Below are 54,900 nucleotides of genomic sequence, written 5' to 3' on the forward strand. Positions count from 1 at the left end.
TTCCGCAAGGAAGTAAGATCCCTGAAAGATGATCAGGTTGATAGGTCTGAGGTGGAAGTGTGGCGACACATGGAGCTGACAGATACTAATCGATCGAGGACTTAACCTAATTTCTAATGATGTCACACCTGTTATCTAGTTTTGAGAGAACACTCTCAATTGTTTGGTGGCGATAGCGAAGAGGTCACACCCGTTCCCATGCCGAACACGGAAGTTAAGCTCTTCAGCGCCGATGGTAGTCGGGGGTTTCCCCCTGTGAGAGTAGGACGCCGCCAAGCAGTTTTATCTATTTCTACCATGTTTGTTTATGAAGCTTATATCATTCCGCAGTAGCTCAGTGGTAGAGCTATCGGCTGTTAACCGATCGGTCGTAGGTTCGAATCCTACCTGCGGAGCCATTGCTTCCATAGCTCAGCAGGTAGAGCACTTCCATGGTAAGGAAGAGGTCAGCGGTTCGAGCCCGCTTGGAAGCTTATCTAAAATACGTTGATCTTATGCAGTTTCCGCGAGATATGGAACTGTTATTTTTTTTGTCTAAAATATGTGGGTGTCATACGGGTGGCAAATTAGAGTATTTCTCTAAAATGTCCCCGTTTTTAATATATTATTGATTGCATCAGCAACTAAAATATCTGACTCGCGGTTAGCGTGAGTGTAAATATTCAATGTGGTTTGGACGTTAGCATGGCCAAGCCTCTGAGAAATAGCTTTAATGTTTAATCCAGGTACTTTCCCAATTTGATTTATTAACATTGTTGCGTGTGAGTGTCTCATATCATGAAGACGTCCTGGCTTGATATTGTGCCTCTTAGTGAATCTCTGCCACCAAGTATTAGGTGAGGTTGGATACTGGGGTTGCCCCATATCCCCACCAAATAACAAAAGCTTATCTGTTCCTCTCCACAGTTCACCCAACAGTAATTTATTCTTCTTGATCTCTCGTAGCAAAATAGCTGCTTCTTGCATTATATCAGGCGGCATCGTAACTTTACGGAAAGAGTTACTTTTAGGGTCTTTAAACCGATAACCTTTCTTCTTTGTATATTGTAAAGACTCATCAATTCTGACTTCATTAGTATCAAAAAATAAATCTGTTTCATCGATTGCCAATAGTTCACCTCTACGAAATCCACCAGTAAAAGCAAATTTAATCATAACTCTGTTCCTCAATGGAGCGTGTTCATTTAATAGCATAAAGATTTCCTTTATTTCTTCTTCAGTATAAATTTCATATTCATTGTATTTTTGTTTTGGTCGCTTTACGTTTTCAGCAGGGTTTTCTTTTATAATTTTCCACTCAGCTGCTCTTCCTAAGATATCTCTAATGATTCGATATCTTGCATGAATGCTTGACGTTGAGACATCATTTTCCCGTTGATATTCTTCTAAGAAATTTAATATGTGAATCGGCTGAATCTCGTCTAAGTACATGTCTCCAAAATAGGGTTGTATTTCTTTCCCCATAATATATTCATAAGTTTCACGAGTTTTATCATCGAGATGATCCAGGGCGTATTTTTTCTCCCAGTCCTCTATGAACATATTGAATGTTCGTTTGTGTGGTGTGATATAAGCGCCGGCTTCAACTTCTGTTTTGAATTTATACCATTCACTCTCCAAGTAATTGCGCAGCTTTTTAGTGGTTTTTAATAAAGCCGGATCCTCTATTCTAATTGTTTTGACCTTTCTTTTACGCTTGCTCTTTGTACCGATATCAACAACTAATCGAAATGACTTTTCGCCTCTTTTTTCAATTGTTGGCATATAAAATTTTCTCCCTTTCTTTATTCTTTTGAATCATAAATGATTGGTACTTAAAGTTGAATAACTTACGGAAGTACATATCCAATCTTTTTTCCGCAAAAGGATGAGTAACCTGAAAAAGATCAGATATGAGACTTATAGATTCCCGCTTGGTTGCCGGTAATTTAATGTTTTTCAGCATAAAGCTAGGTACAGCAAAGTGATACATAAATGCATTTGCTTGATTCTCCTGTAATTCTCTAAAAAGTGGGGGTAATTTGTATTGAACACCCACATGATTTATGTGATGGCACAGTTCATGGGAAAAATCTTCCCATTGCTTTTTTTTGGATAATCGTGAATCAAGAATAATGCAAGCCATTCCCAGCAGTTTTACTGCTACAGATGAACGATTTTTGTAATGGACTATTATTTTTAACCTATCTGCAATTAGTTCCAAGTCCCATGAACCAGGCTCTGTAATACCGATGCCGGTGTAAATTGTTTGTATTCTTTCCTCTAGAAGTGATAAATGATACAAGGTAAAGCCTCCTACTAACGAAATGCAAACTTATGTTCGGTTTTATTTTCTAAAGAAAAGCCCAAAACAGGGCTTGTTTTTAATGCTCTAAGTTAATTTTTAAATCAAGATCGTCACCTAAAGCATTTGCGTCCTCATCAACCGGAAGAGCGATTCTCAGTCGAATTGAATCTAAATCTTTTATATCCTCTTCGTTTTCAAAAATATAAAATACGGATCCACTATCGTTTACTTTCCCCACATACTCTCCAAGAAACTTTTCATTTTCGCTAGTAGATGCCTCATCGATTTGTACCCCAGTGCTTGTTGCTAATTTTGCATCATCTAGGCCGAAATAAACTACTTTATCTGATGTATTTTCCGCTTCAAGTTGAACCTCAATAAAAGGTGTTTGTTCGTTGGCCACAGCGGCAATTACTTTTTTTACAGTTACTTGCATCGGGCCAGTTTTCGCAGTGGCTTCTTTATTGCTGATGGCCATTACTTTCGCTGTACCGCTCTCAATTTCATATACATCGCCAACTTTTTCAGGTCCATTAGTAGAGATGTCTTGGCTTTCTGATGTGTTGGTATCAGTTGTATTGTTTGTGTCTACTGATGATGTAGAAGACTCTTCACTATTTTTGCATGCTGCTAGCAATATCAGTGAAGTGATTAATAGTAAAGTCCCCAATTTTTTAAACAATTTAAGTTCCCCTTTTTACTCCAGTTAAGTTTTCTTTATCTTTCATTTAACTCAATTAATGTTAAACAGTTTGTTTTACAGTGTGCATCAGTCATAACCCTTGATATATCTATGTTTTTAGGGGATGCAAAAAGTTTTATTTAACACTTAGGTTTCTTTTTATTAAACAAATGTTTAACAAATGTTTTACCAGAAGAAGAATTAAAGAATTAAGAATAAAGAATAGCTGCTATTGTTCGTCGAACTCTTTTTTCAAAAGATAATACAGGAGCTCTTTAGCTTGCTCTTTCGAAATCGTACCATCACGACCAGCAATTAAGGTCTCGGGATCATTTAAAATTTCATCGAGATCAAATTGTGCATGTGTGCCTTTTAGAAGAAAGTCAGTTGAAACTCCTAATATATTGCTTAATTTAGTAAGGGTCTTTAAATCAGGTTCAGCCTTACCGATCTCATACTTCCCATATCCTTGTCTCGTAATTCCTAAGAAATCCGCCATCTGTTGCTGGCTATATCCTTTGGAGGTACGGCATTTTTTTAAACGTTCTCCAAACATAGTAGGTTCCTCACTTTATTTGCCTTTGACAATTATTATATAGAAACAATTAGTTTCGTAAACAAAAGGAAACGAAAAGTTTCATAAAAGTGTTGACAGAAACTACAGGTTTCTTTTATTATTAACAGCGTAGAAACAAACAGTTTACAAAAAGGAGGTGATGATTTGAAAAAGACATCTGCTCTTACTCAGTATTTAATTAAAGCTAGAAAAGACCGGAACCTTAGTCAAAAACAAGTTGCTGATCTTTCTAAGGCTGGAATCACCAGTCAATACTATGGTTTGATTGAGAGAGGTGAGAGACAACCATCACCTTCTGTAGCTATGAAACTTGCTCCGGTATTAGGTCTTGATTGGACTATTTTTTTTGAACAGAATGTAAACCACAGGTTGCATAATCAAGATTCTGCTTAAATGGAGGTATTTACATTGAAACGAACAGCTTTAACCCCTCAAGAAGCCGCAGACTTTTTGGGGGTTCACAAGGAAACAATTTATATCATGGTTAGAAATGGTCAGATTCCTCATTTCAAAGTTAGAAAGAAAATTTTCTTTCGTGTTGATTCTCTTAATGAGTGGATCAAACAGCAGGAACAAAACAGCATGAAAGAGTTAGCATAACCGCTTCTAACTAAAGTTTACCAATTGAAAACGAAAATTTTGGTAGAAAAAGGAGAGGTTTAAAGTGAAATTTGGTAGAGCACCGAAAGCACTAAAAAGCGCTCGTAAAGAGGCTGAACTTACACAACAGCAGTTATCTATGGACGATGAATTATTTCTTTCGCGTGAATCTGTATCTCATCAGGAATGCGGCCGCCATAAAGTTCAGCCGGAGGTGGCCCAGTATTTTGCTGAGAAACATAATGATCCACGGCCTGCCCTTGAAGCTGCTTCTGATTATACAGGCTGGGGACCTTTAATCTTGGACGGGGAAACAGCCGATTTGCACAGGGTGAACCTTCTTGTTCAATCCAAAATACAAATGACAGAAGCCTTGGACGCCTTGCAAAATTCAGTCGAACATATTTCAGTCAATCCCAAAACATTGTCAGATACAAAAATGATTGAGAAATCGATTCAGGAATGTTTAGACGTCATAACAGCTTTAACTCAGCTAATCGTTGTTCTCTGTAAGGAATATTCGATTTCATGGGTGAAGATGTGGGGCAAGCATAAAATGAAGCTTTTAACGAGGGGGTTAATCAAAGGTGCTTCTTGAGGACATGGTTTTGAAAAAACACGCTGATTCAGTAAGGCGAGAACAAATTTTTATAGAGGAATACTCAAAGCTCTTGATCAAAGCTGTTGCTAACGGAGATATGAAAAAGGCGAATGAAACGGTTAATGAACTTCGCAAATCTGTAAAACAACTAGATCACTACATAAAATCCAAGCGAGACTTCGATCGCATTGTTGAAGTTATTCCGTCAAAAGATTTTTTTGAAAAAAAGTTAGAGGGGATGATTTGAATGAAATTTGTATTATCTGCAAGCCGTTTAATGAAAGCTTCTGAGGTTGTGAGTCATTGTCGGGAAGTAAAGAGGAATCCAGCACAGATTCTTCTGGTGAATGCCGAGGCGAAGAAGGCTATTGAAAATATAAAAAAGCAGCAAGCTCCTACACTCACTGCTTAAGCAAATAAAACGTTACGGAAGTATTATAGCGCTCTTTTATGAGCACGGCAAGCTTGTTCTTGTCGTCAGGCCAGGGGGAGAACTTTTTTATCCATCCATTCCCCCTTTTAACTTACAGCCACTCTCTCTCTGGTCTGACGATGCGTGCAAGCATCAGAAAGGAGGATTTCTGTGTTTTACCTGGTTATTCCGCCAAGAAAGTGCCCTAATTGCGGAAAGATTGAAGAACAATCTTACAAAATTTATTGCAGCAAATGTGAACACAAAATTCCTGATAGTGTTCAGGAACTACTTCAAAAAGTGAAATAAAAAAAGCTCGCTTTGCAGAGCGAGCCGTAGAAGGTGTTACCAACTTTGGTATTCATAGTTTACTGTATCACCTTCCAAAAATCAATCTTTGGAGGTCTTTGACAAATGAATGATGTTATTTACACTGAACCATTTAGTGATCGTCGGCGTGATCAGATTAATCTTGTTACTGTAGGCGGATCAATTTCCTTTGATCTTAAGGGGAATACATGCTTTCACTTCCCGACAGCTGAGGCACGAAATGAGTATCTTTCTCTCAAGTCTAAAGAGAAAGGACGTGATGCCAAATGAAGAAGGAAATTAAACTGCTCAAATTAGAACTTCGTAATTTTAAGGGGATTAAACATTTTACTCTCGATACTCAAGGCGAGAACGTCAAGGTCTACGGTGATAATGCAACAGGAAAAACAACTTTGTTTGATGCTTTTATTTGGCTCTTATTCGATAAGGACAGCCAAAACAAAAAAGATTTTCAGATTAAAACTCTCACAAAAGAAAACAAGCCTATTAGCGGACTGAATCATGAAGTCAGCGGCTTGTTTTTGGTAGATGGTGCTGAATTGTCTTTGAAAAAGGTGTACTCCGAGAAGTGGACAAAAAAGCGGAGTAGTGCTGAAGCCGTATTCTCTGGCCATACCACTGATTATTTTATTAACGAAGTACCATCAAAGAAAAAAGAGTTTAATGATCGAGTCAGCTCAATTATTGAAGAAGATAAATTCAAACTCATTACTTCTCCATCATTCTTCAATGAGCAATTGAAATGGCAAGACAGACGGAAGATTTTACTTGAGATCAGTGGCGATGTAACAGCCGAGGAAGTATTCAGTAAAAACCCTTCTGTGGCTGCCCTGGAAAGCATCTTAAAGAAACGGTCGCTTGAAGAGCATAGAAAGGTGATCGCGGGAAAACAGCGTGAAATAAATAAACAGCTCGATGCAATACCGGTAAGAATCGATGAAGTCCAGCGCACAGTCGAAGATACATCTGGTCTAGATGAACAAGAATTACATGACGAGATAAATTTTCTTCAAAAAGAAGTTGAGTCATTGGAGGAGAAACTTCGTTCAGCTCGTAATGGTGAAGCTATTTCTGAGAAGAGGAAAGTAATTCTCCAGCTGCAGAATGATCTTCAGGAAATCAAAAATGGTCATCAGGAAAAAGAATACAAAAAGATCAATGAGATTAAAGAGCAGCTATACCCTGTGAAAAGCAAGATTGATGAAATTTCAATGGAGATTAAATCGAATCAGCGGCAGTTATCACTTGAAAAAGACAATTTGGATCGATTAAATACGGAAATCGAGTCGCTGCGCCAGAGTTGGTGCGACAAGAATGAGGAGACGTTTGATCAACATCAAACTGAATGCCCTACATGCGGCCAAGAATTACCGAAAGAAAAAATTGATCAAGCCATTGAAAAATTCAATTTTCATAAAAGCCAAGCTTTAGCTGAAATCAATGAAAAAGGCAAGTCGGTTAAGAGTCAAAAAGAAAAGTCTGAGGATGCTATTCAGGAATTAGAAGCTGCAATATCTAATTTGCAGGATGCCTATAAGAGTGAAGAAGAGACTTTATTATCACTTGAAAAAGAATTAGAGGGCGCGCAAAACAATAGATCAGATATTTCAGTGGATCCAATTTATCAAAATAAACAAGCTGAGATCGAGGACATCCAGAAGGAAATTCAGCAATTAGAATCTTCCACAGATCAAGCCGTTCAATTGATTAAGGATGATATCAACAGTAGAAAACAAGAGATTTTGTTGCTTCAAAAAGATCAAGCGAAAATTGATCACGCAAAGCACGTTAATGATCGAGTAAGACAGCTTGAGCAAGAACAAAAAGAGTTAGCAGAACAATATGAACAGCTGCAACACCAACTCTTTTTGACTGAGGAATTTGTTCGCACTAAAGTGAATCTCCTCGAAGAGAAGATAAACAGCAAATTTAAATATGCTCGCTTCAAGCTCTTCAAAGACCAGATCAACGGAGGACTTGAAGAGACGTGTGAAACCCTTTTTGACGGTGTGCCGTATTCGTCCGGCTTAAATAATGCTGCACGCATTAATGTTGGACTGGACATTATTAACACACTTAATGATTACTACGGAATCACTGCTCCTATTTTCGTTGATAACTCTGAAGCGGTGACGAAATTGATCAACACAAATTCACAGATCCTCAGTCTGATTGTTTCCGAGAAAGATAAACAGCTGCGGATTGAATTAGATGATAGCTCGCTCATTCCAGTAGATTGTGAGGTAAGTGCATGAGTGAAATTGTCACAGTAACAGTCGTTACGAGTAAAGGTTGGGAAGATCTACGCCGTGAAACCTTGCTTATAAATGGGAAAGAAATCATGCATGTGGGTCCGCTTTGTGAATGTCCAGAAGACGCAATTTTAGAAAGAGATTTAGTCGGACCTTCCGACTTTGCTGATCTGCTTGAAAATTTCTTGATTGAGCATAAGGGGAAAAAAGTGAAATTTATGTACGAAGATGAGGAGGATTCAAATGAGTGAACAAAATGAATTAATGACTAAGCCCGTTGAGTTTTCAGTAAACGGTGAATCCGTAAAGCTTACAGGAAAAACAGTAAAGAATTTTTTGGTTCGTGGAAACTCTGATGTAACTGATCAAGAAGCGGCAATGTTTATAAATCTTTGCAAGTATCAAAAACTCAATCCATTTTTAAATGAAGCTTATCTTGTGAAATTTAAAGGCTCACCGGCTCAAATGATTGTTGGTAAAGAAGCATTTATGAAGCGTGCAGAGAATAACGAGCAATTTGAGGGGTTTAAAGCTGGAATTATCGTTGAGCGTGAAGGAGATATGGTTGAAATAGAGGGCGCAATCAAGCTTCCTAAGGATAATCTAATTGGAGGATGGGCTGACGTTTACCGTGCGGATAGGCAGCAACCAATTTCAGTGCGTATAAGCCTGGATGAATTCAGCAAAGGACAATCCACGTGGAAGACAATGCCCTTAAATATGATTCGAAAAACAGCAATAGTAAATGCCCTGCGTGAAGCTTTCCCTAATAGCTTAGGAAATCTATATACAGAGGAAGAGAAGCAGGCTAACGATGATATACCGGCTGAAGAACGGGTGCGCCGTGAGGTAAACGAAAACGCGAATACAGAGGTTATCGATATCGAACCAATTCCGGATCCACAAACAGAACAGCCGGAGCCCCAACCAACAAAAAAAGATGAGAAGCCCTCAGTCTTTGAATCGGACGGACCAGATTTTTGATTGAAATTACAGCCCTGTCATCGAGCAGTAAGGGGAATTGCTATCGGGTCACCGATGGTAAGACCCCACTTCTTTTGGAATGCGGCATCAACTTTAAACAAATGCAGAAGGGGTTTCAGTATAAAATTTCTCAATTCGCTGGCTGCCTTGTTTCTCATGAGCATGGGGATCACTGCAAAGCAATTAAGGATGTTCTGAAAGCCGGCATTGATTGTTACATGTCTCCTGGGACGGCCGGAGCAATTGGCATTTCTCATCACAGAATAAAGCCTGTGCGCGCTAAACAGCCGTTTAAAGTTGGTTCTTGGTCTATTATGCCCTTTGACGTGCAGCACGATGTGGCGGAGCCGTATGGCTTCCTGTTGGCTAATGAGGACGGTGACAAGCTTCTGTTTGCCACTGATACCTATTACATCAAATACAAGTTTCCAGGACTCACTCACATTATGGTGGAATGCAATTACTCGAATGAAATACTGAACGACAACATCGAAAGCGGCCGTACACCGCCATTTATGAAAAGACGACTCTTACAGTCGCACTTCAGTTTAGAAAACGTAAAAGAGTTTTTGAAGGCAAATGACTTGAGCAGGGTTCAGGAAATTTGGCTGCTGCATCTTTCTGAATCAAACAGCGACGAGGAGCTTTTTAAAGAAGACATCATGAAATTGACTGGAAAGGTTGTTTATATACCATGACTGACAATGACTTAATTGCGGTTCCTTACCCTTATTGTTATGTGTCATTGGCCAAGACAGTGGCCCCAGATATGCGTAAGGACACTCTATTAATGTACGTTTCAACCTATTTTCGAAAATATGAACCCAATCTTACTCTTGTGACAATCAAAGGGTTAAAAGCTATCTGCAGAAAGAAATAGCGATGGAAAGGAGGCGAAGCCCTTGGCTGGATGGGTGAGACTATATAAGTCAATGGTCGATCATGAGATCTTTACAGATAATGTCGGCTTTAGGTTGTTCACTTTTTTAATTACCAAAGCTGCGTTTCAGGACGGTATGAAGATTAATGATTATGAGTTGAAAAAAGGTCAGTATATCCGCTCATATTCAAAACTATGTGATGACTTAGCGATTAAAAAGGGCAGAGGTTTAACAAAATTCACAAGAGCCGCAGTAAAGGCTGCAGCTGAAAGGCTTCAGGCAAAAGGAATGATTACTGCAGAGGAAACTGAATACGGAATGCTTTGGACCGTATTAAATTATTCGAAATTCCAAGGTGCTGCTGAAGAACCTGCAAATGAAAGTAAGGCTAAAGAAAAGCCAAGAGCACCTCAGCTGAAGGACGAGGGCTCGACTTCTTTCCAAAAAATCGAAGATAAATTCACTTCGAGAAAAGGCTCTATATTTTTATCTGCTATAGATACAGCGGCAATTAAAAGGGTCATAGAGGCAGAGATACCTATCGACGATGTTTTGACTTGGATAGATGAAATTTTTGATCAATATAAACCAAAATATCCAGGAGACAAGATAAATTCTTTTTCTTACTGTGAACCAATTATTCGTGATAGATGGGCAGCTAAACAAAGCGAAAAACAGCCTTCTAATGTCTCAGAATTTAGGCCGCGCGGATCGATACAAGAAAAAAGCTTTGCCGCTCTCGAGGATTATGCAAAAGAGAACGGCATTAAGGTGAATTAGGAAGGTGATTACTTTGGAAAAAGCAGAAGCAATGAAATTATTGTTGCGGCTTTCCGCAGCATATCCGCGTTTTGACTTAAGCGGCGATGTTGGGAAAGAGCGAATTGAATTGTGGATGGACCATCTTCAAAAAATGCCGTTCGAAGCCGCAAAAACAAAGATAAATGAGCATATTGCAAGTAAACCATTCCCTCCAACAATTGCGGAGATTAGCGTCAAACAACCAGAGAAAAATGAATTTTTAGAGCAACAGAAAGAGTGGGAACGAAATGCAAAACATGCTAAAAAACCTTGAAGCAGAAGAGAGCCTGTTGGGCTGTATCCTTGTTGAAAGCGAGCTGATTAAGGAAACCACTTTGGAGCCAAAGCATTTTGCAGATGAGCGGCATAAGCGGATTTTTAAGGCTATGCGTGATGTTGATTCCTCCGGACAACCTGTTGAAATGGTGACAGTAGTTACAGAGTTAGGGGATACAGTCGAAGCGATCGGCGGCACCTCTTATCTTGTAGATCTAGCAAGTGCGGTTCCTTCCGTTATTAATTTTGAAACCTATCAAACATTAATCTATGAAGCTTTTAAACTTCGAGATATGCAGAAGGCCGCGCTTGATTTTGCAAACAATCCAAGCGATGAGGGTATTTTGCAAGTCTATCAGAAGACCGTGGAGCTGCAGGAGATTGGAATTAAAAATAATCGCACCAAGATGGATGTTTTAACTGAAATATACAACGACATGTATCAAGAGAAAGGCGAAATAACAGGAGTGGAAACTGGGCTAGCTGATCTAGACGCTATGACCGGAGGCTGGCAGGATAGCGACTTAATTATCGTAGCTGCCCGGCCTTCCATGGGAAAAACAGCTTTCGCTCTAAATTTGGCCCAGAATGCGGCGCTAAAAGGTGGTGTTGTGGATGTTTTTTCTTTGGAGATGCCCGACCGTCAACTTGTTAATCGGATGCTCAGCAATTTAGGTTCAATCGAAGGTACAAAATGGAGAAACCCGCACAAGTATTTCAGTGAAAAAGACTATGAAAACGCCAATCGGGCCATCGGTGAATATGAAAAACTAGACATCTATATTCACGACAAACCGTCACAGTCAGTGGCTGATATTCGTTCTGCCATTCGGAAGACCACAAAGGAACACCCGGATCAAAAGCATTTGGTTGTGATTGATTATCTTCAATTAATCCGACCTATTGGAAAATTTGAAACGAAAAACTTAGAGGTCGCAAGCATAACAGGCGAATTGAAGAACATAGCCCGGACCTTCAATGTTCCAATCATTCTGCTTTCTCAACTTTCTCGCGGTGTTGAGCAGCGGCAAGATAAGCGGCCGATGATGTCTGATCTTCGAGATTCAGGCAGCATTGAGCAAGATGCCGATATCGTTAGTTTTCTTTATAGGGATGACTATTACGATAAGCAAAGCGACCTAAAAAACATAGTGGAGATCATTTTTGCAAAACAAAGAAACGGCTCGGTGGGCACTGTCATGGCTGCCTTTATTAAAGAGTACGGCCGATTCTTAAACCTTGATAGACAAATGGAAGCGAAGCTCGCTTAAAAGAAAGGAGCACATATTATGCCTTCAGATATAACACAGACTGCCACAGACGAGCGGCGGGAATTTTTAACGAATGAGCTTATCAAGTATGGCCAGTATGAATCGGAGGACGGGCAACAGCTGTATGAACTGCCTTTGCCGGAACTGGAGCGGCTACATATTAACGTTAAATGTAAGTTTGGCCGTGAAATGTCCTTCGAGGAGGGAGATTGATGCTCGGCACGCTCCGCTCCTTAACATTCATAATCATGAACGCGGATTTAATAATGACTGAAATAGAGCAGCTGGAAGCAGCTGACGGGAGGTAACGGCATTGATTAGTTTTACAGTTTACGGTGAGCCAGTAGCCCAAGGGAGACCGAGAGCCACCACGATTAATGGGATGACCAGGCTATATGATCCAAAGAAATCAAGAGACTTTAAGCAATATGTAAAGCTGGCTGCTTCAGATTATCGTCCATCTAAATTGCTAGAAGGACCACTTGAATTGTCAGTAAGGGTTTATAAATCCACTCTGAAAAGCTTCAGTAAGAAAAAAGTTGCAGAAGCAGAACAAGGGCTGTTAAGGCCCAGCAAAAAGCCAGATGTTGATAACTATATAAAGGGCATTAAGGACGGACTAAATAAAGTCATCTGGCATGATGACAGCCAAATTGTAGACCTCCATGTCAGTAAGTATTATAGCCAAAATCCAAGAATCGAAATACAAGTAAAGCCACTATCACAAGAGGAGGAGCAGTTATGTCTTTCATTAATCTAAAATCTCTCGTTAAAAAGGTGAATATGAAGCCTAAAGGTATTACTGAAATCGTTTTGGAGGTCAGCACAAAAGAATTAGGAGGGTCTAGAATTTCACGCCTTTCTGAAATGATTGATAAAGAAGTACAAGCTCAGCTGGAATCTGAAACAGTTCAATATGTCTTAGAAATAAATGCGAAAACCGAGAAACCAATTACAAATTACACGGTTGATCAAAGAGGAATTGTTAATGTTGCGAATCCTGAACCCGAACAACTTGAGGCAGAGTTGGGGCTCCCTGAAGAAAAACCAAGAATTGAAGAGAAAACAATGGAGATAGATAGGGGAATTGTTGATTCTTTTATCACTGAAGGCACGCCACCAATTCGTGATGGTTTTCCTGAAGAGATTGCTGAAATTGCAAAACGCCGTATTGAGGGGGAATCATACCGCAGGCTTGCAGATGAGCTTGGAATGTCTCCAAGTGCCACTATAGACCTCATTAATGAGTACAGAAAAGAAATTGCTCCAATCGCTGAAGCTTGGTGGAATTGGAAACAAGATCAAGCTGCAGAAGCGGAACCTATGGAAGAAGAAAAGCCGTCTGTTCCTCTGGATGAAAGCAGCGAATACGATTTGCCTTCAAACGATGAAAAAGAGGAAGACAATCAGGATGAGGGCGAACACGGAGCGGCTTAATGGTTAAAAGGCAGCGGCGTTGGTATTTGCTGTTTCGCATGGAGGATGTACGAGCAGTCCACCTCTATGAGCCTTTAAGAAAATGCGAGCTACTCCAGCGGCTTAAAAATGGATGGAGGGTTATTGGTGGCTTCAAGGAGAGAGTATCTTATAAAACGTCTTACGGAAGATTTCATGATGGTTCCAGGACACGGACCTGACTTTTCCCAGATGACAGATGAAGAACTTGAAAAGCAATTGAGATTTTTAGAATCTGCTTTTGAGATGGCTTGGGAAGAAAAAGAGGGCGAGGAGGAAGAGGATATATAAAAAACCGCAGCACAAGGCCCCGGTTTAGTTAATCTCGACAATTAATTATAACACGGGGAGTGCTGCAAAATGAACCGACCTATTGAACTTGAAAACTTACACCAACTTTCCGTTGGAGACTTGATTGAACGAAACAAAATAAAAGTGGTTATTCTTGATGGCTGGAATGGTTCAGCACATATATCAAGTACACCAGAATATGGGAAAACGAGTGTTCAGACAACAGAGGGTAAATTTTCGAGAATTAACTTTGATTATGGTTATAAACTTCCCTGATATTGCATTTTAGGTTGACTTTTTTTATAATAAACGTAAAAGAAGTTTATTTTTAAAAAGAGGCAGGGGATTTCGGGATGCGAAAATATGATTTGGGAGAAACAGAGTTTAAATCTAATTTGGTTAGGGCTTTTTCAGACCCCGTTAATACATCTCTCCAAGATTTGAAAGAATTTATGGGTTATAAAGCAACTTTTAATTCTAGAGGTATGAGTGGATGGGATATAAGATTTAATCGTATTCAAGCCCTTGAAGATGAAAAAAGTGACACAAGGACTTTGATTTCGAATAGAAGATTTTGGGGATTTGCAATGAGCTTAAAAAACCGTACTCTTTACATATACACTAAAGAAAGCAATCTAGAAAGAGTTCGGAAGAATTTTGGGAAAAGTAAAATTCATTATTTTCATGCTTTGTTGTTAAAAAATATGAAATTTGATGATCAGTACCATGTTTCAGGGGAATGTGTACAGGAAACACTGTTTAATTCAGGCATTGAAGATTATAATGAAAAACGTAAATTTGAGGCTATACAGATGTTGGGTGAAAATTATACGGAGATTGATCAGGTAATTTTCGTGACTTTAAAAGAAGAAAAGGGGAAAGCTGTGAAGGTAGAAGCTAACTTGTTTTCCTCCGATTTTAGATTGGTTTATAAAGAAGATTGGAGTGCCTTCATAAATCCTTCTTATGAAGAATCTAAAGTTGATGAACAAGTTAATAACTCTAAAAATGGAACGGATAATATTAATAAAACTATTCCAGTATTAAAGCCAGAAATTCAAAAGAAAATTCAGGACAAGAAAAAGTTACCTAATCTTAAAAACAACAAGAAAAATCACAAAAAGGATAGTTGATACTTTCCTGTTAAAGTGGAGGGTATAATATCATGATAAATACTAAATTTAACGGAAATAGATTAAGGGAAGGGAGAATATACAGAGGATTAACTATTACTGATTTAGCGGATAAATTAGGTGTTAGTAAACAAATGATCTCAAAATATGAAAATGGAAAATCATCACCTCCTTTCGAGAGTGTACTTAAATTAATTGATGTATTAAAGTTTCCGAAAGATTATTTTTATCAAGAAGGCATTGATGTTAAGACTGGGAACACATATTTTAAATCACTACTATCCACTGGAAAAAAAGAGAGAGAAATGCAAAATGATCGAGTGAAATATCTCACTGTAATACGTCATTTTATGGAAGAATATATTGACTTTCCAGCTCTTAATTTACCTCAATTCGACTATCATGTACCTTTAGATATAGAAGAAGTTGCAATGAAAGTGAGAGAGCATTGGGGACTTGGTAGTGAACCAATAAGTAATATGGTAGGGTTACTCGAAGAAAATGGGTTTGTTGTTACGTCAATTAACACGAGCATTAACAGTATTGATGCTTTTGGCAGTAATCAAATTATTGGAGATAAGGAATATTACACAATTGTATTAGGTAGTGATAAGAGATCATTTTATCGAAGACAGTTTACTGCAGCTCATGAATTGGCGCATAAAGTTTTACATGATCCAGAATTGAACACCGACGAAATATCCAAAGAGGAGTTCAAGAAAATAGAGGAAGAAGCTAACGAATTTGCTTCTGCTTTCTTATTACCCAAGGATGCATTTTCTAAAGATGTTTCACTGCATCGAACTGACCTTAATTATTATAAACACTTAAAGAAAAAATGGCGTGTTTCAATTAGTGCAATGATAGTAAGAGCTCATAGATTAGGCGTAATAACTCCTAATCAATATCAATATTTACAGAGGCAAATAAGCCGAAATAATTGGAGGGTAAATGAGCCTTTTGATGATACTAAGAATTTGGAAGAACCAGTTGCTATTAGGCAAGCGGTTGAACTTCTGATTGAAAATGATGTTTTAGATGGTAAAGAATTTTTGCAAAAACTCTCTAAAGATTATGAGTTAAGTTTGCTTAGAGAAGAGGTTGAGCTCCTTTTAGGTTTGGAAAAAGGATATCTAAAAACTGAAACTGAGAACGTACGTATAATTAGGATTGAAGATCTAAAAAATAAAGCTTAAAGTCTTGAGGAGATACCCGGACACCAACCAAATACAATTTGTATTTGATTGGTGTCTTTTATTTGAAATAGGGGGGATTAAATTGTTGGTTAAACAATTATCATTAATTCCAGAAGTTAATGAAAAGGAAGTACGCAACCTTGTTATTAAAGAGTTGAAAACCTATAGATCATTAAAGGTTCAGGCGGAGAATAGGAAAGAACAAAAGGAAAAGGGAGTCATCGGGTTATTCCCGCAACTGCGGAAAAGCACCGAATATAATGAGCTGAAGGTCAAGCAGATGAATAGGGCGCTAAAGCACTGCCTTGATCAAGATGAATACAGCATCATAGAAAAGAAATATTTGTCTCCGGATAAAATAAAGGATCTTGAAATCATGATTGAGCTAGGTCTCAAAAGGGATAAGTTCTATCAGGTTAAAAGACAAGCTATATACAATATCGCGACAGCGCTCGGAATAATCTGAGGGCTGTTTTTTTATTAATGGGTACTTAGTTATGAAAGTATAGGAACAAATTCCCCTTTTCTGGAAATAGGTGTTTATTTAATTTTGATTGTGATAGCCTTGAGCCTTGGGAGGGATTTATAAGTGAAAAGGAAAATTGTAAGCATAATTCTTGTATTGAGTTTAGTCTGCGGATTTGCATTACCTTCTTTTGCGAAAACCTCTACGAATAATGAAAATGTACCACCTGTTAATGGAATGAAGATTATTAATCAGTCTGAGGATGCTTCAACTTACACAATGGAACTTGACGGCAAGCAATATCTTATTGATCAAAAGACACTTGATAAAGGCACGTCTAAAGAAGCTATCAAGGTCGATCAATATTTACTAACAGAGGGCTCAAAAAAGTTAGTTGATACGGCTACCGTTAGGGTCTCTGAGGTAACCAGTGATGCTTCGGTTATGGCTTGCAGAGGAAAGCAGAGTGTGAGAGTTAAGGTTCCAATTGTACAGGTTAATATGAATTCATGTAAAATCAAAAGCTTTTTAAATATCATTGAAGATGCAGATGGAGCAGCCGGAGCCATTGCTGGTATCGCGGCATTACTCAGAACGTTACCAGGAATCTCTGTGTACGCAGGTGCTCTTGCTGGAGCATTGTGGGCGAGTAAATGGGCAATAAAGAAGGTTTCCGATAATGGTAAGTATGGGATTTCATATCATTGGTTAATTGGCACAACAGTTATTGTTCCATGGAGAAATGCATAAACGAGGTGTTAAATAATAAATGAATCGTATATTAGTTTCAATTGCTATAATCATATTCATCATTGAATATTTTATAGCTCCACTCACACATTTAGACACAGGGAAGTACGGTACGTTTATTGGTTTGATTTTATTAAGCATTGTGGTTCTAAGATTAGATGATGATAAAAGGAAATGAATATAAAGGACAGGATAAATCCTGTCCTTTTTTTGTTTTTATCGATAAAATGCCGACAAAAAGCCGACAAAATGGGGGATTAAATGGGTACTTTTTTCAATTGTGTTTTGTCATACGATAGAGACAAGAAAACGAACGTGAATAACAGTCCAAAAAGGAGATACCTACGGACGCTGATCTTTTGTACGAGTGAATTTGTACAGCTGATTAGTGGCCGTTTTTTTATGGCCAAACCAGGAGACGCACCTTTCCTTTATCAAGTGTGCACTCGGATGTATCGAATGACTATGAAGGTCGTTAGCTTCACAGGAGGAGCGGCTGGAGTCTATGCAGTATTGCGCGCGATAGTCACGGGGAACGCAAGCGGTGAGATCCCGCTTGCAAGGAAAGTCTTAAACCGGCTCTCCATTTTCTTTGCTTACCTCCTGGGGAAAATCGGCGGGCCACAAATAAATAAAAGCGAATAGCGTAAGGCGGTGCTTATTCGGCAAGGAGTAATGAAAGATGAAGATGAGAGACGTTTTATCAGCTGACACGAAACAGCAGCTTAAAAAAGTGTTAAGCCCCTCCACAAAGGCAGATGAACCTTTAACGAGGCAGGATTGGGAAGAAATCATGGGAACGAAACGTGACACCTTCAGACGTGTAGGCGGCCGTATCCGGAGAAAGTGAAATGATGGGAACAGCCGTCATGTATCGGGAGTATGGCTGCCGGTGCTTTGGAGAGGGATAGGAGCACAAAAACAAAATAAGGGAGGAAATCGGAATGGCTTCATTAAAAGGAGTAAGCGCCAATCCAACAAAACAGAATCATATTTTAGCAGAGGACAAGGTCGTTAGGGTTGCTGTCAAAAATGACAATGACTATATCGCAGGTCCTAACCTTATTCCTCAGCGGAAAGAGAGCGGGAAGTGGAAGACTCTTAATGCAAATTCTCCAAACCCACTCAAGCCCGATCAGAAGGATTATGATGATTGGGGCATCAAGGAGATGTTCGACAACAAAAAAGGCACATATCGCTTTAAAGTTGAAGTTGAGCGCTATGATTCCAAAGGAAATCCCGTCAAAACAGAAGGAACATTCTATACTGACGAATTTTATATTAAGTAAGCATTCTATCTTGAATTGCTAAATATTGAAAAATCATCCCCGATATATACTGGGGGTGATTTTTATGAGTAAAAGTAAAGAAATAAATGAGTTTGGCGAGATCAAGAGCGTTCTCGTATATTTGGAACAAATTAAAAAGGGCATACATAAAAAAACTTTATCTGAACAGATTGAATTCAAAGATAAAATAAAAAAGTGTCATGATAAAAAGCAAATTCAAATGCTCCTGGGCAGGATGGAAGATATGATCGAAAATAAAAAAGCTTCAAGTCACTTTACTACAGCTTTTTTTGCAATTCTATCTTTTATTTTAGGAAGTACATTAAATTATGGTCTCAGTCGAACAGAAGGTCTCAGTCTGACAGAAGAAGCAGAAGGAAGTGCTGCTTCGACAATTATCATATTGGTTTTTTATATTGCCGGAGGAATTTGGTTTTTGTTATCTTTTATGTATTCAAAGAGACTAAAAAAATTGAGCAGTTATAAAAGATTATTACAAGAGTGTTTAGATGAAATGCCAGACAAAAGACATTTTAGAAGAAGAGTATAAACAAGTACCAGGCACCTTACTGAATAAGGTGTTTTTTTATTGGAGGCGAAACATCATGGATATTAGAACTATACCAGTAGAAAAGATTAACCCCGCTGCATACAACCCTCGTATTGATCTTCAGCCAGGTGATCCAGATTATGAAAGAATAAAAGCATCTTTAGAGCGGTTCGGTAACGTAGAGCCGCTTGTTTGGAATGAAAGAACAGGAAACCTCGTAGGTGGCCATCAGCGGTTCAAAATACATATGGAGAATAACCCTTCAAAGCTTACTGTTTCGGTGGTAGACCTTGATGATAACGAGGAAAGAGCGTTAAATCTGGCGCTGAATAAAACAGGCGGCGATTGGGATGAATACAAGCTCGAACAAGTTTTAAGAGAGCTTGAAGAAAATAATTTTGATCTGTCCTTCACTGGCTTTTCAGAAGGTGAACTAAAAAGTATTTTAGAAGATCTGACAGAGCATGCAGGAAACGGCGGGAAGGTTACTGATAATCATGAAATCGATCTTGATGATTACGAAGAGGATCAATTTGAACATACCTGCCCTAAATGTGGATTCTCTTTCAATGAGTAGGTGAGCAACAATGAACAATTATAAATGGTATTTGTCTGATCTGAAAAATATTGAACAGAACGGACTGAAGGTTTTTAGTACGTTTTCATGTGGCGGCGGTTCCTCCATGGGTTACAAGCTTGCCGGATATAATCTTCTCGGGAACTGTGAAATAGATCCGCAAATGATGAAAATCTATAGAAAGAATCACAATCCTAAATACTCGTTTTTAATGGATATCAGGAAATTCAACAAATTGGACGATCTGCCAGAGGAATTATTCGATTTAGATATTTTCGATGGATCTCCACCATGCAGCGTATTTTCAATGGCTGGTGATCGTGAGGATGCTTGGGGAAAGGAAAAAGCTTTCAGAGAGGGGCAGGCCAAGCAGTCGCTTGATGATTTATTTTTTGATTACCTGGATGCAGTTGAAAGACTGAAACCGAAAACTTTTGTAGCCGAGAACGTGAAAGGCATGATCATTGGCAAAGCGAAAGGATATGTGAAGCTTGTTATAGAAAGAGCGAAAGAAATCGGGTATGACGTTCAGGTATTTTTGTTGAATGCTGCCACAATGGGAGTCCCGCAAAGAAGAGAGCGGGTCTTTTTTATTGGCCGAAGAAAAGATCTGAACCTGCCTCAGTTAAAGCTCTCGTTTAATGAGCGGCCTATCCCTTATAAAGAGTTTAGGAGCGGGCGTGGATCCAGATTGAAAGAGACATCAAAATTGTATAGGAGATGGGTGAAGAGAAGGCCGTCAGATAACAACATAGGCGATATCACTAAAAGAATTGAAGGGAAAGAATCTAATTTCAATACGATTTTAGTGAAAAACAGTATTGTCCCGCCTACACTTGCGAGCGGTTCTGTCTTTGTCCGATATGACGAGCCTTATTATATCTCTGAACGAGACATTATATTGATGCAGTCTTTTCCTCTCGACTATGATTTCATGGACGCTTCAGCGCAGTATGTTTGCGGTATGAGCGTGCCGCCCTTGATGATGAAGGGGATTGCAGAGCAAATTCATAAACAATGGTTCTTTGTAGCTTAAGAAGGCCCAAACAGATTTATCCTGCTTGAGCTACATGATTATCGTTGACTAGGATAGTAATTTGGGGAGAAAGTTATTTCTTGGCAGTCATTACAATTAGCCACTGAATACACAGCATCTAAATACCAATCCCCTATTGTACTTGGGCACTCAGTTGTTGTAGACACACATACTGGATCAACTGCACGAGGATAGTTTCTTTTGTAAACACAACACTTCAAATTACTATTGAAGTATCCTGATGGGTGCATATAATTTGATTGCCCCCAATATTGATTCATCATAAATCACCTCATGATTAGATTAGTCAAAGTATGTGTATGTATAAAAATAAACTTTGTGCAGGATAAAAGATCGATTTTTCAATAATAAAAAAGAGGGTGCTGCTAACACCCTCCCTTTCTAAACAGAGAGAAACTCCCTGTCAAAGAGCGTGATCAAGACGCGGCCGCGTTGTGGAAACATCACGCTCTAATCTCATATTGTACTGGAGGACAGGGAGGATGGCAATAGAAAATAGAAACGTATGTTCCCTTTCTGACGATGAAAAAGAAAATCTCCTTCTCCTGCATAGTGCCGAGTTGTTAGAGAACATCAGTCAATCAAAAGAGAAATACCGAAAAATCATTCAGGCAGGTATCGCCCAGTGGGTCAAAGACTTCCAAAGTGGCCATATAAAGGTGAATACTGTGGACGACTTAAAAAAGCTCATAGAGCTTGATATAGAGCTTCAGAAAGATGAAGATTTGTACTAATTAGTCACATAGCAAAACGCCATAAAAACTTCTTATGGCGTTTTGCAGTTCACAGGGAGGTGAGTTTAAAAAAGGCTTTGGATTTACTCTCAGATTAGTAAAGGAATGTAGCTCCAACAATGATTAACAAAATGAATAGCACCACGATCAAAGCGAAGGAGCTACCATATCCGTTTGAGTAACCAGTATTTCCGTTAGAATATCCACCGAAGAATCCCATACTTCCACCTCCTTTAGGGGAGATAGTATAAGGTATGCCAAACAATAATTTTCGACATAGATTTAAGTCTATAAAAGAAGAAATGAATATTTTGTCTAAAGGTGTAATAGCCAGACACATCAGCAAAAACTATTAAAACAAACACAAACTTAATTATGAGGTCCGGAGGTGGGTGAGATGTAATGCCGAGACCACGAGATCCTAAACGAGATGAAGCGTTCCGTCTGTGGGAAGAAAGCGGCGGAACCCGCTTACTAAAAGATATAGCTGAGGAGCTCGGTTGCTCCCCGTCACTTATTCGTAAGTGGAAAAACCAAGATCATTGGGAAGAAAAATTGAATGGTAACGTTACTAAACAAAATGATAATTCCAATGGTAACGTTACTAAACGCCCTGGCGCTCCAAAAGGAAGTAAGAACGCCAAAGGGAATAAGGGAGGAAAAGCGCCGCCTGGTAATCAAAACGCCAAAGGGAATAGAGGTGGCGCAGCTCCTAAAGGAAATAAAAACTCTGTGCGTACGGGTGAGTATGAATCAATCTTATTTGATTTCATGGATGATACAGAAAAAGAACTGTTTGGCCAGATCGAAACAGACCCGCTCTATCAAATTGATATAACAATAAGGGAGCTGAGTCTTCGGGAGCGGCGCATGATGCAAAGAATAAGTCGCATAGAGAATGGCTTGAATGAAACGCAACGCCGCGTCCTTCAGCAATTGCGAAAAGTAAAAGACATCGTGCCTACCAAGGACCAGAAAACTGGTTTAGTAAAGCACCAGGCACTTATGAATGAGCGCCTTGTCGTTACCGAAATTGAAGAGGTATCTGAGCCGAGTGTAGATAAGATTCTTCGTTTGGAAGAAGCAATGACCCGCGTCACTGATAAGCGGTTAAAAGCAATCCGTCAGAAATACGAAATGATTCGATCCATGGATGAACACGAGCTGAAGCTACGCGGCATTTACCTTACAAATGAGACCAAACAGGCAGAGCTTGAAAGGCTCACAGCTCGTCCGGTTGATAATTCAGTTCACATTACGATAAAGCGCAAGCGTAAGGATGAGGACAAATGATTGAAAAGGTAAAGCCAGTAAATCCGCACTTCGAGGATTTTCTTTTTGATTGGAATCAAAAGTTTCAGTTTCTAGTCGGCGGTTATGGATCCTCGAAGAGTTATCATGTGGCGCTCAAGATTGTTCTTAAATTACTGGAAGAGAAGCGGACCGTTCTTGTCGTGAGGGAAGTATACGACACGCATAGGGACTCAACCTTTTCCCTCTTTGATGAAATTATCAATGACCTTGAGATCGATCATATAGTTAGATGCGTTTCTTCACCAATGCAGATCCGCTTTCCAAACGGAGGCCGGATCATATTTAAAGGGCTGGATAAGCCGGCCAAACTGAAATCGATCAATAATGTTTCTCTCATATGGATTGAGGAATGTTCTGAGGTGAAGTATGAGGGGTTCAAGGAGCTGCTTGGACGTCTGCGTCACCCAACATTGCCGCTTCATATGATTCTTTCAACAAACCCGGTCGGAGAAGAAAACTGGACATATAAGCATTTCTTCAAAGATGACCGCCAAAAACGGTTTGTGATCGATGATAAAGAGTTATACGAAAAGCGGACTGTCGTAATTAACGACACCTATTATCACCACTCAACAGCGGACGATAATTTATTTCTTCCGGAAAGCTATGTGAAGCAGCTTGATGAAATGAGAGAATACGATCCAGACCTTTACCGAATTGCGCGGAAAGGTCATTTTGGCGTGAATGGGGTTCGTGTGCTGCCTCAGTTTGAAGAGCGGCCACATGAAGAGGTTATGACAGCAATCGATAATATTAATCGCCCGCTTAAACGAGTAGGCATGGACTTTGGTTTTGAGGAATCGTATAACGCCGTTGTCCGGCTTGCTGTGGACCATGAAAAGAAATACCTCTATATCTATTGGGAGTATTACAAAAATGGAATGACGGACGACCAAACGGCTGAAGAACTTAGTGAATTTGCTGAGACCAAGGAGTTAATTAAAGCGGACTCAGCGGAGCCCAAAACAATCCGATATTTTCAGCAGCAAGGATTCAATATGGTGGGCGCCCACAAATATAAAGGATCCCGCCTTCAATATACAAAGAAGATCAAGCGGTTCAAGAAAATCATTTGTTCTGATCGATGTGAGAACACGATATACGAGCTGAAGCCGCTCACCTACGCGAAAGATAAGCTAGGACACATCATTGAGGACGAGTTCACCATAGACCCACATACACTTTCAGCGATCTGGTACGCCCTTGATGATTACGAGGTAACCGATCTGAAGGAAGAATCAAAAGGAAGACCTAAACGGTCAAGACCACGAAGCAGAGAAAGGGGGGAATTGAATGAGTAAATCCAAAGTTAGAGCGCAGGTTTTTAAAGCTGCTCCGCCTACTGAAACAACAAAACAGATTTATAAAGATGAATTTGAAGATATGTACGGAGAGAATATCATACCCCCGCCGTATAACCTTAAAGAGCTTAAACACATCGCAGAGTATTCGACGATCTTACAGCAGTGTGTCGATGCGTACAAGACCAATATAGTGGGCTTCGGCTTCGAGATGAAATACTCAAAGGATATCAATTCTGATGAAGTGGATTCTGCAGAAAAAACGGCAGCGGATAAAGAGTGGCAGCAACTTGAAGAATTCATTAAGTATATTCATTTTGATGAATCAGCTGAAACATTATTGGGTTTTAGCATAGAAGACCGGGAAAAGACCGGTAATGGATATATCGAAGTAATTCGAAACGGGAGCGGGAAACCGGCTGGCATTGAACATATGGCATCTGAATATGTCCGAGTTTGCTCATTATCAGAACCTATTGAGGTTCCATACAATTATTTTGAGTCAGGTACGTTAAAGAAGATCCAGCGTCAAAAACGCTTCCGGAAATATGTGCAGATCGTCAATGGCAAAAGGGTGTTTTTCAAAGAATACGGAGATCCTCGAATCTTGAATTCTGAAACAGGAGAATATGATGAAAAGACTCCTTTTGATAAACAGGCCAATGAGGTTGTGCATTTTAAAATCGGGAGCGGAGCATACGGGAAGCCGCGGTGGATTGGCCACATCGTCAATTTATACGGCGCGCGTAAGGCTGAAGAGTTGAATTTCATGTACTTCAAACAGGGCCGGCACGTTCCCGCTGCTATAACCATTGAAAATGGAATGCTGTCTGAAGACTCATATAAGCAACTGCAGGACTATATGAACGGTCTTGAAGGTGTAGAAAACGCACATAAGTTTCTTTTGCTTGAAGCGGAAGGGATAGCCAAGGGCAAAAACATTCAAGGTGATGAGGAAATCACGCCAGTTAAAGTGGAAATCAAGTCACTGGCTGAAATCCTTCAGCAAGACGCATTATTTCTTGAATACGATCAAAAGAGCAGGGACAAGCTCCGCTCCGCCTTCCGGTTGCCGCCGCTCTATACTGGCGAAGCCCAGGACTATAACAAGGCGACAGCTGACACGGCCAGAAAGATCACTGAGGAACAAGTATTTCAGCCGGAAAGAAAATTAATCACAGGTAAGCTGAATGCTTTATTCTTAAACGATCTTGAAATTCATAAGGTTGAGCTGCAGTTAAAAGGACCGGATTTCCGGGATCCTATCGAGATAGCAAAGGTTCTGACTCCTTTTATTAATGCTGGCGCAGTCTCGCCGAATGATCTGCGTGATCTTGCTGGACGTATTCTTGGTAAGACACTTGAAGAATGGCCAGAGGAAGAGTACAGCAGGCCGATAGGTAAAAATACCGCGGCACCCGCTTCTGATCCGTTGGCTGCGCTCTTTAAGTCTAAAAGCGGCACCCCTAATGTAATCGGCATACTAAAAGATATGCGGGATGTTCTGGAGGATCTAAAGCGATGAACAAAACGGATAAGCTGCTGGAGAGTTTAAATCTCTTTATTCAAAAAGCCGAGGAAGATGACAAAGAGAAGCTCGTGGAGGTCGTACCTGATTTCCCCGGCCTTTCTAAGATACCCGGATTTGTCGAAGAATATGAAAAAGGCATCGCCAGATTGCTCAGACGCCAGCGTAAGAAGTTTTTAAATGGTCTGAATGGTTTTATAGGCAAAGATTCAAAAGAGACGCTGGAAGCCCTTCTGGTGTTTTTTACGCAGAACTTATTTGCAGAGGATGACTTTGAGGAAGAATTTCAGGAGCTTACCGAGGGATTCCTGCAGCAGACCGTTGAGGAGCTCGCTGAAGTGATCATGGATTCATTAGATCCAGATGTCCCATTTAAAGCTTTATCAACCAGGGCAGCTGATTGGATCAAAGGTTGGTCTGAAAAGTTGGCCAAGATCATGAAGCTGAATACTCATGAAGCAGTTGAAAACGTGCTGACGGATGCCATCGAGAACGGATCATCTATACAGGACATTGAGTTGACTCTCAAAGACATGCCACAATTCGATAGGGAGCGGGCTCGGACCACGGCCATTACTGAAGTGCTTGCCGCTTCATCTGCTGCTCAGCATGAATCATATGCACAATCGCCGGCAGTAAAGAAAAAGAAATGGCGGCACAGCGGAGGGAAGAAAAACAACCCGCGTGAAAATCACATCGATCTTGACGGCACAGTCATTGGAGTGGATGAAGAATTTCAGATACCAGGTAGTAGTGAGACCTGCATGTTTCCAAGGGATCCTAAACTATCAGCAGGCGAGCGGGTTCATTGCCATTGTGTTTTATCCCCAGTTGTAGATAACGAAATATTAGGTTTGACAGCTGAAGAAAAAGAAGAAATTCGAAGGGAAACCTTAATGAATTTGAAGTGATTTCTGAATCGAATGTATAATTTTTTTTGTGAATCATAACCTACCTTTTAAAAAGGTGGTAGTTTTAATGTCGTTTTTGAAGAAATTGCAAGATGTGGTCGATCATACTGTAGAGGCAGTAACCCAAGCAGATGTTCAAAGTGTCCAGGACATCGTTGATCAGGGAGTTGAAGATATACAAAATCTAAGTGTTGATGATATACCTGATGCACCTTCTTCTGTATCTATTGGTCCAACCGAAATTACTATACCTCCCATACCTACAGTTGCGGAAGTAGCAGAAAGCGTTCAGGATCAATTAAATACTGCAGTGAAAGATAAGATAGTCACTGTAGCGACAAATGCAATTGAAAGCCTTAGAAGTAGTGTTCCCGATCCGTCAGATTTTGCTCAAAAAATGGTTGCTGAAATAGAATCTTATAAAAACCAGTTAGAAACATTATTGGAACAATTGAACCCATCTGTTTTAATTAATAAGGCTCTCGATGATGCGGAGAAAATAATAGAAGCCTACCTTGATTCTCATTTGAATTTTGAAATGGTAAATTTAAAAGGACTTTCTGACATTAACATTACTTTAGATGGAACGAAAGTTAGTGTGAATAGCGGTGTTTATTTGGTTTTAAAGGATGCTACTAACTTTGATCAATATTTAAGTAACTTCGTTTTTACAGTTGAATGTGATATAACTAACCCTTTGAATTATACAATAAATCCCAACCCTCTTGCTTTAGGCGATAGTAATATTGACCTTCAGGATGAGGTGAAAAAGACAATTAATGAAAAAAAAGGCGAGTTAATAGCTGAATTAACACTAAAAATTACAGAATGTTATTTCCCGCCTCTTAAGGTAATAAAATCATTTATGGATTTACTCAAATTATGACGGCGAATTTAAATTCGCCTTTTTTATTTGAAAGGAGGTGAACAACATGCCAAGAGAATTAGTAAACGCAAAAATCACACATGTTTCGTATGTAGACAAGGCTGCTAATCAAAAGCAGTTCTTTTTTATGAAGTCAGAAAAACAGCCGGATTTTCAAAAGGAAGTCAAGGTCATTGCAAAAGAAGCGGACGAGCAAAAACTTGTGTACGGTATCGTATATGAGCCTGATACAGTGGACGCTCACGGGGATTTCATGACAGCTGCAGAAATCGAAAAGGCCGCTCATGGCTTCCTGAAAGATGCCCGCGAAATTGACAAGCAGCATGATTTTCAGGGTGGCGTTGGCGCGGTGGTAGAGTCCTATGTCGCACCCGCTGACTTTGTAATTAATGGGGAAACCATCAAAAAAGGATCCTGGGTCCTTGTGACAAAAGCCTCCGAGGAAGTATGGGAAGAAATTAAGAAAGGCGAGATCACCGGTTATTCAATGGCCGGCATCGCAGATATTGCAAAACAAGAAGAAAAGCCTGTTTCTCAAGGAAAACATGACGAGAAAGGGCTTTTTAATTTGTTCAAAAACTTTATCAAAGGTAATGCACACCTTCTTAAAGGTGCTGTACAGGACAAGTATGATGAAGGACGTAAACGCCGTGAGTTTTGGGCGGCTCAAGATGCGTTAAACTCTGCTTTATTCAAATGGGATTACTCCGAAGGTATGGAGACGGATCCCGAAAAAATCAGAGAAGCCCTGCAAGACTTTGTGAATATCGCCCAGAATGTATTGATTTCCGATGACATTTTGAAAGCGATTGGACCAAAGCCTGAAGAACTGCAAAAGGCCGGCCGTAAGTTCTCAGCTTCAAACTTACAAGAAATTAAAAGCGCTCATACCGCTCTCGGCAATTTGCTGAGTCAGGTAGAGACGGAAGGAGAGGAAGAAGAAATGAACGCAGAGGATGTAGCAAAATCCATCGAAGAAGCATTAGAGCCAATTAAGAAGCAGCTCGCAGAATTAGAAAAAGATGAGGATCCTAAAAAGAAAGATGAGAAAAAAGCAGAAGAGGAAAAAGAGGAAGAGAAGTTGAAAAAAGCTATTAATGATGCTGTTCAACCGCTCGCTGATCGTATTGAAGCGATTGAAAAAAGCCGCGGAATTTCTAAACAAGATGAAACAACTTCCGAAACTGAAACACAAGTTAATAAATCAATCTGGTCAGGGCTCCTTTAAACCCTGACTCTTTTTATAAGGAGGAAATGAAGTGACAAACCAAGAGGCAATTAGAAAAGCAGAAATGACGCTGTCCAGTTTAAACACAGGCGGCTTAATGAACCCTACCCAGGCTAGTGCATTTATTCGCATGGTTCAAGATGCGCCAACTATTTTAAAGGATGCGCGTGTCATTCCTATGGATCATGATACTCAAAAAATCGAAAAAATCGGTTTTGGTCAGCGTATTTTAAGAGCTGCTCAAGAAGGCAAGGGATTGACCACAGATCAAAAAGCAGTACCTACTACAAGCACAGTTGGTTTAAGCACAAAAGAAGTAATTGCTGAAGTTAACCTCACATACGATACACTCGAAAACAACATTGAAAAAGAAGGTTTGCAAAATACAATCATGCAAATTTTAGCAGAACGAGCTGCTGTTGATATTGAGGAGTTAATCGTCAATGGTGATAAAACTTCATCTGATCCGTATCTGGCGCAGTTGGATGGTCTTCGTAAACAAGCGGTTTCTCATATCGTGGATGTAAACGGTGAAGAACTAACAAGAGCAACCTTTAAGAAGGGTGTAAAAGCAGTTCCTTCTAAATATTTGCGTATTCCGCAAGACTTCCGTTTCTATACTTCACCTGGTCTTGAGGTCGAGTGGAAAGATCGTGTGGCTGATCGTCAAACAAATCTAGGGGATGCAGCTGTTCAAGGTGGCCTTTCTTCTGCTTTTGGTATTCCGGTTAAAGGAATTTCCAATATGCAGCCTTACACGATTGGTGAAGCAGAAGCGACAACAGATGTTTCTGACATCATCCTAACCCATCCGAAAAATATCATTCTTGGATTCTCTCGTCATATTAGAATCGAAGTTGATAAGGATATCCGCCGCCGTATGTTTGTTATCGTCCTGACAGCTAAGCTGGACAGCACATTCGAAGAGGAAGATGCTGTGGCTAAAATCGTGAAAGTGAAAGAGTAGGTGAATAAAAGATGGCCGACAAATATACAGCGGAGTTGATAGCAGGCCAGACATACGATGTTATGGGGTACGTCTTCCTGCTTAATCAAATGCGCGAGGTGGAAAAGACCGTTTATTCTTATTTGAAGAATAATGACCAGTTTGAATGTCATTTAATTAAAGAAGAGCCGAAAGAAACGGAAAAACCAAAAAGCGATGATGACACGGCATCAAAGAAGACGTACACAGAAACAGAATTGAAGGGCATGAATAAAACTGAACAAGAAGCCATTGTTACTGATCTTGGCGGCAATCCGTCTGACTTCAAAAACGCAGACGAAAGAATTGCCTTCATCCTTAATCAGCAAGAAAACAGTGGGGAGTGAGCGGCGTGTTAATCACTCCTGCTGACCTGAAGGAATACACTGTTTTTGAATCTGTTAAGGAGCGGTCTGATTCCCTTCTTTCCCAGGACATCATAGAAGCTACAGCTGATATCACCTATCAAGTTGGCCATAATTTTTCTGATCCGGAATATGATCCGCTCCCTGAAACAGTTCAGCTGGCTTTATTGAAAATGGCACAGTATTTCGCGTTGATTAATTCCGATGAGTCAATCACAAAAGGATATACAACCGAGAAGATCGGTGACTATTCATATTCGCTTGGAAACGGCAGCTCTATTCAAAAACCAGACGTCTACACACTGATTAAAGATTACGTGAAGTCAGCTGAACCAAGTCTGGAAGGCAGGGAAGTAAAAATGCGGATGAGGTCCATATGAGCTATCGATCTTTGTTAACTCATCGATGCGACGTTTATCACCTGCAGAATAAAGCAGAAAACAAAAAACAATCCTTTGGGGTGCCGGTTGAAAATGTTCAGCCGGCTTTTTCATATCCTGAAGTTCCAGATATAGCGGGACAGCCGTGTTACTTCACAGAAAAGAACCAATCCATTGTGCAGCAGGAACCGAACACGGCCATATATCAATCATTTCTGGTCCATTTCCCAGCCTCTGCAGATATTCGTTTGAACGACAGGGTGGTTTGGGAAGGCACAGCTTATAAACTACAGAAGCCGCGCAAGATCAGGAATCATCATTGGGAAGTAACGGCAGTCCGGGAGGTGGAATACTTATGAAAATTAGGGGTCTCGATCAGTTCATACAATCATTAGACAGGGCTTCTCGAGGGGGACTGAAGAGGAAATATGAGCAGTGGCTTGAAGCAATGGGTTTTGAGTTCTTAGATACCATCCAAGATGAGATCATCAGGACAAAGACCGTGGACACCCGCCGCTTGCTCAATTCCTTTCAGAAAGGTGACCAGGATAATATTTTTTCAATGACATCAGGCAGCTTAAAACTGGATGTCGGAACAAATCTGGAATACGCCTCATACGTGAATGACGGGCACTTTACAATTGATCCATCTAAAAATCAGGATCGTCGGTGGGTCCCCGGACGATGGAAGGGTGAACGGTTCGAGTATGATCCCGCTGCCAAAACCGGAATGCTGCTGAAATTCCAATGGGTTGATGGATCCGGCTTTTGGGATAATGCTATGGCCATCTTTGAACTAATGTTTGAGAGAAGCCTTGAGCGGAAGCTGCAGCAGTGGATCGATGAAGAATTTTAAGGCGGTGCTGCCATGAATCAAGAAGTGGGCTCAATTATGGGCTGCCTATACAAACTGTATCCTGTGCAAGTGTATGAAAAAGAAATACCGCAGGACTTTGTTGTCCCATCTCTTTACATTCCACCGGCTTCCACAGTCGATGGGGTGGATACAGTATCTACGTTTCAAAAATCCTATGTTTTAAACGTGAAACTCTTTCACAAAAACGCGCAGGAGGCTCATAACGAAGCGGAAAGGATTGCGGATACACTTAGGAGTAAGAGAGGATTAATTCCGCTCATTCGGGAATCTGGTGAAGATACGGGCGATTTTATTCGCTTATCACGTATAGAAACGCGTATCTCAGATGATTATGCGAGCATTGTCTTAAATTGGACGAGTCGCTATTGGTATGAACGAGAGCAGCATCCTTCTCTTGAAAACTTTGAATTTACAAGCGGGGTGAAATGATGGCCACGAAAAAGGAAAGAACAGAAAATGCTTTTTATATTAAGGATTTGCGAGAGCACAGTCGAGAGCTCTTTGGGGTAAGGCCCGAGGTGTTTGACGGTGCTCTTTTTCATACAGAAAAAAACAGCATCACTAAATCAGAAGCGAAGAAGCTGATCGCTCAGTTTCTTCAAAAGGAGGTCAAATAAATGAACGGCGGAACATTTACAGTCGGCAAGGAAAAAGAGCGTGCCGGTATTTATTTTAACTTTAAAACGACCGCAGAGGATCGGGTATCAGTAGGCGAACGCGGAACAGTTGCACTGCCGATAGCGTCCAGCTGGGGAGAGGTTAAGAAATTCATTTCTATCTCTTCAATCGAGGACTTGAATAAAAAAGTAGGGTTGAACATTGATGATCCTTCGTTGTTGCTTCTTCGTGAGGCAATGAAGAAGGCAAGTACAGTCTTGCTTTACCGTTTGACGGAGGGGCTACGCGCACAAGCAGACATTAGCGAAGGCGTAAAGGCAACCGCTCTTTATGGCGGGACTAAAGGAAATGACATCATTATCAGAATTACAGAAAACGTTATTGATTCTTCAAAAGTTGATGTCACAACCTATCTTGATCAGTCAGAAGTCGATAAGCAAACGGTATCGAAAGCTGAGGAGCTGAAAGCAAATAAGTTTGTCGAGTTTACAGGCAAAGGGGATTTAACAGTTTCTATTCCACTAACAGGCACAGCTCCGGAGGACGTCAGCGGGGATCTTCCGGCATCTTCCGGAATTCGCTTGTCAGGAGGCACAGATAAAACACCGACAAATGCTGATTACACAGCTTTCTTGGAAGCGGCTGAAACCGAATACTTTGACACAATCGCGCTACCTGTTGAGGATAACGAGCAATTGAAAGCGACGTTTGTCGCATTCATCAAACGGCTGAGAGACAATCAAGGCTTAAAGGTTCAAGGCGTACTCTCTAATTACAAAGGCGATCACGAAGGTATTATTAATGTCACAGGCGGGGTGCTGCTTGAAGATGGAACGGAGATCACTCCGGAAAAAGCCACTGCTTGGGTCGCCGGCGCCAGCGCGGGAGCGACGTTCAATCAGTCGCTTACGTTCGTAGAATATACGGGAGCGGTGGACGTCCTTACTCGACTGGATAGCGACCAGGTAATTCAGCGGCTGGCGAACGGGGAATTCCTGTTTACTTATGATTCTCGAGACAAATCTGTTTCTGTTGAGAAGGATATTAATTCTCTCACAAGTCTTACAGCTGAGAAGAATAAGATGTTCCAGAAAAATAAAATTGTCCGAGTGTTGGATGCAATCAATAATGATTTGACATCTCAATTGAAAGCACTGATTAAGTCACGTAAAGCGAGCGGTAGCGACGTTCCTGCTACAAATGACGGCCTTCAATTCGTGAAAACGTTGATTACTCAATATTTGAGTGTTCTTCAGGATAACGGGGGCATTACCAATTTTGATTCAGAGAATGACATCACAATTGCTCTAAATAGCGATCGTGACGGTTTCCTGATTGATCTTGCTGTACAGCCAGTTGATGCAGCTGAGAAATTCTACTTTAACGTGGAGGTGAAGTAAGGTGGCTTTTAAAGCGCAGAATACGATATCTGGTAAAGAGGGACGTCTTTTCTTGGACGGTGAGGAACTGGCGTTTATCAAAACATTTGAAGCGAATGTGGAGAAAAATAAATCGGAAGTCAACGTTATGGGGCGCCGCATGACCGGTCATAAAACGACAGGCGCAAACGGAACAGGCACAGCGACATTTTATAAAGTCACATCCCGCTTTGTGCAGCTTATGCTGAACTATGTTAAAAAAGGTGAAGATCCTTATTTCACGCTTCAAGCGGTTCTGGATGATGCGTCTTCCGGCCGCGGAACTGAGCGTGTCACACTGTATGATGTGAATTTTGACTCTGCTAAAATTGCAGGGCTTGATGTTGATTCTGAGGCATTAGAGGAAGAGGTACCGTTTACCTTTGAGGACTTTGATCTTCCTGAAAAGCTGAAGGATACGTTTTAAATGAGAATAAAAAGGCACACAGTTAAAAGCGCCTTTTAGTTACTTTTTGTAACATTTTTGTGTTTGTGATTGCTAATTTATTATTAATTTTGCTATACTAAATGTATATAAAAATGTCAAACAGCCGTTTTAAAAGGTTAACGTCTTGATTTTTTGCATAAAATAAAAAAGATAGAGTGCGGCAACACTCCATCTTTTAAAAATTACCCTTCCTGAGGGTCCATTTTTTCACTTGGACACTTTTCCGATCTTGTATAAACCGGATGAGTGTCTTTTTTCTTGAAAGTGAAAATAAAGGTCAAAAAAGTCAAAACCACAGTCACAACACTGCCAAGTAAACTAGCAAAGTTTATGATGACCATGAATGTTTCATAGGCAGACATATGAATTCACCTCCTTCTACAGAATATAAATTAAGTAATGATTGTATGGAGGGGCCTACGCAGCTTAAAGCAACTTTAAGCTGCTTATTTAATATTATAACTGAAAAAATTGGTAAGGCATATTTTTTATAGAAAATATGCCTTTTTTATTTCCGAAATGAAAAGGGGCTAATTAACATGAGCGAAAAACAAAACGAAAAAACTTATGATCTTTCATTCTTTATGCCAGGACAAACAATCGAAGCGGAAGAGGTAGAAGTTCCGATTTCTAAACGATTCGTAGACAAAGCAGGCAAGGTTATTCCTTTCGTGTTCAAAGCCATTACTACGGAACGTATTGACGAGCTGGAGAAAGAGAACACGACTTACAAAAATGTAAAAGGCCGCGGCCGCGTGAAAGAGTTGGACAGCCAACGCTTCTATGCTCGTATTGCCGTTGAATCGACTGTTTACCCAAACTTTAAATCTAAAGAGCTGCGCGAAGCTTACAAAACAGAGGATCCGGTGGAAGTTGCAAAGCGTGTTCTTTCTGTTGGTGGTGAGTATGCGAACTGGCTAAATAAAGCAATTGAAATCAACGGGTTTGAAGACGATCCAGAAGATCTAGAAGAAGCAGCAAAAAACTAATAGAGGGCGGGGATAAAGAGACCGTGTATCTTTATTACGCTATGCACGAGCTCAAGTACGCCCCGTCAGAATTACAAGAATTATATGAGGCGCCGAGAGAATTCAAGGCGCTTCTATATGGGTTAATCAGTTACAAGCTCGAGCTGTTAGAAAAGGAAGCGAAGAAGGGAGGTAATTAACTATGGCTAAACTAACAGCTACATTTGATTTACATGATAAGATTTCCCGCAAGCTTCGAATCATACAAGGAAATGCAGAAAGACTTCAGAGGGCCGCTAATGGCCCTCTTATTTTTGATGCTGAAGATCGAACTGAGCGGGTTATGAGACGAATTGACAGATCAGCGAGCCGCTTGACGGGACGGTCCCGATCGCTTGAAGTCGGTTTAGATGATCGGGTTTCGAATGGTTTACATTCTATACGCCAACAAACGGAGGATCTTACTGAGGGTAGCCATGAAGTGACGGTTTCAGTTAATGATCAAGCTACACCGCGTTTTCGCTTAATTCGAGGAGGCCTTTCAGATTTGAACCGCTCACACGCTGAACCTACTGTTTCAGTCCGTGATCATGCATCAAGTGAATTAGACGAGATTCGCCGCCATGTGTCCGATGTAGACGGCGAACATGCTGAACCTACTGTTTCTATTAAGGACAAGGCTTCAGCGGCTCTCGATGCAATAGAAGCGAAGCTGGACGGCCTGAAAAACGCTACAATCACCCTGACAGCTGCAGGCGGATTGTCTGCCGGTGCAATTATGGGCAGCGGGAAAAGCGCCATGTCCCAAGACGCCTATGTTTCAGCGACTTCGAATGTCAGCAAAAAAGACGCTGCTAGAATGACAGATCAGATCTATTATGACAATAAAGCGGGAGGATCCCGGGAAGAAGTCAGCTTATCTCTGAGAACCTTGTCACAACAGACTGGAGCATCTAAAAAAGCCTTGGCTGAATTGACTGAGTCTTCTAGCAAGATCGCACAGCTCATGAATGCTGATCAGGCGGAAGTGGACCGGGCCTTCAGCTCAATGTATAACAACTTGAAAATGTCCGGGAAAGACAGCGGAGATTTAATCGCTTATGTGTACCGGAACGCCGGGGATCAGGCTGACGATTTGCTGGACACGATGAATGAATACAGTTCCACCTTTAAGGACATGAAGCTTACAGGCGGCCAGATCGCTAATGCGATGATTAAAGGGACAAAGGGCGGGGCTAGGAACTTTGACAACCTCGCTGACAGTATGCGTGAATTTAACATCCGTCGTACTGAAATGTCTGATAGTCAAGTGGACGCGTTTAAGTCGCTATTCGGTGCCAAAGAAACAGAGAAGATGTTCAAAGGGTTTAAAGACGGCTCAATTAGTGGTCAAGAAAGCTTATTTAAGGTAGCTGACGCCCTATCAAAAGTCAAAGACAAGACTAAGCGGGCATCTATCGCCACAGAGCTAATAGGAACGCAATATGAAGATCTGAAGCAGCCGATTTTAGATATGGCCGAAGGCATTGGCACAAGTGCAAAAACAAGCAGTGAACTGGAACGCAGCTTTTCTAAGCTTAGGGATAATAACCCGATGACACCGATTAATGACGCCATGCGGGATTTTGAAAGCATTTCTAAGGATATGGGAACCTCACTGCTTACCGGTTTAGGCCCAGCCTTTGACAAGATCGACTCGTTCCTAAACAGCAAGGAAGGTCAAGAGAAACTCAAAGAGATCAAAAAAGATATTACTGATCTTGGCGAGGCGATAGGTGACAAGCTAAATGTGGCCATTGAGTGGACGGTGAATCATTGGGATGAACTGAAAACAGCTTTTAAAGTTGTGATTCCTTCTTTAATAGGTTTAATAGCTTATTTGAAAATCCTACGGCCTCTCTTAAAAGGCATAGGCACTGTCGGAAGTGACGCAGCGGGAGTGATTCGAAGGTTAATTCCGAACCGGACACCGGATGCTGATCCAAACACACGAAGCGGCAGAAGAAATGGAAGGGCTGCTCGTAATGCCAGTACAAGGGGCGGAGGATCCAGATCTTCCTCAAGTCCGACAAGTTTACCACGTAGCGGCGGCTTAACTTGTTGCTGTTGTGGTGGAGGTGCCGGGAACGGTCGTAGTCGAAGAGGAAGAGGTTCTTCAGGGCGGCGCGGAAACCCAACCCGAGTAAACCCTTCTAACAGATCAATCACTGTATCATCTGAACAACTGGAGAGAAGGCGTTCAGGAAGAACAGCAGCTGATCCTGTTAGAAGCGCAGGTTCGAGAGCTTCAGTAAACACCACCAGATCCGAACTTCGTGCAGCAGGCCGAGCGACAGGCGGAGCCTCAAAGTTCGGGAAAGTTTTAAGTCCTCTGAAAAGTGTTGGTAAATTCGCGAAAGGTATCCCTCTTTTGGGGACTGCATTAGCGGCAACCGATTTGCTCGGGATGAACAAAGAAAATGCAGGTGAGAAAGTTGGTTCTTTCGCCGGGAATCTTGGTGGAGCTGCTGCAGGTGGAGCCGCAGGAGCAGCCATTGGTTCTGTTGTCCCTGTTGTCGGCACTGCGGTTGGCGGAGTCGTCGGGAGTATCGCAGGCGGTATAGGGGGTTCTGATTTAGGATCCTCCATTGGCAAATGGTTTGATGATGGAGGCGCTTCTAAAGCATGGGATGGAATTCAGGACGGTGCAGGAAATGCCGTCGATTGGATCGAGGATACTTGGTCTGATTTTTCGGATTGGTTTATGGATAATGTCTGGACCCCTGTTAGTGATTGGGCCGGAGATAAGATTGATAAGATCACTGACAAATTCGAGGATGCTAAGAAATGGCTAACTGATACCTGGAATGACGTATCATCCTGGTTTGTGGATAACGTGTGGACACCTATTTATAACACGGCAGTTCCAATTATAAATTTAGTAGTAGGTGCTTTTTTATTTGCGTGGGATGGTATCAAGGCTCTCTGGAAGATTGTCTCCACTTGGTTCATGGATAATGTCTGGAATCCATTAGTTGACGGTGTCACTGATGCTGCTGATTGGATTTGGACAAAAATAAATGACGCTTGGACTTGGATCTCAGACACATGGTCCACTGTCTCCACTTGGTTCATGGATAATGTTTGGAATCCCATTAGTGATGCAGTGGCAACTGTGGCTGGCTGGATACAAGCACATATTGATTATGCGAGAATCTGGATTCAACTAAAATGGCTTCAAGTGGCAACTTGGTTTTATGACAACGTCTGGAATCCAATCAGTACAGCAGTTAGTAACGTAGCAAATTGGATTTGGACGAAGATCAACGAAGCATGGACTTTTATTTCAGATTTATGGTCTACAGTTTCAACTTGGTTCATGGAAAATGTTTGGACGCCGGTAAGTGATGCTGTCACTAATGCAGCAAACTGGATCTGGACAAAGCTTAACGAAGCATGGACGTGGATATCTGACAAATGGAGTGCTGTTTCAGCTTGGTTCAGTGAAAATGTGTGGAATCCAATTGTCTCAAAAGTGGAAGATGCCAAAAAATCCATTTCGGAAAAATTCGAGTCAGCCAAAACAGCAGTTAAAGACGCTTGGAAAGGTATTGAGACTTGGTTCCGTGAAAATGTTGGTGATCCGTTAAGTGACATAGCCGACGGAATTAAGGAGAAATTCCAAGATACTTTTGCATGGGTCATTAAACTCCAAGAATTGGCTGGCGCTGGAGGACGGTTCATAAATAACCTTATCGGTAGAGGTGAAGATGCAACAGGTCTTCATCAAAAGAAATCTGGCAAGTCTTCATCTAGTGGAAAATCTAGCGGTGGCGGAGGAATTGCTGGTCTTGTTCAGTCGCAGTCATCAGCGCCTCCAAGTATTTTCCCTAAACAAAAGAGCGTTCTTGAAAGGAATGCGACGGGTGGCTATATTACGAAACCGACCATTTCATGGATTGGCGAAGCGGGTAAAGAGTTTGTGATCCCTGTTGATAACAACAAGGGCCGCGGTAAAATGCTTCTTTCTCAGGCTGCTTCTAAACTAGGAATGAGCGTTGTTGATGACATGGCTTCTGCTTCATCAGCAGGTGGAGAAGCTGCTGTTTCTCCATTAGCTGGCGGATCAACGGTTTCCGCTACAGTATCTCCTACCGTTGACACATCGAGCCTTAATGAACAGGCTGCTTCTTTCGGTCAACAGTTCACGCAGGGCTTTGATCAAGGTATTGCCGATAATGTCGTTTCAATGGACGCTTGGAAACAGAAAAACGTTGGCCAGCCTATGAAAAATTTGATCTCCTACTCTCCGAATTACGGAAAACAAGTGGTCAATGGTTATGCTAACGGCCAGAACAGTACGGCAACAGGAACAGATGGTTTCCTGCAGACGAAAGTCAAAACACCATTCCAAAACAGTGTGAATAAATCCTCTTCATGGGGAACCGGTACGATCAAAGGTTTTGCTTCCGGACAAAACAGTTCTCAGACCGGTACTGATCAGTATGTTAATACTCATGTGAATAAACCGTTTATCCGCTCTAAAGAATCATCAAACGGCTGGGGAAGCGGTATGATCGGTAATTTTGTTTCTGGCATGACTTCTAAGGCAAGTGAAGTCCATGAAGCTGCCAAGGAACTGGCGAAAAAAGTTGAGAAGGCATTTCGTGAGGAGCTTGATATTCATTCACCTTCTCGTGTCATGATGAGCTTGGGGCGTTTTGCCTCTGTTGGTGTTGTAAAAGGTCTAGATTCTGTCGATGTGAAAAAATATGCTGAAAAACAAGCTGGATCACTGGCAGCTGCTTATTCCGGAATGGGTGCAATGGGCGGAAATGTGAAACAGTGGCTTATGGCTGCGATGATGGCCACAAAGACACCGTTAAACTGGCTTCCAGGGTTAATGACAATTGCAAAGTATGAATCTGGTGGAAATCCAAACTCTATTAACCTGTGGGATAGTAACGCGAAGGCAGGCAATCCATCCCAAGGGCTCATGCAGACAATACCGACCACCTTTAATGCACATAAAGCGCCGGGCATGGGTAACATCAGAAATCCAATTCACAACGCTGCTGCCGCGATCGGCTACATTAAAAGCAGATACGGCTCAATTGACAATGTGCCTGGCATTAAAAGCTTGAGACATGGCGGTCCGTATGTTGGTTATGCTAACGGCGGCCTGATCACAAAAGAACAAATTGCTCGTGTCGGGGAAGGAAATAAACGTGAATGGATCATTCCGGAAGAACGGGGGATTCGCGGGCGCTATTTGTTAGCTCAAGCAGCTAAGGCGCTCGGCATGGAAGTCACAGACCCGGCTCAAACCGGTCAAACTGAACTACCATCAGGTCAAGTCACAGCTGCTACCGCAGGAAGCAATCAAACAACTGTGACAGCTGCAGGCGGTAAAGAGGTTGTCATTCAGTTTAATGGTGATCAGCATTTTTATAATGATCAAGACGTGAACAGCTTTGTCTCTAAAATTAAGCAGGCCCTTGTCGTTGAACTTGAACAAGATATCAATATTGGAACGAAGGGAGTCGTTGCGTTTGACTAGATCCGTTTATGAATTTTGGATTTCACAAGGGAAGGACAAGCTGCGGCTTCCTGTCCTTCCTGAACAAATTGATATATCAAACACAATTCAAAATGAATCTGTAAAAGTGGCCAGTTTTGGGGAAGTCACATTTATTGATAAACCGGGAGCGAAAGAAATTTCGTTCTCTTCTTTTTTTCCGAAGAAACACAGCCCGCTTGCTGAGTATAAGGGATTTCCTTCTCCTGAAAATGCTATCGCTAAGATTGAGAAATGGGCGAAAGCAAAAAAGCCAGTTCAATTTTTGATTACTGGCACGAAAATAAATTTCACCTGCAGCATTGAGGGTTTTTCTTATAGTGAGGGACAAAAAGACATAGGTGATCGTGACTTTGAAATAAAGCTGAAGGAATACAAAACCGCTTCGCCGCGGAAGATCAAGCAGAAGAAAAAGACGAAGAAGAAACGGCCATCTAAATCAGCTCCTAAAACATACACCGTTAAGAAAGGCGATACACTGTGGGACCTTGCCGGCAAGTTTTATGGAGACAGTACAAAATGGCGCAAGATCTGGAACGTCAATAAAAAGGCTATGATTAAGCGTAGCAGACGGAATATTAGACAGCCAGGACACTGGATCTTTCCTGGTCAAAAATTAAAGATACCGCAATAAGCAGGTGATGACATGATAGAACTTTTCGTCATTAAAGAAACGGAATGGCTTGAGTTGGTAACTGAAAGTGTTTCACTCGAGGGACAACGGTATCAGGCGCCGCGATCGATCACAGCAAAGATCGTAACGAAACAAGGAACCCATTCATATTACAGTGTATCTGAAGGGGATACGGTTCTGTTTAAGTGGAAGGGCAAAGAACTTTTCCGGGGCATTGTGTTTTCTCGCAATCCGGAAGAACACGGGCTGACCTTTACGGCTTATGACATGCTGCAATATTTGGTCAAAAACAAGGATGTTTATGTGTTCTTTAATAAGCGTGCAGACGAGATCATAAAACGCCTGGCAAGAGACTTTCAGATTCCTACGACGTCTATTGCAAACACAGGTCATACAATTAAATCACTTGTGTTCAAAGACGATACGAGCCTTTATGACATGATTCTGAAAGCCTTGAAACAAACGAAAAGCCAAACCGGAAGGAATTATCAATTATATTCTGCGAAGGGGAAGCTTGGCCTTCGCGCTTGGCCTGATCCGTCAGAAGTATGGGTGCTGGAGACGGGTGTGAACATCACCGGATATCAATACAGCACTTCAATTAATGACACGGCCACAAAAGTAAAGTTGCGGCGTCAGAAAGACAATAAAACATACACAGCCACCGCAAGCGACAGCTCAGGCATCAGTAAATATGGTGTGCTTCAGTATGTCGAAACGGTTTCCGATAACATTAACCAGGCGCAGCTTCAGGAGCGAGCGAAATTCAAACAGGCACAGAAAAAGGGTGTGAAAAAAGAACTCAAAAGTATTCAAGCGATTGGTATTCCGGATCTTCAGAGCGGATTGCCCGTCTATATCTCAATTCCGGAAGTCGGGGTTAAGAAGACATACTGGATCGATACAGACAAACACGAATTTAAAGGATCCACGCACACAATGACCATTGATGTGGTTGAGAAAAACTCTATTCCTGATGGTGTTTCCTCATGAGACTAAGTGAAGCTATCAAACATTTGGCTGTCGGTGCCGTTGGTTCTGAGTCGCCGGTGGATATTCTGCCGGCTGAAGTGGTTTCCGTTTCTCCTGTTGAAATTAAGCTCAATGAAAATGAAAAGCTAATTATTCCGTCTGATTTGATTATTATTCCTAAGCGGTTGCGCGCTGGAGGAGATGAAGAACTGAATATAGGTGAGAATGTGATGGTTGTCTCCTTAAAAGGCGGACAATCATTTTTTATTCTCGATAAAATCTAATGATAGTAATCCTGAAAAAATAAATAATTGTATAGACCTAATCTATGCTTTAGAATAACTATAATATTTTGAAAATTTTATCCGAGGTGGGTTATGAAAACTATTGGTCTAATTGGTGGAATGAGTTGGGAATCTTCAGCTGAGTATTATCGAATTATCAATGAAGAAATAAAAAAGAAGTTAGGAGGGCTTCACTCGGCAAAATGCCTTTTATACAGTGTTGATTTTAAGGAAATTGAACATTATCAATCCGTAGGGGCTTGGGATAAAGCAGGTGAAGCTTTAGGGGAAGTTGCAAGATCATTAGAAAAAGCAGGTGCAGATTTTATTGTAATATGTACAAATACTATGCATAAAGTTCTTGGATATATACAAGAAATGATCACTATACCTATTTTGCATATTGCTGATGCAACTGCAGAACAAATTATTAGACAAGACATTCGCTCAGTAGGATTGCTTGGTACTAAATATACGATGGAACAAGATTTTTATAAATCACGTATTGCATCTCATGATATTAATGTCATTGTTCCTAATGATGATGAAAGGGAATTAATAAATAATATTATTTATCAAGAACTATGTCTAGGTGAAATTAAACAGTCTTCCAAAAATATTTATAAGAAGATCATAAATAATTTGGTGGATAGAGGAGCAGAAGGAATCATTCTTGGATGCACTGAAATTGGACTATTAGTAAAGGTAGAGGATTCAGAAGTGCCATTATTTGATACAACTTTAATCCATGCTCAAAAAGCAGTAAATAAATCCCTTTCGATTTCTTCTTAGAATGATTACTTCTTATATTTAAAAACCGCTCTTTAGGAGCGGTTTTTATTATGGTTCATTCAATCAATAAATGGAAGAACGTTATAGGAGTGTTTTTTTTATGACCCTTTCCCCAGAAATTGAATTTGAGGATATAGAAGATGACAGCGAAGTCATAGAGACCTCGCAAACCTACAAAATAGATTTTGAAAATGGTCGTATCACAAATGAAATCATCACAGGCCTTGAAGCGATCAAGCAGTTTGTATATTTATCCCTTCATACTGAGCGATACGCCTATTCTGTTTTCAGTCATGACATTGGAAATGAGCTTCAAGACGTCCTGGCAGATAATGAAACAACAGACGCATATAAGAAAATGGAGATTCCACGGCTGATAGAGGAAGCACTGATCTATGACGATCGTGTTTCCTCTGTGTCAGATTTTGAAATAGAAAAACAAGGCGATTCGTTCCATGTTTCCTTTACAGTCGAAACTGACGAGGGGACATTGGAGATCGAGGAGGTGCTTGGTGAGGATGTTTGAAGATCAAACCTTTGAAGAAATTATGGACCGTATGCTGAACAGCATTTCCGCGGACATCGATACAAGGGAAGGCAGCGTTATCTATAACGCCTTAGCTCCTGCAGCTGCAGAATTGGCCAAGTCTTATATTTGGCTCGATACTGTGCTGGAACTTGTCTTCTCGGACACAGCACAAGGTGAATTCTTAGATCGACGGGCTACGGAAGCCGGCATCGAGCGAACGGCTGCCACAAAAGCAGTCAGGGCGGCGGAGTTTACTGAAGGTGTAACCATTCCGGTGGGTGCCCGCTTTTTTGTTGAAAACCTCTACTTTCAATACACAGCAGACGGGACGTTGGAATGCGAAACAGCCGGAGAAGCAGGGAACGCAAACATATCCGGCCAGAATCTATTGTCACTAGACACTATACCTGGACTTCAAAAGGCTATTGTGAAAGAAATCCTGATTCCCGGACGTGATGAAGAGGATGATGACAGTTTAAGGGCTAGATATTTTACCCGCGTTCGCCGAGAAGCTGTCAGTGCAAATAAAGAGCATTATAAACAATGGGCGGAAGAAGTTGACGGAGTCGGAAAGGCAAAAATCTTTCCGCTTTGGAACGGGGACGGCACAGTCAAAATTGTTGTGACCAATGCTAACTTGGAACCTGCTTCCGATATATTGATTTCTAAGGTTAAAAATTATATTGATCCTGAACCAGGACAAGGCGAGGGACAGGCGCCGATTGGCGCCTTTGTCACAGTGGAGAGTGCGGTTTGGAAAGAGATTGAGATATCAGCTGAGGTGCTACCCGAGGTCAACAGCTCTATTGATCAGGTGAAGAAAGAAATCGAATCAGGAGTTCTAAATCTCTTTAAAAAGATGGCGTTCGAAGACAATGTCATCCGCTTATCGCAGATCAATAATATTGTCTATAATTCACCCTCAGTAAGTGATTATGCAGATATTAAAATCAACGGCGTGGCCGAAAATATGATTCTTAGTGACGTAGAAATTCCTAAGCTTGGGAAGGTGACAATCATTGAGCAAGCTCGATGAAATGACCGCTTACTTGCCGCCGTTCCTTACCAAGTTGAAGGAAATGGCCGAACTCCTTCACGCAGAAGCTCCGGAATTTGAGAAGCAAAATAACAGCATCTTTGATCTGACAGATCAGCTGTTTGTTACAACGGCAACCTGGGGGCTTGAACGGTGGGAAAAGATATTGAACGTGCCTCGAGAGCCCGGTGATACGTATGAAATCCGAAGGCTGCGACTAATCTCTAAAATGTCCAATATACCGCCGGCAACATATAAAGCCATTGAACAGGCATTGAACCGGTTCTTAAAGAATCCGTCTGCTCAGGTCCGGCTGCTTCCCGGAGAGTACCGTTTTAACGTGGATATTGATATAGATGATATGCAGCACATGAGCGAGCTCATAGAAACTTTGGAGAATATGAAGCCGGCCCACTTAGCATATACTCTGCGAGCTGCTTTGAATGAGCCGCTGCAGATAAAAGATACTGTCATTCTGAATAACAGAAGATATCGAAAGGTAAGTGAGTTAAAGGTGGGTTACTCCGTCACGCTCAATAATAACGAGGTGGTTTTAACATGATTTCACAAGTCTATAGAGAGCGTACAGCTGCAGATCTAAAAAGTAGAATATCAAAAGTGCTGCTGAATGGGAATGAAACAGAAATTGTGGAACTCACCATTCAGGGGGCGGTTGTCACGGTACTTACTCACCGGGAAGAAGATATCAAACACATTGAGAGTGTGCAGATTCTTGATGAACAAAACAACGTGATTACGGAAAGAACAACAGATTTAGACGTCAGTAATAACAGAACGTTGGATTTCAGATTTACTTTTGAGGTGGTGTAACAAATGGCATATGAATCAAAAACAGACTGGCTGCCGGATGATCCGATCAATGAGGATGATGTGAACCGTTGGGAGAAAGGCATTCAAGACGCGCATAAAGATTTAGCAGCACATAAAAATGACATGAACAACCCTCACAAGGTGACAAAGGAACAGCTGGATCTGGGTAATGTTGATAACGTGCAGCAGGCAGCGAAAAAAGATTTTGATCTACACAATCAAGATCAGGAACGGCATATTACGAATGAAGAGCGCGGTAAATGGAATGGGGCGCAGCTATCCAAAATTACAAAAGACGATGGATCCATTCTTATTAACATCGGTCAAAGTTATGACTTTCATAGTGTCGTAGCAGGACAAAAAAAGACTTTTACTTTTTACATTTCGAGTGATGCCATTAATGCGCCGTCTCAATCGGCTCGTGGTATTTACTTGTATTCCTCCTCGGCCAATGGAGAAGCAATGGCAATGGGCACAGATGGCGGCTTTTGGAGAAAGTCATTAGTTAATGGAACCTGGTCAGATTGGATAAAGTACGAAACAGAAGAAGGATCAATAAAAAGATTGGCTGTTCACACTGATGATAAAGATATCCATGTTACTAAAAGTGATAAGGATAAATGGAATGGTGCTCAACTATCTAAAATTACAAATGATGTTGGGGGTGTATCTTTTGCAGTGAATGAAGGCGAAGATATGCTTCAGGCAATTATAGATAGAGGTAGAAGTATGGGCACCTTTTATGCAAATGGAAAAGCAGTAAATTCTCCTTCTACCGCCTCTACGAGAGGATTTTATCAAATGACAAGCCAATCATCTGACGGTAAAGGCAGCTATGGCTGGGTTTATGCCATGGACTACAGAAATAATGTCTTTACGAATTATTGGGATGGTAATACTGTCGGATGGCAGGGGTGGAAGAAGTTAGAGACGGAAACCGCATCACAAGAGAAAGCTGATAAGGCTCTTTCTGATGCAAAAGCTTTTGTTCAAGATAACTTTACAAATCAAAAACTGACCGTTCTTACTGGAACAAACGCAATTCAGGACGCGAGAACAAGCGGAGAATCATATCCGCTCGGACTTACTCTTATGGATATTGGCCAAGGAAATACGACCGGGTACCCTTTGCGATATGGCATTGTGAAAAATGAGAAGTATAATAATTCCCGTTTCACACAATATTTTTACGGCACAGGTAATGAGTCTGGAACTTATATTGACAGTACGGGTGTATGGATCAGGCATTGGTGGAGTGGTTCCGGGTGGACTCCGTGGGAAAAGATATCTGGATTTGTGCATACGAATATTGGTACAACTGGGAAGCAGCTTCTTATAAAAGGGGAACAGCAGAAAGTTCGGTTTAATAGAAAGATAAAAGACAGTCATAATGCTTTTGATGTCACTAATAACCGGTTTATCTGTCCTAATAGCGGTATGTTTTTAGTCAATGCAGGTTTATATATAGAGAACGTTCAAAGATATGCCAACTATGAGATGGAGATTTATCTTAACGGAAAGATTTATAAAAATATAGCGCATTACAGAAACAGTCCAGCAAATCCTTCTGATACAACACAATTCAATGTAGGGGTTTATGGAGCCGCCACTGTTCCGGCTAATGCGGGCGATTATATAGAGATTTATCTCTATGTTGGATATGACGGGGATGTTCAACGTTACATTACTGACAACTCAGGATGGTATAACTATTTTGATATCACTGAAATGGGCGGCAGAAATTATCCGAGATTATAGGAGGTACTTTTATGATTTTGTATGATGCAATTATGTACAAGTACCCTACTGCGGTACCGAGAAAGGATTTTGAACTGCGGAACGACGGGAACGGCTCATATATCGAGAAATGGAATCTCCGGGCGCCGTTACCGACTCAGCAGGAATTACAAGCTTGGTGGGAAGAATCGGAAAGCAAACCACCATATGAGCCTCCTGATCAGGTCGAGTTACTTGCACAAGAATTGTCTCAGGAAAAACTAGCTCGTAAACAGCTTGAAGAATTAAACCAGACATTAGGAAATCAGCTGTCTGAAATAAAACTGCAGCTGCTTTCCCTTGAAGGAGAGAAAAATGTATGAATTATTGGGTATTAGCTTTGCATTATAACTGGGCTACCCCTGAAATGGTGAAGCAAGCAATCCACTATAAAGATTGCTCGCCTGAAGATTTACAGGAAGGAATAGAGAAAAATCTAATCACTGAAGAACAGTATAAAGCGATCACAGGAGAAGCCATATAAGGCTTTTTTATTTTGCCTGAAAGGGGATGGTCACTATGTAAATCTCTTGAACAACCATTATATATCAATAATAGCAAGGAGGAATCTTTAAATGACGCAGTATAGTTTTCAATTTCCCACAGATGTAGCCGGTAAGCCAGGAGCGGCCAAGCCATATAGAGAAGGGAACAGAGATTTTGTGGTGCCGGTGGCTGCCATTTCCGGTAACGCGGATCTGCTGACAAACGCAGTCTTAAAAGCAACTGAAGTTTATACACAGTATGGCCAAGATCGATTAGGTCAGGTTTTAATATCTAAAGTGAAGGGCCACGCTTATTCTGATCGTGAAGGAACCTTATTCATTGAAGAAAGTAATGATATGAATACATGGACCACAGTATCTTCTTTAGTGGTTAAGGCAGGGACACTTGGCGAGACTGAATGGATCCACTTAACCCAGCGATACTTCCGCTTCAGGTATGCAAACGGTAATCTGCAGCAATCCGAATTCTTACTTTATCAGTCACTTGGCGCTGGTGAAGAAGATATAAATATTAAACAAGCCGTTCCAATTACGACAGCTGCTCCGCTCACTATGCAAATAGATAAGAGCGGCTTAACCGATGATGGTCGCTTAAAAGTTCAGACTGAAGGCTTGGATCTCAGCTCATTAGACACTCAAGCAAAAACAATGGATGTTGTTTTTCATGATAAAACAGAAACAATCGGGGAAGGTACTCCATTAACTGTTGGATCATTTAAAACGTTGCTCATTGAGGTTTATGGGACAGCTGAGACAAGCGAATTAAAATTCTGGGGTAAATCCCTATCAGGAACAAAAAGAGCCCTGAGAGGGCAGAAAGTGGATGACGGAACGTATGCCACTAGTACAAAAGGAAAATCGGAAGCCTGGTCTTTTGACATTACCGGTTTTAAAGAAATCATGATGGAGCTCACAGCGATAACAAATGGAAACTTTTCAGTAAGAGGGACGGCCGTCTCATAAAATCCGGCTGTCCTTTTATTTTGCCTCTAAGGAGGTGATAAAGAAATGGAGGAAACGAGTGTGTTTATTAACATTGAAACGTTAGATTTAGCGAGAATTTATCTGTTTGGTGGTGTGAAATATCTTGATTTACTACTAGTTCTCAGCATTCTTGACGTTATAACAGGCGTAATTAAAGCGTGGAAATTCAAGAAGTTGCGTAGCCGCAGTGCTTGGTTTGGTTACGTCCGGAAAATGCTTAGCTTTCTAGTGGTCATCTTGGCAAATATCGTCGATACAATTCTCAATCTGAACGGTGTTCTCACATTTGGAACCGTTCTTTTTTACATTGCAAATGAGGGGCTTTCAATTACAGAGAACTTGGCACAGATCGGCGTTAAGATTCCGGCTGCCATTACGGACCGGCTTCATGTAATTGAAGAAGACAACGAAAAAACAACCAATAAAGAGGAACAAGCTGCTGGGTAACTGGCAGCCTTTTTTTAATCTAAAAAGAATAGGAGAGGAAATGTTATGACCATAAAAGTGGTGAAAAATTTAGTTTCTCAAGAAAAATACAGTTTGAAATGTCCGAATCCTATGGTTCCGGAATATATCACTATTCACAATACAGCAAACGATGCTTCAGCGAAAAATGAGATTTCATACATGAAGAACAACACAAATTCTACAAGCTATCATTTTGCAGTTGATGATATACAGGTAATTCAAGGACTTCCGTTAAATCGTAATGCATGGCACACAGGGGACGGAAAAGATGGTCCAGGAAACCGAAAGTCCATCGGAGTAGAGATCTGCTACAGCAAGTCAGGAGGCGCTAAATACTACGCTGCTGAAAAATTGGCAATCAAGTTTGTGGCACAGCTCCTTAAAGAGCGCGGTTGGGGTATTGATCGTGTTCGCAAACACCAAGATTGGAGCGGTAAATATTGTCCGCACCGTATTTTAGATGAGGGTAGATGGGATGAAGTGAAGGCGGCTATCGCAGCTGAATTAAGCAAGATCGGAGGTGAAAGTTCAACGTCTTCAGGTGGTTCTTCAGGACACGGAACAACATATACAGTGAAAAAAGGAGATACGCTTTCCGGAATTGCAAAGGCTGAGGGAGTAAGTGTGGCAAACCTTCAAAAATGGAATAACATTAAGGATCCGAATAAAATTACAGTTGGCCAAAAGTTGAAACTGAAAGGATCCAGTTCATCCAGCAGCACTAAAACAAGCAGCAAAAAGACATCATACCCGCTTCCTTCCGGAGTTATTAAAGTGACAAGTCCGATGACGAAAGGAACGAAGGTCAGACAGGTTCAAAATGCTCTAGCGGCTCTTTACTTCTATCCAGACAAAGGGGCGAAGAATAACGGTATAGACGGCGTATATGGTCCGAAAACAGCAAATGCAGTCAAACGGTTCCAGTCAGTTAATGGTCTGACTGCTGACGGCATCTATGGGCCTAAGACTAAAGCGAAAATTGAATCGAAATTGAAGTAATAAAAAAGCCTCTCATATAATGAGGGGCTCTAAATTGTAATTAATTTTGACTTAATCGTCCCAGTCTTCATCTTCTTCCCAGTTTTCTTTTTTTTCAAGCAATCTTTTATAGAAAAATTCAATAAAGCTATCGGCTAGCTTGTCCTGGTATCCAAGCACTCTATCCCAAATAAAAACAGGACATTCATTATTACTGTTCATTTTGTTAGTATCTAAGGCATATGCAAAAAAATCTATATCTTCTATTACAACAAGTCCCTCAGATAAATTAAAATGATTACGATATTCTTCTGTGGTTTCAACTACAGAAGCTCCACCATAGTCAAACCCCAAAGTATCAATTCCGTATAAGCCACCAGAGCCAAAGTTTTTCAGAAACCATTTATAACTATCAGGAAGTTGTAATTGGAGCTCCTTCTCTATATTAATAATCTCTTCTTCACCTATTCCTCCAGTAAAATAACTGTCTGCTTTATTATCAGTTATAAATTCTATAGTTTTTTCATATAAGTCCATTGATATCTCTCATTCCTTTTATTTTTCATATTGTTTTGCTCTCCACTTCCAATACCTATCTCGGAAATTATCATATTGGGCTTTCAAAACTGGATCGTTTCTAAAGCTTTCGCCGTCAGATTTAAGCTTATGGATAATGCCACTATATTTAGTATGTAAGCTATTTGGAATTTCAAGCATTGGGCCAGGTTCTTCTTGAATCAAGTGATGTAAATTAATCTGTGTGCCATCTTTTGCAAACGGAGCGTTACCATTTTTCATAAGTTGAAGATTCGTAAGACCTTTACGATTTTTTTGATTAAGGTCGATATCTTTCATCGTATATACTCTACGACTTACATCTTTAATTTTCCCTTTCGCCTTTACATTTCCCTTTAGTTCATATGCTTCATACTTTTCTTTATTTAACCAAGGTGGATTTATCTTTTGCCCAGTAAACGGCTTTCTACTTTCATCTAATTTTTTAGCAAGCTGGAGCAGCCTGTCTTTTGCGCTAACATCGTTGATGACATTATAAGGCATGCCACCTGCTACAACTACATCTTCTCGTATGACAAACGGTTTAATTGCTGTTAGTGGATCAGGAGTTTCGTCTAGTTTTTTAGACACTTTTTTGACTGCAGCTTTTCCAGCTGTTTTCACTCCTATTTTAGCAACTGAACCAGCACCTTTTAAGCCAAAGATGTTTACTGCTGCATATGTAAACCAATGAGCCTTTGATTCTGTGTCACCGTTCTTTACGTCTCTTACATAGGAGGTTATAATTGCATCTTTAATTGAATTAAATGTGGAATCATAGTGATAAACTGCAACTGCAGAATTAATAAGCATGTCGACAGGATGATTGTGTGCCATATAGTCTAATGTTTCAGCTGTCATATCATAAAGAGCTGTAACAGTACCTTTGGCTCCAGCCATCAACTCACGTGTGTTTTCAATTTGTGTGAAATACCTCTGTTGATCTTTAGTAAGATTCTCAAAACCAATGGTTTTTGCCATTGAGTAAAATTCATCGGCATTCGCATAATCGTAGTTTTTTAGTCTTTCTTTCAGTTTTTCAATTTCTCGTTCTTTTTCTTCCTTCTTCTTAATCGTCAAATAAGCTTCAGTACGTTTTTCAATATCGCCTTTTTTCTTATGTATGTCGCTTTCTCTATACGCTTTGGCATTATAGTGAATAGGTGTAGCATTTTTCCCTTTGCCTGTTGATTCTTGAAGTTTTTTAAAATCTTGTTGAATGAATTGTTCGTTAGGCTCTGTTAATGCATATTCAGTTGTTAAATCATCATCAACTTGTCCAATTTTATCAATTGTTTTTTCACGTTTCTTATCTGCACTGGCAAGTTCAACTTTAAAGTTTTCTGTTGAAAACAAATCAAGTGGTAGGATATCGTCAATATCATTCAGAATGTCCTTCATTGCTTTCTTCTGTTCAGACATAATAGCCTTTGATTTCTTATAAGCATTTGCGAGTTCATGCTCTAAAAAAGACTCCTCGACGTATGCATCTGACAAGCTGGCTTCCTCTATAACTCCAGCGACACTTGTAAGGAAAGCAATTTTCATATCGATAAGATCAATCCATTGATCTGTAACACCGACATGATCATGATAAAATGCTTTGATATTGTTTGCACCTTTACCTGAAAACTCGCTGTCATCCAGGTTAGCTACGTCTTTAAATGCTTTTCTGAGCTTAACCATTTGTGATCTGAGTTCCTTGTACTCTTTTGCGCGTCTATCTGCTTCAGAAAGCAGTGATTTAGCTTCAAATACCTTCATGATTATATCCTTTCTTATTAAGCTTTGTGTTTCACTGATTAACAAAATTTTACCATATAAAGATATTGAGAAATACAAAAAACCTTTTATTGGGAAAATGAACTGCAACGAAACTAACCGAAGAAAATGTTTGCGGTTTTTTTGCGGCATAAACACTTTTTGGAAATGTTACAATATTACAAAAATAGACATAAGAGGGAGGGGTATTTATGGACCAAGTTTTACCGTCATCCCGAGTGGGAGTCAAGATCAATGAATGGTATAAAATGATTCGTCAATTCAGTGTTCCTGATGCAGAGATCTTAAAGGTGGAAGTGGAGCAAGAAATAGAGGAAATGGAAGAGGATCAGGATTTACTTGTTTATTATTCGTTGATGTGTTTCCGTCATCAATTGATGTTAGATTCATTGGAGCCAGAAGACAGATATCGGGATCGTCCCACAGTCGATGAACTACTTGAAAAAATAGAAAAACCGCAAAAAAGACTTACAGGCCTTTTAAAATATTACTCATTATTTTTCCGAGGGATGTATGAATTTGATCATAAAGAATACGTTGAAGCGATAAGTTATTATCGTAAAGCTGAGGAAGAATTGACTGCAGTTTCAGATGAAATGGAGCAAGCTGAATTTCATTATAAAATAGCAGATGCCTACTATCAAATTGATCAGCATTTTGTGTCCCTGAATCATTTGAAAAAAGCTAAGCATTTGTTTGAAAAGAATCAATTATATAAGGTGAAAGTGATCGGATGCAATATGATGTTTGGAGCTAATATGTACGATATGTACCGGCTGAGAGAGGCGGAATCATATTACCGAGAAGCTTTAAGTGTCGCTGAGGGAATGAATGAGAAAAAGACAAAAAGGATCATTGGAGTGATCTTTCATAATTTAGGCTTAGTTTATTTAAGGACCCAAAACCTAAGTGCAGCTGAAGAGCATTTCAAAAAAGCGATAGACATGAAAGAACATCTTGATACAGTGTATGGAGTAAGATCATTATATATGATGGCAAATGTACTTTACCAAAGCAACAAACCTAAGGAAGCACGTTTCTTTTATGAAACAGCTTTAAAACGGGCTGAAGATTCTAATGAAGAAGAATATATGGCGAAACTAAAGATCATTAATTCAATATATGAAGAATATAATGAAACAGAAGTTAATCGAAGCTTAGACTATTTGGAAAAGAAACGCCTGTGGTCTGATTTTGCAGAATTAACAGAAAAATTGGGTGACTTTCATTATGAGCAAAGAAACTATGCAGAGGGAAGAAGCTTCTTAAAGAGAACTATACATGCACAAACACAAATACTTAAGGTTACGGAGGCTATATAATGAAAAAATTTTTAATCAGCTCCGCTTTAATCGGTATTCTTTTTGCAGGTTTATTAAATGTGGAAAATGTATATGCTGCTATGAATGATTCTGGAACTTTCCATGTAGCCGAAAAAGCTATTAATATCTAAGTGATATTATCCTGTTAAACCCCATCTTTTTAAGGTGGGGTTTTTACACAATCCATTTATTCTTTTTCTTATCCCATTTTAACAAACGCTGCCTCATAAGATTCTTAACGGCTTCCCGTATAGCTCGTTCATCCTTCCCAGTTTTTCTCTTCAATTGATCCAACGAAGGATTTTTTCCTAAATGGGTCATATTAAAAATAATCCGATATACTTTTTGTTCAAAATCATTCAATTCAATTGCCTCCTTGAGTAAATAATACAAGAACAAACATTCGCTTTTCAACTTGAAATAGAACAAATGTTCGTATAAAATAATGGTAGAGAAGGAGGAGGAAAGCATGGAATCGATTTTAAAACGTTCATTAACTGAGAAAACAGCATTAGATATGATTTATATGAGAAATGACGGTCTTATCACGAAGAGATCAATTATTGTTCGGCAAATTAATCAGAGTTACATACGCGCTTATTGTTTCACCAGCCGTCAAACAAAGACGTTTACTATCGAAAATATCCTTGCTGTTTCTCCTGCAGCATATAAAAGAGGGGTCAGGAATTATGCGTAAAATTACAGAAAGACAATTTGAAACGCTCCAGGTTATCGAGAATTACATTAAGGAAAAGGGGTTTGCTCCTACATATAGAGAATTAATGAATCTGTTAGGGCTAACCTCAACGAGTACAGTAAAAGGGTTGTTGGATGCTCTGAAAAGAAAAGAATATGTAACTTGGGAAGTGGGGTCTCCGAGAACGTTGAAAATTGTTAAGTCAAAAACCATCTATATATAAGATGGTTTTTTATTTTGCCCTCGTATTCAGTATTTAATGAAGTGGTTGCCGGGTTTAATTTCAGTTGTCCGCCACCCTGGGTGGCAGAAAGGTGGCAAACACGATTATTCGCCACCTTTCTAAATTTGTTTAAATCGTATTGACATTTATCAAAACCCTGCTATAATTACTTTTGTTCTATGAAACCGGAGTTAAACTTTCAAGTTGCTCTTCCATGGTAAGGAAGAGGTCAGCGGTTCGAGCCCGCTTGGAAGCTTTATTTAAATGCATTACTCTTACCAAGGTTTCTCAAAAA

At 40.5% G+C, this 54,900-nt stretch carries 73 protein-coding genes, 2 tRNA genes and 2 rRNA genes; 68 read left to right on the forward strand and 9 right to left on the reverse strand.

Annotated elements, in window-relative coordinates; all coding sequences use genetic code 11:
- From KXD37_RS23470 to KXD37_RS23485, 4 genes are all read left to right on the forward strand, one after another.
- A 23S ribosomal RNA gene (locus tag KXD37_RS23470) occupies positions 1-109 on the forward strand; the annotation flags it as partial.
- 53 nt (positions 110-162) lie between these two features.
- Positions 163-278, forward strand: a 5S ribosomal RNA gene (gene rrf / locus KXD37_RS23475).
- A 45-nt stretch (positions 279-323) separates the two neighbouring features.
- Positions 324-398, forward strand: a tRNA-Asn gene (locus KXD37_RS23480).
- Positions 399-400: 2 nt separating this feature from the next.
- Positions 401-473, forward strand: a tRNA-Thr gene (locus tag KXD37_RS23485).
- A 106-nt stretch (positions 474-579) separates the two neighbouring features.
- On the opposite strand, the gene KXD37_RS23490 is transcribed toward KXD37_RS23485, so the two are convergent.
- From KXD37_RS23490 to KXD37_RS23505, 4 genes are all read right to left on the reverse strand, one after another.
- Positions 580-1,764 (reverse strand): tyrosine-type recombinase/integrase, encoded by a 1,185-nt coding sequence (locus KXD37_RS23490; protein WP_263463755.1) that lies wholly within the window; start codon positions 1,762-1,764, stop codon positions 580-582.
- Positions 1,751-2,284 (reverse strand): ImmA/IrrE family metallo-endopeptidase, encoded by a 534-nt coding sequence (locus KXD37_RS23495; protein ID WP_263463756.1) that lies wholly within the window; start codon positions 2,282-2,284, stop codon positions 1,751-1,753. The genes KXD37_RS23490 and KXD37_RS23495 overlap by 14 nt, the downstream gene beginning before the upstream one ends.
- A gap of 79 nt (positions 2,285-2,363) precedes the next feature.
- Positions 2,364-2,969 (reverse strand): hypothetical protein, encoded by a 606-nt coding sequence (locus KXD37_RS23500; RefSeq protein ID WP_263463757.1) that lies wholly within the window; start codon positions 2,967-2,969, stop codon positions 2,364-2,366.
- 229 nt (positions 2,970-3,198) lie between these two features.
- Positions 3,199-3,525: a helix-turn-helix domain-containing protein gene (locus KXD37_RS23505; RefSeq protein ID WP_188323440.1), complete on the reverse strand. Its 327-nt coding sequence runs from the start codon at positions 3,523-3,525 to the stop codon at positions 3,199-3,201.
- A gap of 165 nt (positions 3,526-3,690) precedes the next feature.
- On the opposite strand from KXD37_RS23505, the gene KXD37_RS23510 reads away from it, so the two are divergent.
- From KXD37_RS23510 to KXD37_RS23645, 28 genes are all read left to right on the forward strand, one after another.
- A complete protein-coding gene (locus KXD37_RS23510; protein WP_263463758.1) occupies positions 3,691-3,939 on the forward strand; it encodes a helix-turn-helix transcriptional regulator in 249 nt (82 codons plus the stop codon).
- 15 nt (positions 3,940-3,954) lie between these two features.
- Positions 3,955-4,146 carry a helix-turn-helix domain-containing protein gene (locus KXD37_RS23515; protein ID WP_010330169.1) on the forward strand — a complete coding sequence of 64 codons (192 nt, stop codon included), beginning with the start codon at positions 3,955-3,957 and terminating at the stop codon, positions 4,144-4,146.
- 64 nt (positions 4,147-4,210) lie between these two features.
- On the forward strand, positions 4,211-4,744 hold the full coding sequence (locus KXD37_RS23520; RefSeq protein ID WP_014112367.1) for a helix-turn-helix domain-containing protein: 534 nt from the start codon (positions 4,211-4,213) through the stop codon (positions 4,742-4,744).
- Positions 4,734-4,994: a hypothetical protein gene (locus tag KXD37_RS23525; protein ID WP_263463759.1), complete on the forward strand. Its 261-nt coding sequence runs from the start codon at positions 4,734-4,736 to the stop codon at positions 4,992-4,994. The genes KXD37_RS23520 and KXD37_RS23525 overlap by 11 nt, the downstream gene beginning before the upstream one ends.
- Positions 4,995-5,159, forward strand: coding sequence for a hypothetical protein (locus KXD37_RS23530; RefSeq protein ID WP_164998438.1), 165 nt, complete (start codon positions 4,995-4,997; stop codon positions 5,157-5,159).
- Positions 5,160-5,573: 414 nt separating this feature from the next.
- Entirely contained in the window at positions 5,574-5,759 is a 186-nt protein-coding gene (locus KXD37_RS23535; protein WP_213408482.1) for a hypothetical protein, read from the forward strand.
- Positions 5,756-7,744, forward strand: a complete 1,989-nt coding sequence (locus KXD37_RS23540; protein WP_263463760.1) for an AAA family ATPase — start codon at positions 5,756-5,758, stop codon at positions 7,742-7,744. Before KXD37_RS23535 ends, KXD37_RS23540 begins: the two co-directional genes overlap by 4 nt.
- Positions 7,741-7,992 carry a hypothetical protein gene (locus KXD37_RS23545; RefSeq protein WP_263463761.1) on the forward strand — a complete coding sequence of 84 codons (252 nt, stop codon included), beginning with the start codon at positions 7,741-7,743 and terminating at the stop codon, positions 7,990-7,992. The genes KXD37_RS23540 and KXD37_RS23545 overlap by 4 nt, the downstream gene beginning before the upstream one ends.
- Positions 7,985-8,725 carry a phage recombination protein Bet gene (bet, locus tag KXD37_RS23550; protein ID WP_263463762.1) on the forward strand — a complete coding sequence of 247 codons (741 nt, stop codon included), beginning with the start codon at positions 7,985-7,987 and terminating at the stop codon, positions 8,723-8,725. Before KXD37_RS23545 ends, bet begins: the two co-directional genes overlap by 8 nt.
- Positions 8,722-9,423 (forward strand): MBL fold metallo-hydrolase, encoded by a 702-nt coding sequence (locus KXD37_RS23555; RefSeq protein WP_263463763.1) that lies wholly within the window; start codon positions 8,722-8,724, stop codon positions 9,421-9,423. Before bet ends, KXD37_RS23555 begins: the two co-directional genes overlap by 4 nt.
- 318 nt (positions 9,424-9,741) lie before the next feature.
- Entirely contained in the window at positions 9,742-10,386 is a 645-nt protein-coding gene (locus KXD37_RS23560; protein WP_263463764.1) for a hypothetical protein, read from the forward strand.
- A 13-nt stretch (positions 10,387-10,399) separates the two neighbouring features.
- The gene (locus KXD37_RS23565) at positions 10,400-10,681 is read left to right on the forward strand and encodes a replicative helicase loader/inhibitor (RefSeq protein ID WP_317988171.1); all 282 of its coding nucleotides are present in this window, start codon (positions 10,400-10,402) and stop codon (positions 10,679-10,681) included.
- Positions 10,656-11,954 carry a replicative DNA helicase gene (gene dnaB, locus KXD37_RS23570; protein ID WP_263463766.1) on the forward strand — a complete coding sequence of 433 codons (1,299 nt, stop codon included), beginning with the start codon at positions 10,656-10,658 and terminating at the stop codon, positions 11,952-11,954. The genes KXD37_RS23565 and dnaB overlap by 26 nt, the downstream gene beginning before the upstream one ends.
- An 18-nt stretch (positions 11,955-11,972) precedes the next feature.
- Positions 11,973-12,167, forward strand: a complete 195-nt coding sequence (locus KXD37_RS23575; RefSeq protein ID WP_202658154.1) for a Fur-regulated basic protein FbpA — start codon at positions 11,973-11,975, stop codon at positions 12,165-12,167.
- Positions 12,168-12,267: 100 nt separating this feature from the next.
- Positions 12,268-12,714, forward strand: a complete 447-nt coding sequence (locus KXD37_RS23580; RefSeq protein WP_087992040.1) for a RusA family crossover junction endodeoxyribonuclease — start codon at positions 12,268-12,270, stop codon at positions 12,712-12,714.
- On the forward strand, positions 12,696-13,391 hold the full coding sequence (locus KXD37_RS23585; protein WP_263463767.1) for a helix-turn-helix domain-containing protein: 696 nt from the start codon (positions 12,696-12,698) through the stop codon (positions 13,389-13,391). Before KXD37_RS23580 ends, KXD37_RS23585 begins: the two co-directional genes overlap by 19 nt.
- Positions 13,392-13,499: 108 nt before the next feature.
- Entirely contained in the window at positions 13,500-13,700 is a 201-nt protein-coding gene (locus tag KXD37_RS23590) for a hypothetical protein (RefSeq protein WP_263463768.1), read from the forward strand.
- Positions 13,701-13,769: 69 nt separating this feature from the next.
- Positions 13,770-13,976 (forward strand): XtrA/YqaO family protein, encoded by a 207-nt coding sequence (locus tag KXD37_RS23595; protein WP_019713089.1) that lies wholly within the window; start codon positions 13,770-13,772, stop codon positions 13,974-13,976.
- A gap of 77 nt (positions 13,977-14,053) precedes the next feature.
- Complete coding sequence (locus KXD37_RS23600; protein WP_019713090.1) at positions 14,054-14,833, forward strand: DUF5986 family protein; 780 nt, start codon at positions 14,054-14,056, stop codon at positions 14,831-14,833.
- A gap of 32 nt (positions 14,834-14,865) precedes the next feature.
- Positions 14,866-16,029 carry a helix-turn-helix domain-containing protein gene (locus KXD37_RS23605; RefSeq protein WP_263463769.1) on the forward strand — a complete coding sequence of 388 codons (1,164 nt, stop codon included), beginning with the start codon at positions 14,866-14,868 and terminating at the stop codon, positions 16,027-16,029.
- Positions 16,030-16,111: 82 nt separating this feature from the next.
- A complete protein-coding gene (locus tag KXD37_RS23610) occupies positions 16,112-16,495 on the forward strand; it encodes an ArpU family phage packaging/lysis transcriptional regulator (RefSeq protein WP_263463770.1) in 384 nt (127 codons plus the stop codon).
- A 123-nt stretch (positions 16,496-16,618) separates the two neighbouring features.
- A complete protein-coding gene (locus KXD37_RS23615) occupies positions 16,619-17,245 on the forward strand; it encodes a hypothetical protein (RefSeq protein WP_087992057.1) in 627 nt (208 codons plus the stop codon).
- 682 nt (positions 17,246-17,927) lie between these two features.
- The gene (locus KXD37_RS23620) at positions 17,928-18,095 is read left to right on the forward strand and encodes a hypothetical protein (protein WP_181279855.1); all 168 of its coding nucleotides are present in this window, start codon (positions 17,928-17,930) and stop codon (positions 18,093-18,095) included.
- 94 nt (positions 18,096-18,189) lie between these two features.
- A complete protein-coding gene (locus KXD37_RS23625; protein ID WP_263463771.1) occupies positions 18,190-18,534 on the forward strand; it encodes a structural protein in 345 nt (114 codons plus the stop codon).
- Between the two features lie 64 nt (positions 18,535-18,598).
- Complete coding sequence (locus KXD37_RS23630; RefSeq protein WP_263463772.1) at positions 18,599-19,084, forward strand: hypothetical protein; 486 nt, start codon at positions 18,599-18,601, stop codon at positions 19,082-19,084.
- A 55-nt stretch (positions 19,085-19,139) separates the two neighbouring features.
- Positions 19,140-19,661, forward strand: a complete 522-nt coding sequence (locus tag KXD37_RS23635; protein ID WP_263463773.1) for a ParB N-terminal domain-containing protein — start codon at positions 19,140-19,142, stop codon at positions 19,659-19,661.
- Positions 19,662-19,671: 10 nt separating this feature from the next.
- Positions 19,672-20,697, forward strand: coding sequence for a DNA cytosine methyltransferase (locus KXD37_RS23640; RefSeq protein ID WP_263463774.1), 1,026 nt, complete (start codon positions 19,672-19,674; stop codon positions 20,695-20,697).
- Positions 20,698-21,200: 503 nt separating this feature from the next.
- Positions 21,201-21,452, forward strand: a complete 252-nt coding sequence (locus KXD37_RS23645) for a hypothetical protein (RefSeq protein ID WP_263463775.1) — start codon at positions 21,201-21,203, stop codon at positions 21,450-21,452.
- A 94-nt stretch (positions 21,453-21,546) separates the two neighbouring features.
- Here the strand turns inward: KXD37_RS23645 and KXD37_RS23650 are convergent, their stop codons facing one another.
- On the reverse strand, positions 21,547-21,672 hold the full coding sequence (locus KXD37_RS23650) for a YjcZ family sporulation protein (protein WP_061669944.1): 126 nt from the start codon (positions 21,670-21,672) through the stop codon (positions 21,547-21,549).
- Positions 21,673-21,854: 182 nt separating this feature from the next.
- Between KXD37_RS23650 and terS the strand changes: the two genes are divergently transcribed.
- The 15 genes from terS to KXD37_RS23725 all read left to right on the forward strand — a co-directional run bounded on the left by terS (position 21,855) and on the right by KXD37_RS23725 (position 33,690).
- The gene (gene terS, locus KXD37_RS23655) at positions 21,855-22,745 is read left to right on the forward strand and encodes a phage terminase small subunit (RefSeq protein WP_263463776.1); all 891 of its coding nucleotides are present in this window, start codon (positions 21,855-21,857) and stop codon (positions 22,743-22,745) included.
- Complete coding sequence (locus KXD37_RS23660) at positions 22,742-24,067, forward strand: PBSX family phage terminase large subunit (protein WP_263463777.1); 1,326 nt, start codon at positions 22,742-22,744, stop codon at positions 24,065-24,067. Before terS ends, KXD37_RS23660 begins: the two co-directional genes overlap by 4 nt.
- Positions 24,060-25,592: a phage portal protein gene (locus KXD37_RS23665; protein ID WP_263463778.1), complete on the forward strand. Its 1,533-nt coding sequence runs from the start codon at positions 24,060-24,062 to the stop codon at positions 25,590-25,592. Before KXD37_RS23660 ends, KXD37_RS23665 begins: the two co-directional genes overlap by 8 nt.
- The gene (locus tag KXD37_RS23670; RefSeq protein WP_263463779.1) at positions 25,589-26,506 is read left to right on the forward strand and encodes a phage head morphogenesis protein; all 918 of its coding nucleotides are present in this window, start codon (positions 25,589-25,591) and stop codon (positions 26,504-26,506) included. Before KXD37_RS23665 ends, KXD37_RS23670 begins: the two co-directional genes overlap by 4 nt.
- A gap of 67 nt (positions 26,507-26,573) precedes the next feature.
- Positions 26,574-27,392: a hypothetical protein gene (locus KXD37_RS23675; protein ID WP_263463780.1), complete on the forward strand. Its 819-nt coding sequence runs from the start codon at positions 26,574-26,576 to the stop codon at positions 27,390-27,392.
- A 46-nt stretch (positions 27,393-27,438) separates the two neighbouring features.
- On the forward strand, positions 27,439-28,620 hold the full coding sequence (locus KXD37_RS23680) for an XkdF-like putative serine protease domain-containing protein (protein WP_263463781.1): 1,182 nt from the start codon (positions 27,439-27,441) through the stop codon (positions 28,618-28,620).
- A gap of 31 nt (positions 28,621-28,651) precedes the next feature.
- Positions 28,652-29,587, forward strand: a complete 936-nt coding sequence (locus KXD37_RS23685) for a phage major capsid protein (protein ID WP_263463782.1) — start codon at positions 28,652-28,654, stop codon at positions 29,585-29,587.
- 11 nt (positions 29,588-29,598) lie between these two features.
- The gene (locus KXD37_RS23690) at positions 29,599-29,952 is read left to right on the forward strand and encodes a YqbF domain-containing protein (protein ID WP_263463783.1); all 354 of its coding nucleotides are present in this window, start codon (positions 29,599-29,601) and stop codon (positions 29,950-29,952) included.
- A 5-nt stretch (positions 29,953-29,957) separates the two neighbouring features.
- Positions 29,958-30,350, forward strand: a complete 393-nt coding sequence (locus KXD37_RS23695; protein ID WP_263463784.1) for a DUF3199 family protein — start codon at positions 29,958-29,960, stop codon at positions 30,348-30,350.
- Positions 30,347-30,709 carry a YqbH/XkdH family protein gene (locus KXD37_RS23700; protein WP_263463785.1) on the forward strand — a complete coding sequence of 121 codons (363 nt, stop codon included), beginning with the start codon at positions 30,347-30,349 and terminating at the stop codon, positions 30,707-30,709. Before KXD37_RS23695 ends, KXD37_RS23700 begins: the two co-directional genes overlap by 4 nt.
- Positions 30,706-31,206, forward strand: coding sequence for an HK97 gp10 family phage protein (locus tag KXD37_RS23705; RefSeq protein ID WP_087991977.1), 501 nt, complete (start codon positions 30,706-30,708; stop codon positions 31,204-31,206). Before KXD37_RS23700 ends, KXD37_RS23705 begins: the two co-directional genes overlap by 4 nt.
- 12 nt (positions 31,207-31,218) lie before the next feature.
- Positions 31,219-31,656, forward strand: coding sequence for a DUF6838 family protein (locus KXD37_RS23710; protein WP_263463786.1), 438 nt, complete (start codon positions 31,219-31,221; stop codon positions 31,654-31,656).
- On the forward strand, positions 31,653-31,844 hold the full coding sequence (locus KXD37_RS23715; protein ID WP_263463787.1) for a hypothetical protein: 192 nt from the start codon (positions 31,653-31,655) through the stop codon (positions 31,842-31,844). Before KXD37_RS23710 ends, KXD37_RS23715 begins: the two co-directional genes overlap by 4 nt.
- Positions 31,845-33,245, forward strand: a complete 1,401-nt coding sequence (locus tag KXD37_RS23720; RefSeq protein WP_263463788.1) for a phage tail sheath family protein — start codon at positions 31,845-31,847, stop codon at positions 33,243-33,245.
- A 1-nt stretch (position 33,246) separates the two neighbouring features.
- Positions 33,247-33,690 (forward strand): phage tail tube protein, encoded by a 444-nt coding sequence (locus KXD37_RS23725; RefSeq protein ID WP_014112406.1) that lies wholly within the window; start codon positions 33,247-33,249, stop codon positions 33,688-33,690.
- 203 nt (positions 33,691-33,893) lie between these two features.
- On the opposite strand, the gene KXD37_RS23730 is transcribed toward KXD37_RS23725, so the two are convergent.
- A complete protein-coding gene (locus tag KXD37_RS23730; RefSeq protein WP_263463789.1) occupies positions 33,894-34,073 on the reverse strand; it encodes a Toxic peptide TxpA in 180 nt (59 codons plus the stop codon).
- 177 nt (positions 34,074-34,250) lie between these two features.
- Here KXD37_RS23730 and KXD37_RS23735 point away from each other — a divergent pair, with 177 nt between their 5' ends.
- The 17 genes from KXD37_RS23735 to KXD37_RS23815 all read left to right on the forward strand — a co-directional run bounded on the left by KXD37_RS23735 (position 34,251) and on the right by KXD37_RS23815 (position 50,047).
- Positions 34,251-34,700: a phage tail assembly chaperone gene (locus KXD37_RS23735; RefSeq protein ID WP_263463790.1), complete on the forward strand. Its 450-nt coding sequence runs from the start codon at positions 34,251-34,253 to the stop codon at positions 34,698-34,700.
- Positions 34,701-34,741: 41 nt separating this feature from the next.
- Positions 34,742-34,879, forward strand: coding sequence for a hypothetical protein (locus KXD37_RS23740; RefSeq protein ID WP_180960774.1), 138 nt, complete (start codon positions 34,742-34,744; stop codon positions 34,877-34,879).
- A gap of 2 nt (positions 34,880-34,881) precedes the next feature.
- Positions 34,882-40,218, forward strand: coding sequence for a phage tail tape measure protein (locus KXD37_RS23745; RefSeq protein WP_263463791.1), 5,337 nt, complete (start codon positions 34,882-34,884; stop codon positions 40,216-40,218).
- Positions 40,211-40,870, forward strand: coding sequence for a LysM peptidoglycan-binding domain-containing protein (locus KXD37_RS23750; protein WP_263463792.1), 660 nt, complete (start codon positions 40,211-40,213; stop codon positions 40,868-40,870). The genes KXD37_RS23745 and KXD37_RS23750 overlap by 8 nt, the downstream gene beginning before the upstream one ends.
- A gap of 12 nt (positions 40,871-40,882) precedes the next feature.
- Entirely contained in the window at positions 40,883-41,863 is a 981-nt protein-coding gene (locus KXD37_RS23755; RefSeq protein WP_263463793.1) for a phage portal protein, read from the forward strand.
- Positions 41,860-42,126 carry a DUF2577 domain-containing protein gene (locus KXD37_RS23760; RefSeq protein ID WP_263463794.1) on the forward strand — a complete coding sequence of 89 codons (267 nt, stop codon included), beginning with the start codon at positions 41,860-41,862 and terminating at the stop codon, positions 42,124-42,126. Before KXD37_RS23755 ends, KXD37_RS23760 begins: the two co-directional genes overlap by 4 nt.
- A 93-nt stretch (positions 42,127-42,219) precedes the next feature.
- Positions 42,220-42,918 carry an aspartate/glutamate racemase family protein gene (locus tag KXD37_RS23765; protein WP_101861092.1) on the forward strand — a complete coding sequence of 233 codons (699 nt, stop codon included), beginning with the start codon at positions 42,220-42,222 and terminating at the stop codon, positions 42,916-42,918.
- A 100-nt stretch (positions 42,919-43,018) separates the two neighbouring features.
- On the forward strand, positions 43,019-43,444 hold the full coding sequence (locus KXD37_RS23770) for a DUF2634 domain-containing protein (protein WP_263463795.1): 426 nt from the start codon (positions 43,019-43,021) through the stop codon (positions 43,442-43,444).
- Positions 43,437-44,483 carry a baseplate J/gp47 family protein gene (locus tag KXD37_RS23775; RefSeq protein ID WP_263463802.1) on the forward strand — a complete coding sequence of 349 codons (1,047 nt, stop codon included), beginning with the start codon at positions 43,437-43,439 and terminating at the stop codon, positions 44,481-44,483. Before KXD37_RS23770 ends, KXD37_RS23775 begins: the two co-directional genes overlap by 8 nt.
- Complete coding sequence (locus KXD37_RS23780; protein ID WP_101861089.1) at positions 44,467-45,045, forward strand: YmfQ family protein; 579 nt, start codon at positions 44,467-44,469, stop codon at positions 45,043-45,045. Before KXD37_RS23775 ends, KXD37_RS23780 begins: the two co-directional genes overlap by 17 nt.
- Positions 45,042-45,314 carry a hypothetical protein gene (locus tag KXD37_RS23785; RefSeq protein WP_101861088.1) on the forward strand — a complete coding sequence of 91 codons (273 nt, stop codon included), beginning with the start codon at positions 45,042-45,044 and terminating at the stop codon, positions 45,312-45,314. The genes KXD37_RS23780 and KXD37_RS23785 overlap by 4 nt, the downstream gene beginning before the upstream one ends.
- Positions 45,315-45,317: 3 nt before the next feature.
- Positions 45,318-47,072: a terminase gene (locus KXD37_RS23790; RefSeq protein ID WP_263463796.1), complete on the forward strand. Its 1,755-nt coding sequence runs from the start codon at positions 45,318-45,320 to the stop codon at positions 47,070-47,072.
- Positions 47,073-47,083: 11 nt separating this feature from the next.
- Positions 47,084-47,413: an XkdW family protein gene (locus KXD37_RS23795; RefSeq protein WP_263463797.1), complete on the forward strand. Its 330-nt coding sequence runs from the start codon at positions 47,084-47,086 to the stop codon at positions 47,411-47,413.
- The gene (locus tag KXD37_RS23800; protein ID WP_263463798.1) at positions 47,410-47,574 is read left to right on the forward strand and encodes an XkdX family protein; all 165 of its coding nucleotides are present in this window, start codon (positions 47,410-47,412) and stop codon (positions 47,572-47,574) included. The genes KXD37_RS23795 and KXD37_RS23800 overlap by 4 nt, the downstream gene beginning before the upstream one ends.
- A gap of 91 nt (positions 47,575-47,665) precedes the next feature.
- A complete protein-coding gene (locus KXD37_RS23805) occupies positions 47,666-48,559 on the forward strand; it encodes a phage portal protein (RefSeq protein ID WP_087991960.1) in 894 nt (297 codons plus the stop codon).
- Positions 48,560-48,604: 45 nt separating this feature from the next.
- A complete protein-coding gene (locus KXD37_RS23810) occupies positions 48,605-49,027 on the forward strand; it encodes a holin family protein (protein ID WP_087991959.1) in 423 nt (140 codons plus the stop codon).
- Between the two features lie 45 nt (positions 49,028-49,072).
- Positions 49,073-50,047, forward strand: coding sequence for an N-acetylmuramoyl-L-alanine amidase (locus tag KXD37_RS23815; protein ID WP_263463799.1), 975 nt, complete (start codon positions 49,073-49,075; stop codon positions 50,045-50,047).
- Between the two features lie 51 nt (positions 50,048-50,098).
- Here the strand turns inward: KXD37_RS23815 and KXD37_RS23820 are convergent, their stop codons facing one another.
- Complete coding sequence (locus tag KXD37_RS23820; protein WP_044430364.1) at positions 50,099-50,563, reverse strand: SMI1/KNR4 family protein; 465 nt, start codon at positions 50,561-50,563, stop codon at positions 50,099-50,101.
- Positions 50,564-50,581: 18 nt separating this feature from the next.
- A complete protein-coding gene (locus tag KXD37_RS23825; protein ID WP_263463800.1) occupies positions 50,582-52,345 on the reverse strand; it encodes a T7SS effector LXG polymorphic toxin in 1,764 nt (587 codons plus the stop codon).
- Between the two features lie 209 nt (positions 52,346-52,554).
- On the opposite strand from KXD37_RS23825, the gene KXD37_RS23830 reads away from it, so the two are divergent.
- Positions 52,555-53,685 (forward strand): Rap family tetratricopeptide repeat protein, encoded by a 1,131-nt coding sequence (locus KXD37_RS23830; protein ID WP_263463801.1) that lies wholly within the window; start codon positions 52,555-52,557, stop codon positions 53,683-53,685.
- On the forward strand, positions 53,685-53,816 hold the full coding sequence (locus KXD37_RS23835) for a hypothetical protein (RefSeq protein WP_255004112.1): 132 nt from the start codon (positions 53,685-53,687) through the stop codon (positions 53,814-53,816). The genes KXD37_RS23830 and KXD37_RS23835 overlap by 1 nt, the downstream gene beginning before the upstream one ends.
- Before the next feature lie 43 nt (positions 53,817-53,859).
- Here KXD37_RS23835 and KXD37_RS23840 read toward each other — a convergent pair whose 3' ends face one another.
- Positions 53,860-54,048, reverse strand: a complete 189-nt coding sequence (locus KXD37_RS23840; RefSeq protein ID WP_044430359.1) for a hypothetical protein — start codon at positions 54,046-54,048, stop codon at positions 53,860-53,862.
- 106 nt (positions 54,049-54,154) lie between these two features.
- On the opposite strand from KXD37_RS23840, the gene KXD37_RS23845 reads away from it, so the two are divergent.
- Entirely contained in the window at positions 54,155-54,382 is a 228-nt protein-coding gene (locus tag KXD37_RS23845) for a hypothetical protein (RefSeq protein ID WP_044156343.1), read from the forward strand.
- Positions 54,375-54,605, forward strand: coding sequence for a LexA family protein (locus tag KXD37_RS23850; protein WP_087992060.1), 231 nt, complete (start codon positions 54,375-54,377; stop codon positions 54,603-54,605). The genes KXD37_RS23845 and KXD37_RS23850 overlap by 8 nt, the downstream gene beginning before the upstream one ends.
- The last annotated feature ends 295 nt before the right edge of the window (positions 54,606-54,900 follow it).

The organism is Bacillus sp. XT-2, assembly GCF_025696525.1.
Classification (GTDB): Bacteria; Bacillota; Bacilli; order Bacillales; family Bacillaceae; genus Bacillus; species Bacillus halotolerans.

Excerpts from the sequence above, each read along its gene's own strand:
- KXD37_RS23490 (WP_263463755.1), bottom strand. The coding sequence starts at position 1,764 with ATGCCAACAATTGAAAAAAGAGGCGAAAAGTCATTTCGATTAGTTGTT.
- KXD37_RS23505 (WP_188323440.1), bottom strand. The coding sequence starts at position 3,525 with ATGTTTGGAGAACGTTTAAAAAAATGCCGTACCTCCAAAGGATATAGC.
- KXD37_RS23530 (WP_164998438.1), top strand. The coding sequence starts at position 4,995 with ATGAAATTTGTATTATCTGCAAGCCGTTTAATGAAAGCTTCTGAGGTT.
- KXD37_RS23535 (WP_213408482.1), top strand. The coding sequence starts at position 5,574 with ATGAATGATGTTATTTACACTGAACCATTTAGTGATCGTCGGCGTGAT.
- KXD37_RS23540 (WP_263463760.1), top strand. The coding sequence starts at position 5,756 with ATGAAGAAGGAAATTAAACTGCTCAAATTAGAACTTCGTAATTTTAAG.
- KXD37_RS23545 (WP_263463761.1), top strand. The coding sequence starts at position 7,741 with ATGAGTGAAATTGTCACAGTAACAGTCGTTACGAGTAAAGGTTGGGAA.
- bet (WP_263463762.1), top strand. The coding sequence starts at position 7,985 with ATGAGTGAACAAAATGAATTAATGACTAAGCCCGTTGAGTTTTCAGTA.
- KXD37_RS23560 (WP_263463764.1), top strand. The coding sequence starts at position 9,742 with ATGAAGATTAATGATTATGAGTTGAAAAAAGGTCAGTATATCCGCTCA.
- dnaB (WP_263463766.1), top strand. The coding sequence starts at position 10,656 with ATGCAAAACATGCTAAAAAACCTTGAAGCAGAAGAGAGCCTGTTGGGC.
- KXD37_RS23575 (WP_202658154.1), top strand. The coding sequence starts at position 11,973 with ATGCCTTCAGATATAACACAGACTGCCACAGACGAGCGGCGGGAATTT.
- KXD37_RS23585 (WP_263463767.1), top strand. The coding sequence starts at position 12,696 with ATGTCTTTCATTAATCTAAAATCTCTCGTTAAAAAGGTGAATATGAAG.
- KXD37_RS23590 (WP_263463768.1), top strand. The coding sequence starts at position 13,500 with ATGGATGGAGGGTTATTGGTGGCTTCAAGGAGAGAGTATCTTATAAAA.
- KXD37_RS23595 (WP_019713089.1), top strand. The coding sequence starts at position 13,770 with ATGAACCGACCTATTGAACTTGAAAACTTACACCAACTTTCCGTTGGA.
- KXD37_RS23600 (WP_019713090.1), top strand. The coding sequence starts at position 14,054 with ATGCGAAAATATGATTTGGGAGAAACAGAGTTTAAATCTAATTTGGTT.
- KXD37_RS23605 (WP_263463769.1), top strand. The coding sequence starts at position 14,866 with ATGATAAATACTAAATTTAACGGAAATAGATTAAGGGAAGGGAGAATA.
- KXD37_RS23620 (WP_181279855.1), top strand. The coding sequence starts at position 17,928 with ATGAAGATGAGAGACGTTTTATCAGCTGACACGAAACAGCAGCTTAAA.
- KXD37_RS23625 (WP_263463771.1), top strand. The coding sequence starts at position 18,190 with ATGGCTTCATTAAAAGGAGTAAGCGCCAATCCAACAAAACAGAATCAT.
- KXD37_RS23630 (WP_263463772.1), top strand. The coding sequence starts at position 18,599 with ATGAGTAAAAGTAAAGAAATAAATGAGTTTGGCGAGATCAAGAGCGTT.
- KXD37_RS23635 (WP_263463773.1), top strand. The coding sequence starts at position 19,140 with ATGGATATTAGAACTATACCAGTAGAAAAGATTAACCCCGCTGCATAC.
- KXD37_RS23640 (WP_263463774.1), top strand. The coding sequence starts at position 19,672 with ATGAACAATTATAAATGGTATTTGTCTGATCTGAAAAATATTGAACAG.
- KXD37_RS23645 (WP_263463775.1), top strand. The coding sequence starts at position 21,201 with ATGGCAATAGAAAATAGAAACGTATGTTCCCTTTCTGACGATGAAAAA.
- KXD37_RS23650 (WP_061669944.1), bottom strand. The coding sequence starts at position 21,672 with ATGGGATTCTTCGGTGGATATTCTAACGGAAATACTGGTTACTCAAAC.
- terS (WP_263463776.1), top strand. The coding sequence starts at position 21,855 with ATGCCGAGACCACGAGATCCTAAACGAGATGAAGCGTTCCGTCTGTGG.
- KXD37_RS23660 (WP_263463777.1), top strand. The coding sequence starts at position 22,742 with ATGATTGAAAAGGTAAAGCCAGTAAATCCGCACTTCGAGGATTTTCTT.
- KXD37_RS23665 (WP_263463778.1), top strand. The coding sequence starts at position 24,060 with ATGAGTAAATCCAAAGTTAGAGCGCAGGTTTTTAAAGCTGCTCCGCCT.
- KXD37_RS23670 (WP_263463779.1), top strand. The coding sequence starts at position 25,589 with ATGAACAAAACGGATAAGCTGCTGGAGAGTTTAAATCTCTTTATTCAA.
- KXD37_RS23675 (WP_263463780.1), top strand. The coding sequence starts at position 26,574 with ATGTCGTTTTTGAAGAAATTGCAAGATGTGGTCGATCATACTGTAGAG.
- KXD37_RS23680 (WP_263463781.1), top strand. The coding sequence starts at position 27,439 with ATGCCAAGAGAATTAGTAAACGCAAAAATCACACATGTTTCGTATGTA.
- KXD37_RS23690 (WP_263463783.1), top strand. The coding sequence starts at position 29,599 with ATGGCCGACAAATATACAGCGGAGTTGATAGCAGGCCAGACATACGAT.
- KXD37_RS23700 (WP_263463785.1), top strand. The coding sequence starts at position 30,347 with ATGAGCTATCGATCTTTGTTAACTCATCGATGCGACGTTTATCACCTG.
- KXD37_RS23705 (WP_087991977.1), top strand. The coding sequence starts at position 30,706 with ATGAAAATTAGGGGTCTCGATCAGTTCATACAATCATTAGACAGGGCT.
- KXD37_RS23710 (WP_263463786.1), top strand. The coding sequence starts at position 31,219 with ATGAATCAAGAAGTGGGCTCAATTATGGGCTGCCTATACAAACTGTAT.
- KXD37_RS23715 (WP_263463787.1), top strand. The coding sequence starts at position 31,653 with ATGATGGCCACGAAAAAGGAAAGAACAGAAAATGCTTTTTATATTAAG.
- KXD37_RS23720 (WP_263463788.1), top strand. The coding sequence starts at position 31,845 with ATGAACGGCGGAACATTTACAGTCGGCAAGGAAAAAGAGCGTGCCGGT.
- KXD37_RS23730 (WP_263463789.1), bottom strand. The coding sequence starts at position 34,073 with ATGTCTGCCTATGAAACATTCATGGTCATCATAAACTTTGCTAGTTTA.
- KXD37_RS23735 (WP_263463790.1), top strand. The coding sequence starts at position 34,251 with ATGAGCGAAAAACAAAACGAAAAAACTTATGATCTTTCATTCTTTATG.
- KXD37_RS23740 (WP_180960774.1), top strand. The coding sequence starts at position 34,742 with ATGCACGAGCTCAAGTACGCCCCGTCAGAATTACAAGAATTATATGAG.
- KXD37_RS23745 (WP_263463791.1), top strand. The coding sequence starts at position 34,882 with ATGGCTAAACTAACAGCTACATTTGATTTACATGATAAGATTTCCCGC.
- KXD37_RS23755 (WP_263463793.1), top strand. The coding sequence starts at position 40,883 with ATGATAGAACTTTTCGTCATTAAAGAAACGGAATGGCTTGAGTTGGTA.
- KXD37_RS23760 (WP_263463794.1), top strand. The coding sequence starts at position 41,860 with ATGAGACTAAGTGAAGCTATCAAACATTTGGCTGTCGGTGCCGTTGGT.
- KXD37_RS23765 (WP_101861092.1), top strand. The coding sequence starts at position 42,220 with ATGAAAACTATTGGTCTAATTGGTGGAATGAGTTGGGAATCTTCAGCT.
- KXD37_RS23770 (WP_263463795.1), top strand. The coding sequence starts at position 43,019 with ATGACCCTTTCCCCAGAAATTGAATTTGAGGATATAGAAGATGACAGC.
- KXD37_RS23775 (WP_263463802.1), top strand. The coding sequence starts at position 43,437 with ATGTTTGAAGATCAAACCTTTGAAGAAATTATGGACCGTATGCTGAAC.
- KXD37_RS23785 (WP_101861088.1), top strand. The coding sequence starts at position 45,042 with ATGATTTCACAAGTCTATAGAGAGCGTACAGCTGCAGATCTAAAAAGT.
- KXD37_RS23790 (WP_263463796.1), top strand. The coding sequence starts at position 45,318 with ATGGCATATGAATCAAAAACAGACTGGCTGCCGGATGATCCGATCAAT.
- KXD37_RS23795 (WP_263463797.1), top strand. The coding sequence starts at position 47,084 with ATGATTTTGTATGATGCAATTATGTACAAGTACCCTACTGCGGTACCG.
- KXD37_RS23800 (WP_263463798.1), top strand. The coding sequence starts at position 47,410 with ATGAATTATTGGGTATTAGCTTTGCATTATAACTGGGCTACCCCTGAA.
- KXD37_RS23805 (WP_087991960.1), top strand. The coding sequence starts at position 47,666 with ATGACGCAGTATAGTTTTCAATTTCCCACAGATGTAGCCGGTAAGCCA.
- KXD37_RS23810 (WP_087991959.1), top strand. The coding sequence starts at position 48,605 with ATGGAGGAAACGAGTGTGTTTATTAACATTGAAACGTTAGATTTAGCG.
- KXD37_RS23815 (WP_263463799.1), top strand. The coding sequence starts at position 49,073 with ATGACCATAAAAGTGGTGAAAAATTTAGTTTCTCAAGAAAAATACAGT.
- KXD37_RS23820 (WP_044430364.1), bottom strand. The coding sequence starts at position 50,563 with ATGGACTTATATGAAAAAACTATAGAATTTATAACTGATAATAAAGCA.
- KXD37_RS23825 (WP_263463800.1), bottom strand. The coding sequence starts at position 52,345 with ATGAAGGTATTTGAAGCTAAATCACTGCTTTCTGAAGCAGATAGACGC.
- KXD37_RS23830 (WP_263463801.1), top strand. The coding sequence starts at position 52,555 with ATGGACCAAGTTTTACCGTCATCCCGAGTGGGAGTCAAGATCAATGAA.
- KXD37_RS23835 (WP_255004112.1), top strand. The coding sequence starts at position 53,685 with ATGAAAAAATTTTTAATCAGCTCCGCTTTAATCGGTATTCTTTTTGCA.
- KXD37_RS23845 (WP_044156343.1), top strand. The coding sequence starts at position 54,155 with ATGGAATCGATTTTAAAACGTTCATTAACTGAGAAAACAGCATTAGAT.
- KXD37_RS23850 (WP_087992060.1), top strand. The coding sequence starts at position 54,375 with ATGCGTAAAATTACAGAAAGACAATTTGAAACGCTCCAGGTTATCGAG.